52 protein-coding genes and 4 tRNA genes (1 of these 56 running past the window's edge) are annotated in these 56719 nt (G+C 60.2%); 19 read left to right on the plus strand and 37 right to left on the minus strand.

From position 1 onward, the window contains the following. Positions 1-134, minus strand: the 5' end (the start) of a protein-coding gene (locus tag HX855_RS20855; RefSeq protein WP_177084338.1) for an energy-coupling factor ABC transporter permease. The gene continues 556 nt to the left of window position 1, outside the view; only the first 134 of its 690 coding nucleotides appear in the window; its start codon is at positions 132-134; its stop codon lies beyond the left edge, outside the window. A gap of 128 nt (positions 135-262) precedes the next feature. Between HX855_RS20855 and HX855_RS20860 the strand changes: the two genes are divergently transcribed. The 3 genes from HX855_RS20860 (at position 263) to HX855_RS20870 (ending at position 2514) form a co-directional block, all read left to right on the plus strand. Next, positions 263-892, plus strand: a complete 630-nt coding sequence (locus HX855_RS20860; RefSeq protein ID WP_008437312.1) for a DUF1780 domain-containing protein — start codon at positions 263-265, stop codon at positions 890-892. Positions 893-981: 89 nt separating this feature from the next. Continuing rightward, positions 982-1155, plus strand: coding sequence for a DUF3094 family protein (locus tag HX855_RS20865; protein ID WP_010174986.1), 174 nt, complete (start codon positions 982-984; stop codon positions 1153-1155). A 60-nt stretch (positions 1156-1215) separates the two neighbouring features. Beyond that, a complete protein-coding gene (locus tag HX855_RS20870; RefSeq protein WP_177084340.1) occupies positions 1216-2514 on the plus strand; it encodes an NAD(P)/FAD-dependent oxidoreductase in 1299 nt (432 codons plus the stop codon). A gap of 192 nt (positions 2515-2706) precedes the next feature. Here the strand turns inward: HX855_RS20870 and HX855_RS20875 are convergent. The 7 genes from HX855_RS20875 to rluD all read right to left on the minus strand — a co-directional run bounded on the left by HX855_RS20875 (position 2707) and on the right by rluD (position 7801). Then, positions 2707-2783: transfer RNA gene (locus HX855_RS20875), tRNA-Pro, on the minus strand. A gap of 94 nt (positions 2784-2877) precedes the next feature. After that, a tRNA-Lys gene (locus tag HX855_RS20880) sits at positions 2878-2953 on the minus strand. Positions 2954-2958: 5 nt separating this feature from the next. Continuing rightward, positions 2959-3035 (minus strand) — tRNA-Pro (locus tag HX855_RS20885). A gap of 9 nt (positions 3036-3044) precedes the next feature. Beyond that, positions 3045-3120, minus strand: a tRNA-Asn gene (locus HX855_RS20890). A gap of 300 nt (positions 3121-3420) precedes the next feature. After that, on the minus strand, positions 3421-5985 hold the full coding sequence (gene clpB, locus HX855_RS20895; protein WP_177084342.1) for an ATP-dependent chaperone ClpB: 2565 nt from the start codon (positions 5983-5985) through the stop codon (positions 3421-3423). A gap of 131 nt (positions 5986-6116) precedes the next feature. Further along, entirely contained in the window at positions 6117-6842 is a 726-nt protein-coding gene (pgeF, locus tag HX855_RS20900; protein WP_177084344.1) for a peptidoglycan editing factor PgeF, read from the minus strand. After that, positions 6839-7801 (minus strand): 23S rRNA pseudouridine(1911/1915/1917) synthase RluD, encoded by a 963-nt coding sequence (gene rluD / locus HX855_RS20905; RefSeq protein WP_177084346.1) that lies wholly within the window; start codon positions 7799-7801, stop codon positions 6839-6841. Before rluD ends, pgeF begins: the two co-directional genes overlap by 4 nt. A gap of 149 nt (positions 7802-7950) precedes the next feature. Here rluD and HX855_RS20910 point away from each other — a divergent pair, with 149 nt between their 5' ends. Both HX855_RS20910 and HX855_RS20915 read left to right on the plus strand, forming a co-directional pair. Next, positions 7951-8976: an outer membrane protein assembly factor BamD gene (locus tag HX855_RS20910; protein WP_177084348.1), complete on the plus strand. Its 1026-nt coding sequence runs from the start codon at positions 7951-7953 to the stop codon at positions 8974-8976. A 126-nt stretch (positions 8977-9102) separates the two neighbouring features. Then, positions 9103-9336: a PP0621 family protein gene (locus tag HX855_RS20915; protein ID WP_177043385.1), complete on the plus strand. Its 234-nt coding sequence runs from the start codon at positions 9103-9105 to the stop codon at positions 9334-9336. Here the strand turns inward: HX855_RS20915 and thiO are convergent. From thiO to pilV, 5 genes are all read right to left on the minus strand, one after another. Continuing rightward, on the minus strand, positions 9323-10432 hold the full coding sequence (gene thiO, locus HX855_RS20920; protein ID WP_177084350.1) for a glycine oxidase ThiO: 1110 nt from the start codon (positions 10430-10432) through the stop codon (positions 9323-9325). The two genes, HX855_RS20915 and thiO, sit on opposite strands and share 14 nt — an antisense overlap. 62 nt (positions 10433-10494) lie before the next feature. Beyond that, entirely contained in the window at positions 10495-10896 is a 402-nt protein-coding gene (locus tag HX855_RS20925; protein WP_177084352.1) for a type IV pilin protein, read from the minus strand. A gap of 12 nt (positions 10897-10908) precedes the next feature. Further along, entirely contained in the window at positions 10909-11436 is a 528-nt protein-coding gene (locus HX855_RS20930) for a PilX N-terminal domain-containing pilus assembly protein (RefSeq protein ID WP_177084354.1), read from the minus strand. A gap of 7 nt (positions 11437-11443) precedes the next feature. Beyond that, positions 11444-12151, minus strand: a complete 708-nt coding sequence (locus HX855_RS20935) for a PilW family protein (RefSeq protein WP_177084356.1) — start codon at positions 12149-12151, stop codon at positions 11444-11446. Next, on the minus strand, positions 12148-12624 hold the full coding sequence (gene pilV / locus HX855_RS20940) for a type IV pilus modification protein PilV (RefSeq protein ID WP_177084358.1): 477 nt from the start codon (positions 12622-12624) through the stop codon (positions 12148-12150). Before pilV ends, HX855_RS20935 begins: the two co-directional genes overlap by 4 nt. 219 nt (positions 12625-12843) lie before the next feature. Here pilV and HX855_RS20945 point away from each other — a divergent pair, with 219 nt between their 5' ends. Then, a complete protein-coding gene (locus tag HX855_RS20945) occupies positions 12844-13425 on the plus strand; it encodes a GspH/FimT family protein (RefSeq protein WP_177084360.1) in 582 nt (193 codons plus the stop codon). Here the strand turns inward: HX855_RS20945 and ispH are convergent. From ispH to murJ, 6 genes are all read right to left on the minus strand, one after another. Continuing rightward, entirely contained in the window at positions 13379-14326 is a 948-nt protein-coding gene (ispH, locus tag HX855_RS20950) for a 4-hydroxy-3-methylbut-2-enyl diphosphate reductase (RefSeq protein WP_088425979.1), read from the minus strand. The genes HX855_RS20945 and ispH overlap by 47 nt on opposite strands. 204 nt (positions 14327-14530) lie before the next feature. Beyond that, complete coding sequence (gene fkpB, locus HX855_RS20955; protein WP_177084362.1) at positions 14531-14983, minus strand: FKBP-type peptidyl-prolyl cis-trans isomerase; 453 nt, start codon at positions 14981-14983, stop codon at positions 14531-14533. Further along, positions 14976-15485, minus strand: coding sequence for a signal peptidase II (gene lspA, locus HX855_RS20960; RefSeq protein ID WP_177084364.1), 510 nt, complete (start codon positions 15483-15485; stop codon positions 14976-14978). The genes fkpB and lspA overlap by 8 nt, the downstream gene beginning before the upstream one ends. Further along, a complete protein-coding gene (gene ileS, locus HX855_RS20965) occupies positions 15478-18309 on the minus strand; it encodes an isoleucine--tRNA ligase (protein ID WP_177084366.1) in 2832 nt (943 codons plus the stop codon). The genes lspA and ileS overlap by 8 nt, the downstream gene beginning before the upstream one ends. 13 nt (positions 18310-18322) lie before the next feature. Next, positions 18323-19261 (minus strand): bifunctional riboflavin kinase/FAD synthetase, encoded by a 939-nt coding sequence (gene ribF / locus HX855_RS20970; RefSeq protein ID WP_076014011.1) that lies wholly within the window; start codon positions 19259-19261, stop codon positions 18323-18325. A 118-nt stretch (positions 19262-19379) separates the two neighbouring features. Beyond that, positions 19380-20918, minus strand: a complete 1539-nt coding sequence (gene murJ / locus HX855_RS20975; protein WP_177084368.1) for a murein biosynthesis integral membrane protein MurJ — start codon at positions 20916-20918, stop codon at positions 19380-19382. A gap of 254 nt (positions 20919-21172) precedes the next feature. Here murJ and rpsT point away from each other — a divergent pair, with 254 nt between their 5' ends. Next, complete coding sequence (rpsT, locus tag HX855_RS20980; protein WP_003215870.1) at positions 21173-21451, plus strand: 30S ribosomal protein S20; 279 nt, start codon at positions 21173-21175, stop codon at positions 21449-21451. A gap of 146 nt (positions 21452-21597) precedes the next feature. Here the strand turns inward: rpsT and HX855_RS20985 are convergent, their stop codons facing one another. The 5 genes from HX855_RS20985 to rplU form a co-directional block, all read right to left on the minus strand. Continuing rightward, the gene (locus HX855_RS20985; protein ID WP_177084371.1) at positions 21598-22059 is read right to left on the minus strand and encodes a CreA family protein; all 462 of its coding nucleotides are present in this window, start codon (positions 22057-22059) and stop codon (positions 21598-21600) included. A gap of 16 nt (positions 22060-22075) precedes the next feature. Continuing rightward, positions 22076-23194, minus strand: coding sequence for a glutamate 5-kinase (gene proB / locus HX855_RS20990; protein ID WP_010174957.1), 1119 nt, complete (start codon positions 23192-23194; stop codon positions 22076-22078). A 123-nt stretch (positions 23195-23317) separates the two neighbouring features. Next, on the minus strand, positions 23318-24541 hold the full coding sequence (gene cgtA, locus HX855_RS20995; RefSeq protein ID WP_076014014.1) for an Obg family GTPase CgtA: 1224 nt from the start codon (positions 24539-24541) through the stop codon (positions 23318-23320). A gap of 194 nt (positions 24542-24735) precedes the next feature. Then, positions 24736-25011, minus strand: coding sequence for a 50S ribosomal protein L27 (gene rpmA / locus HX855_RS21000; protein ID WP_003215862.1), 276 nt, complete (start codon positions 25009-25011; stop codon positions 24736-24738). Positions 25012-25045: 34 nt separating this feature from the next. Further along, positions 25046-25360 carry a 50S ribosomal protein L21 gene (gene rplU / locus HX855_RS21005; RefSeq protein ID WP_003176051.1) on the minus strand — a complete coding sequence of 105 codons (315 nt, stop codon included), beginning with the start codon at positions 25358-25360 and terminating at the stop codon, positions 25046-25048. 239 nt (positions 25361-25599) lie between these two features. Here rplU and HX855_RS21010 point away from each other — a divergent pair, with 239 nt between their 5' ends. The 3 genes from HX855_RS21010 (at position 25600) to HX855_RS21020 (ending at position 27551) form a co-directional block, all read left to right on the plus strand. Next, complete coding sequence (locus tag HX855_RS21010) at positions 25600-26568, plus strand: polyprenyl synthetase family protein (protein WP_003215860.1); 969 nt, start codon at positions 25600-25602, stop codon at positions 26566-26568. 186 nt (positions 26569-26754) lie between these two features. Further along, entirely contained in the window at positions 26755-27096 is a 342-nt protein-coding gene (locus HX855_RS21015) for a zinc ribbon domain-containing protein YjdM (RefSeq protein WP_177084373.1), read from the plus strand. Between the two features lie 197 nt (positions 27097-27293). Then, positions 27294-27551 (plus strand): hypothetical protein, encoded by a 258-nt coding sequence (locus HX855_RS21020; RefSeq protein ID WP_003215856.1) that lies wholly within the window; start codon positions 27294-27296, stop codon positions 27549-27551. Between the two features lie 131 nt (positions 27552-27682). Here HX855_RS21020 and HX855_RS21025 read toward each other — a convergent pair whose 3' ends face one another. Both HX855_RS21025 and HX855_RS21030 read right to left on the minus strand, forming a co-directional pair. Then, positions 27683-28300, minus strand: a complete 618-nt coding sequence (locus tag HX855_RS21025) for an FKBP-type peptidyl-prolyl cis-trans isomerase (protein WP_177084375.1) — start codon at positions 28298-28300, stop codon at positions 27683-27685. A gap of 114 nt (positions 28301-28414) precedes the next feature. Next, on the minus strand, positions 28415-28903 hold the full coding sequence (locus HX855_RS21030; RefSeq protein WP_177084377.1) for a TIGR00645 family protein: 489 nt from the start codon (positions 28901-28903) through the stop codon (positions 28415-28417). A gap of 166 nt (positions 28904-29069) precedes the next feature. On the opposite strand from HX855_RS21030, the gene HX855_RS21035 reads away from it, so the two are divergent. Beyond that, positions 29070-30905 carry a hypothetical protein gene (locus HX855_RS21035; RefSeq protein ID WP_177084379.1) on the plus strand — a complete coding sequence of 612 codons (1836 nt, stop codon included), beginning with the start codon at positions 29070-29072 and terminating at the stop codon, positions 30903-30905. 134 nt (positions 30906-31039) lie between these two features. Here the strand turns inward: HX855_RS21035 and HX855_RS21040 are convergent, their stop codons facing one another. Further along, a complete protein-coding gene (locus HX855_RS21040; protein WP_003215849.1) occupies positions 31040-31366 on the minus strand; it encodes a hypothetical protein in 327 nt (108 codons plus the stop codon). A 354-nt stretch (positions 31367-31720) separates the two neighbouring features. Then, on the minus strand, positions 31721-34159 hold the full coding sequence (locus HX855_RS21045) for a Lon protease family protein (RefSeq protein ID WP_177084381.1): 2439 nt from the start codon (positions 34157-34159) through the stop codon (positions 31721-31723). Between the two features lie 268 nt (positions 34160-34427). Here HX855_RS21045 and HX855_RS21050 point away from each other — a divergent pair, with 268 nt between their 5' ends. From HX855_RS21050 to HX855_RS21065, 4 genes are all read left to right on the plus strand, one after another. Next, a complete protein-coding gene (locus tag HX855_RS21050) occupies positions 34428-34916 on the plus strand; it encodes a DUF3015 domain-containing protein (protein ID WP_177043372.1) in 489 nt (162 codons plus the stop codon). A gap of 93 nt (positions 34917-35009) precedes the next feature. Beyond that, positions 35010-36863, plus strand: a complete 1854-nt coding sequence (locus tag HX855_RS21055) for a DUF4105 domain-containing protein (protein WP_177084383.1) — start codon at positions 35010-35012, stop codon at positions 36861-36863. 333 nt (positions 36864-37196) lie between these two features. Beyond that, positions 37197-37553, plus strand: coding sequence for a hypothetical protein (locus HX855_RS21060; RefSeq protein ID WP_177084385.1), 357 nt, complete (start codon positions 37197-37199; stop codon positions 37551-37553). 70 nt (positions 37554-37623) lie between these two features. Then, positions 37624-38121, plus strand: coding sequence for a GreA/GreB family elongation factor (locus HX855_RS21065; RefSeq protein ID WP_177084386.1), 498 nt, complete (start codon positions 37624-37626; stop codon positions 38119-38121). Here HX855_RS21065 and gdhA read toward each other — a convergent pair. Continuing rightward, complete coding sequence (gene gdhA / locus HX855_RS21070; RefSeq protein ID WP_177084387.1) at positions 38118-39455, minus strand: NADP-specific glutamate dehydrogenase; 1338 nt, start codon at positions 39453-39455, stop codon at positions 38118-38120. The two genes, HX855_RS21065 and gdhA, sit on opposite strands and share 4 nt — an antisense overlap. A gap of 349 nt (positions 39456-39804) precedes the next feature. After that, entirely contained in the window at positions 39805-41469 is a 1665-nt protein-coding gene (ettA, locus tag HX855_RS21075) for an energy-dependent translational throttle protein EttA (RefSeq protein WP_177084388.1), read from the minus strand. Positions 41470-41754: 285 nt separating this feature from the next. Between ettA and HX855_RS21080 the strand changes: the two genes are divergently transcribed. Continuing rightward, the gene (locus HX855_RS21080) at positions 41755-45606 is read left to right on the plus strand and encodes a bifunctional diguanylate cyclase/phosphodiesterase (protein ID WP_177084389.1); all 3852 of its coding nucleotides are present in this window, start codon (positions 41755-41757) and stop codon (positions 45604-45606) included. A gap of 276 nt (positions 45607-45882) precedes the next feature. After that, positions 45883-47136 carry a serine hydroxymethyltransferase gene (gene glyA / locus HX855_RS21085; protein WP_177084390.1) on the plus strand — a complete coding sequence of 418 codons (1254 nt, stop codon included), beginning with the start codon at positions 45883-45885 and terminating at the stop codon, positions 47134-47136. Between the two features lie 183 nt (positions 47137-47319). Here glyA and yjiA read toward each other — a convergent pair whose 3' ends face one another. The 3 genes from yjiA to HX855_RS21100 form a co-directional block, all read right to left on the minus strand. Further along, positions 47320-48279, minus strand: coding sequence for a GTPase (yjiA, locus tag HX855_RS21090; protein WP_177084391.1), 960 nt, complete (start codon positions 48277-48279; stop codon positions 47320-47322). 156 nt (positions 48280-48435) lie between these two features. After that, the gene (locus HX855_RS21095; RefSeq protein ID WP_003176208.1) at positions 48436-48633 is read right to left on the minus strand and encodes a YbdD/YjiX family protein; all 198 of its coding nucleotides are present in this window, start codon (positions 48631-48633) and stop codon (positions 48436-48438) included. 15 nt (positions 48634-48648) lie between these two features. After that, positions 48649-50715 (minus strand): carbon starvation CstA family protein, encoded by a 2067-nt coding sequence (locus HX855_RS21100; protein WP_177084392.1) that lies wholly within the window; start codon positions 50713-50715, stop codon positions 48649-48651. A 173-nt stretch (positions 50716-50888) separates the two neighbouring features. Here HX855_RS21100 and HX855_RS21105 point away from each other — a divergent pair, with 173 nt between their 5' ends. Next, entirely contained in the window at positions 50889-51257 is a 369-nt protein-coding gene (locus tag HX855_RS21105; protein ID WP_177084393.1) for a PilZ domain-containing protein, read from the plus strand. 115 nt (positions 51258-51372) lie between these two features. Here HX855_RS21105 and radA read toward each other — a convergent pair whose 3' ends face one another. From radA to katB, 3 genes are read right to left on the minus strand one after another with little or no spacing between them, the layout of a single operon-like run. Beyond that, positions 51373-52740 carry a DNA repair protein RadA gene (gene radA, locus HX855_RS21110; protein WP_003215821.1) on the minus strand — a complete coding sequence of 456 codons (1368 nt, stop codon included), beginning with the start codon at positions 52738-52740 and terminating at the stop codon, positions 51373-51375. 35 nt (positions 52741-52775) lie between these two features. Then, on the minus strand, positions 52776-53315 hold the full coding sequence (locus HX855_RS21115) for an ankyrin repeat domain-containing protein (RefSeq protein ID WP_177084395.1): 540 nt from the start codon (positions 53313-53315) through the stop codon (positions 52776-52778). 56 nt (positions 53316-53371) lie between these two features. Next, positions 53372-54913: a catalase KatB gene (gene katB, locus HX855_RS21120; RefSeq protein ID WP_177084397.1), complete on the minus strand. Its 1542-nt coding sequence runs from the start codon at positions 54911-54913 to the stop codon at positions 53372-53374. 286 nt (positions 54914-55199) lie between these two features. Here katB and mscL point away from each other — a divergent pair, with 286 nt between their 5' ends. Further along, positions 55200-55616: a large-conductance mechanosensitive channel protein MscL gene (gene mscL / locus HX855_RS21125; protein ID WP_010174913.1), complete on the plus strand. Its 417-nt coding sequence runs from the start codon at positions 55200-55202 to the stop codon at positions 55614-55616. A gap of 42 nt (positions 55617-55658) precedes the next feature. Here the strand turns inward: mscL and HX855_RS21130 are convergent, their stop codons facing one another. Then, a complete protein-coding gene (locus tag HX855_RS21130) occupies positions 55659-56435 on the minus strand; it encodes a ferredoxin--NADP reductase (RefSeq protein ID WP_177084399.1) in 777 nt (258 codons plus the stop codon). Between the last annotated feature and the right edge of the window lie 284 nt (positions 56436-56719).

The following is a 56719-nucleotide window of genomic DNA, read 5'->3' on the forward strand; positions in this document are numbered from 1 at the left end:
AGCAAGTGCTGGCGCCGACGGTCGGCAAACAGCTCGACCCACGGCGAACGCAGGAGCGCCCACATCACCACCGGCGCATACAGCAGCCAGCCGATACTGAGGGTTTCCGGCGCCAGCACCGATGCGCTGATCACGGTTGCAGCACCACAAAAAACTTCACTGCGCGTACCTCCTGGCCCGGGAAACGGTCGAGTGGCCAGTCTACACCGACCTTTTGACGCGGGACTTCCTGCGGTCATCATTTGGACGCTAAGCTGGTGACATGGATGACTCAGATTATTTGCGCCTGCTCACCGTAGCGGCCGAACAAGCCAACGCGTTCCTGTCCAATGCCCGCAAATGGGAGCGTGAGCGTTGGGTCTGCCAGCGCCTGCTGCAAGGCTTGAACGTGCCCTACCGCGCCGAGGAATTCCACGCTGCCGGGCAAGAGCCGCCGGACGTGCTGTTTCGCGACGCCAGTTTCGAGGTGTTTTTCGTCCTCGACGAAGGCCGGCGCCTGAACGATGAGTGGCGCGACGAGCTGCTGCGCCGGCGCAGCGCCTTTTCCTTGAGCCAATTGGTACGGCGTGAGGCCAAGCCCCGGCGCATTCCCGCTCACGAATTCCTGCTGCGCCTGGCGCCCACCCTGCGCAAGAAAGCCCACAACTATAAAGAGCGCGGGATGGACCTGGGGGAGCTGGACCTCATCGCCTTCGCCAGCCTCAAGCGCGAAGTACTGGACCTCAACAGCCATTTTCCGCCGCCCACCGAGTACCTGCGCCAGGGCTGGCGCTCGCTGTCCCTGGTGGGCCCGACGTTTGCCCGCGTATTGTTTGCTCATCCGGACGCTCCGGACTTCTTGCGCAACAATCTGGGGCGCAGCATAGTGTTTGATGTGGGCATCAGCCTGTGATCGGGTTGGCGACTATGCTTCTGGCAATGCCGCCAATCCCACCACTGTAACGTGGCGCCCTTTAGCAACGTCTACCTGACGAGGCCTTTATGACCAGCCGCCTGAACCCCGACGACCAACAGCATGTCGAAGAGTACCTGCAACTCTCCCAGAACCAAGTCGAGCGCAAGCCTTTCCGGCCTTGGCTGCTCCTTGCCGTGGTGCTGGTTGCAGTGATCGGCCTGGGTTTGCTGAGCCGCCTGTTGAGTTACCTGACGCTATGAGCTGCCTTGCGCTCGCTCGGGTAACCGCACCGATTTCTTTTAGCCTTGCGAGATATCCCCATGACCCATCGTATTATTATCGTCGGCGGCGGCGCCGGCGGCCTGGAGTTGGCTACCCGCCTGGGTAAGACTCTGGGCAAGCGCGGCACCGCCAGCATCACGCTGGTGGACGCCAACCTCACCCACATCTGGAAACCCTTGCTCCACGAAGTGGCGGCCGGCTCGCTGAACTCTTCGGAAGACGAACTCAATTATGTTGCCCAGGCCAAATGGAACCACTTCGAGTTCCAGCTGGGGCGCATGAGCGGGCTCGACCGTGAGCAGAAAAAAATCCAGTTGGCCGCCACCCTCGACGAAGAAGGCCGGGAACTAGTGCCTGCGCGCGTGTTGGGCTATGACAGCCTGGTGATCGCCGTCGGCAGCACCACCAATGACTTCGGCACCGAGGGCGCGGCGCAGCACTGCTTGTTCCTCGACACCCGCAAACAAGCCGAGCGCTTCCACCAGCAATTGCTCAACCACTACCTGCGGGCCCATGCCGGGCAGACAGACGTGGTGGAGCAGATCAGCGTGGCCATTGTCGGCGCCGGTGCTACCGGGGTTGAGCTGGCGGCCGAGCTGCATAACGCGGCGCATGAACTGGCGGCCTATGGCCTGGACAAGATCAAGCCGGAAAACATGCACATCACCCTGATCGAAGCCGGCCCGCGGGTCTTGCCTGCCCTGCCGGAGCGCATTGGCGGACCTGTGCATAAAACCCTGGAGAAGCTCGGCGTGACGGTACTGACCAACTCCGCCGTGAGCGAAGTGACTGCCGACACCCTGATCACCAGCAGCGGCCAAGTGATTCCGGCCAGTCTCAAAGTGTGGGCGGCCGGGATTCGTGCGCCAGGGTTCCTCAAGGACATCGACGGCCTGGAAACCAACCGTATCAACCAATTGCAGGTACTGCCGACGCTGCAGACCACTCGTGACGAAAACATCTTCGCCTTTGGCGACTGCGCCGCCTGCCCGCAACCTGGCACCGACCGCAATGTGCCGCCACGGGCTCAGGCAGCCCACCAGCAGGCGTCGTTGCTGGCCAAGTCGCTGAAACTGCGGATTGAAGGCAAGGACCTGCCGTCCTACAAGTACACCGACTACGGCTCGCTGATCTCACTGTCGCGATTCTCGGCGGTGGGTAACTTGATGGGCAACCTGACCGGCAGTGTGATGCTGGAGGGCTGGCTGGCGCGGATGTTCTATGTGTCGCTGTACCGCATGCACCAGATGGCGCTGTATGGCTTCTTCCGCACAGCCATGCTGATGCTGGGCAGCAAGATTGGGCGCGGGACCGAGCCGCGCCTTAAATTGCACTGATAACACGGTCCCGGATGGGACGCCGGTAATGTGGGAGCGGGCTTGCTCGCGAAAGCGGTGTGTCAGTCGGTACATCTGGCATTGAACCACCGCTTTCGCGAGCAAGCCCGCTCCCACATTTTTTTGTGGTGGGCCCAGGCTTTGCGCGGGCAAAAAAAATCCCCGTATCTTTCGATACGAGGATTTTTAATATGGTCGGGGTAAGGGGATTCGAACTCCTGACATCCTGCTCCCAAAGCAGGCGCGCTACCGGACTGCGCTATACCCCGGTAAAAAAAAGGCGACCTTTCAGTCGCCTTCTTCGATCAGTGCTTTTGGCCTCTGATCTTAAGATTCGATTCCAGCGTTAACTGGTCTCAAAAATGGTGGGTCGTGTGGGATTCGAACCTACGACCAATTGGTTAAAAGCCAACTGCTCTACCAACTGAGCTAACGACCCAAATATGGTCGGGGTAAGGGGATTCGAACTCCTGACATCCTGCTCCCAAAGCAGGCGCGCTACCGGACTGCGCTATACCCCGGTTTGAAATTGGCTCCGTGACCAGGACTCGAACCTGGGACCCAATGATTAACAGTCATTTGCTCTACCGACTGAGCTATCACGGAACTACATATTTCAAAGTGTTACGTTGTTGCTTGTTACCTTCTCTTCGGCGCTTCCGTATCGCTACGTTAGTGCCTCTGAGGCGCGCTATTCTACAATCTTAAAAACCTCTGTCAACCCTTTAAATTGCTTTTAAGACAAGGATTTGCGCTTCTTTCTGATTTCTCCTTGGGGAGAAGAAACCCTTGGGCTGACGTTGCTGCGGGGCGCACTTTACAAGCCTTTGCCTTACAGTTCAACGCCCTATCGAAAAAAAAGGCCCCGCAATGCAGGGCCTCTTCTTATCGCGCTACAGCCCGGGCTTAGTGGAAGACGATTTCGTCGTTCTCCACGGTTGCCTCGACGCTGGTGCCTGGCATAAAGCTGCCCGACAGGATCAACTGTGCCAACGGGTTCTCGATCCAGCGCTGGATCGCACGCTTCAACGGCCGTGCGCCATACACCGGGTCGTAACCGACGGCGATCAGTTTGTCCAACGCCTCGCGGCTCAGCTCCAGGGACAATTCGCGCTCCGCCAGACGGCTGCGCAGACGGCCCAACTGGATCTCGGTGATGCCGGCGATCTGATCCCGGGCCAAAGGCTCGAAGATCACCACTTCGTCGACCCGGTTGATGAACTCCGGCCGGAAGTGACTGGTCAGCGCGTCCATCACGGCGGCACGCTGGGCTTCACGATCACCCACCAGTTCCTGGATCTGTACCGAGCCCAGGTTGGAAGTCATCACGATCACCGTATTGCGGAAATCCACAGTACGCCCGTGGCTGTCCGTCAGACGGCCATCTTCCAGCACTTGCAGCAACACGTTGAACACATCCGGGTGGGCCTTCTCGACCTCATCCAGAAGGATCACCGAGTAAGGCTTGCGCCGCACCGCTTCGGTCAGGTAACCACCTTCTTCGTACCCTACGTAGCCTGGTGGCGCCCCGATCAGGCGAGCCACGGAATGTTTCTCCATGAACTCGGACATATCGATCCGCACCATGGCCTCTTCGGTATCAAAGAGGAACTCGGCCAACGCCTTGCACAGCTCAGTCTTACCCACGCCGGTCGGGCCGAGGAACATGAACGAGCCGCTCGGACGGTTCGGGTCGGACAACCCGGCCCGGGAACGCCGCACCGCGTTGGACACCGCGATTACCGCCTCGTCCTGGCCGATAACGCGCTGGTGCAACAGGCTTTCCATCTTCAGCAGCTTGTCGCGCTCGCCTTCGAGCATTTTCGACACGGGGATACCGGTCCATTTCGAGACGACTTCAGCGATTTCTTCCTCAGTCACCTTGCTACGCAGCAACTGGTTTTCAGGCTTGCCGTGCTGGTCGACCATCTGCAGGCTGCGCTCCAGGTCCGGGATCACCCCGTACTGCAACTCGGCCATACGGTTCAGGTCGCCTTTACGGCGGGCCGCTTCCAGTTCCTGACGGGACTGCTCGATCTTTTGCTGGATCTGCGCAGAGCCCTGCACTTCGGCTTTTTCCGAGGTCCAGATTTCTTCGAGGTCCGAATACTCGCGTTCCAGGCGAACAATTTCTTCCTGGAGTTTTTCCAGGCGTTTCTTCGCCGGCTCGTCCTCTTCTTTCTTCAGGGCCTGGGACTCAACCTTCAGTTGAATCAGGCGCCGGTCCAGGCGGTCCAGCACTTCAGGCTTCGAGTCGATCTCCATCCGAATACGGCTGGCCGCTTCGTCGATCAAGTCGATGGCCTTGTCCGGCAACTGACGGTCAGTGATGTAGCGATGGCTCAACTTTGCCGCCGCAATGATCGCGCCGTCGGTGATCGCCACTTTATGGTGGACTTCATACCGTTCTTTCAGGCCACGCAGGATCGCGATGGTGTCTTCTTCGCTCGGTTCTTCCACCAGTACTTTCTGGAAGCGGCGCTCAAGGGCCGCATCTTTCTCGATGTACTGGCGGTATTCGTTCAGCGTGGTCGCACCGACGCAATGCAACTCGCCACGCGCCAGTGCAGGCTTGAGCATGTTGCCCGCGTCCATCGAGCCTTCGCCTTTACCGGCGCCGACCATGGTGTGCAGTTCGTCGATAAACAGAATGATCTGCCCTTCCTGCTTCGACAGTTCATTCAGCAGGGATTTGAGGCGCTCTTCGAACTCGCCACGGAACTTGGCGCCAGCAATCAGCGACCCCATGTCCAGGGACAGCAGGCGCTTGCCTTTAAGGCCATCCGGCACTTCGCCATTAATGATGCGCTGGGCCAGGCCTTCGGCAATCGCCGTTTTACCCACGCCAGGTTCGCCGATCAGCACCGGGTTGTTCTTGGTGCGACGCTGCAGGACCTGGATGGTGCGACGAATTTCATCGTCACGACCGATCACCGGATCAAGCTTGCCTTCTTCGGCGCGCTTGGTCAGGTCGACGGTGTACTTGTCCAGGGCCTGCCGGGACTCCTCGTGGTTAGGGTCATTGACCGCTTCGCCGCCACGCAGGTTGTTGATGGCATTTTCCAGGGCTTTTTTGCTCACCCCCTGGCCCAACAACAATTTGCCGAGTTTGCTGTTGTCGTCCATGGCGGCGAGCAGCACCAGTTCACTGGAGATGAACTGGTCACCCTTTTGCTGGGCCAGGCGATCGGCCTGATTAAGCAGGCGCGCCAAGTCCTGGGACATGTTCACGTCGCCAGTAGGATTTTGGATTTTCGGCAGTTGGTCGAGCTCTTTGCTCAACTCTTTGCGCAGGCTGTTGACGTCAAAGCCCACCTGCATCAGCAACGGCTTGATGGATCCGCCTTGCTGCTCCAGGAGCGCTTGCATCAAGTGCGCAGGCTCGATGGCCGGGTGGTCGAGACCCACCGCCAGGGATTGAGAATCTGATAATGCCAACTGCAATTTGCTGGTTAAACGATCAATACGCATTAGTCACCTTCCTTTTGAGCAGGCCGGAGCTATAAACACATCCTGAATGAAGAAACCTGCCAGATAGCCCTATAGATGTGGTCGATTCTGGAAGATTCAAGCTGCCGATAGTTGACGCAGGTCAGGAGAGTCTAGCGTTCAAGCCAGATAAGGGAGGCAAACCGACCCGTGCGCGGGCTGCGACGGTAGGAATAGAAGCGGGGATCGGTCACGGTGCAGAAGCCACCGCCATAGACCGCAGTAACGCCGCGGGCGGCGAGGCGCAGGCGGGCCAGTTGGTAAATGTCGGCCATGAACTTGCCCGGGTTCTGACTGGGGACGAACGCCTCAATGGTTTCAGGAAGTTGCTGCACAAAGGCTTCACGCACTTCCGGGCCGACTTCAAAGGCTTGCGGGCCAATGGCCGGGCCTAGCCAGACCATTACGTCGGCAGTCTCGGTATCCAGGCTTTCAAGGGTCGCTTCCAATACCCCAGCGGCCAGGCCACGCCAACCGGCATGAGCTGCCGCTACGCGGGTGCCGGCGCGATTGCAAAACAAGGCAGGCAGACAATCTGCCGTCATTGACGTACAGGCGATGCCAGGGGTGCTGGTCCAACTGCCATCTGCTTCGGCAGTCCGGCCAGGGTCGGCCTCAACCACAACCACACCATGAACCTGACGCAGCCAGGCTGGCTGAATGTTGAAGGCATCGGTGAGGCGACGGCGATTTTCAAGGACGGCTTCGAGGCGGTCCTCAACATGATCACCCAGATTGAGGCTGTCGAACGGCGCCACACTGACGCCGCCCGCACGGGTGGTAACGCAGGCTTTCACCCTGGCCGGCGCGGGCCAGTCAGGAATCAGCCAGTCACTCATCCGATAAACGCCTCGCGATCCTGCTTGAGCAACGACAACAACCAGACAAAATCGTCGGGAAGTGGCGATTCCCAGCTCATCCGCTTACCGCTCGTCGGATGATCCAGCTCCAGGAAGCGTGCATGCAGCGCCTGGCGGGGGAAGGTTTTCAGCGAATCAACCATGGTGGCACTGGCCGCTGGCGGGATACGGAAGCGGCCGCCGTAGGCCGGATCTCCGACCAACGGGAAGTTGATGTGCGCCATGTGCACCCGGATCTGGTGGGTACGACCGGTTTCCAGCTTCACCCGCACGTGAGTGTGGGAGCGGAAACGCTCGAGCACACGGTAGTGGCTGACAGCTTGTTTGCCGCCTTCCATCACCGCCATGCGCTGGCGCTGCTGGCCGTGGCGACCGATCGGGGCATTGATTTTGCCACCGGCGGTTACCACGCCGATCACGATGCATTCGTAGATCCGGCTGACGCTGCGGCTCTGCAGTTGTGTGACCAACTGCGTCTGCGCCTGAATGGTCTTGGCAACCACCATAAGGCCGGTGGTGTCCTTGTCCAGGCGGTGCACGATGCCGCAACGCGGGACATTGATAATGTCCGGCACGTGGTGCAGCAAGGCATTGAGCAGAGTGCCATCAGCGTGCCCGGCTGCCGGGTGAACCACCAGGCCTGCGGGTTTATTGATCACCAGGATGTCGTCGTCTTCGTAGACGATGTCCAGTTCAATGTCCTGGGCGATCCATTCTCCCTGGGCTTCCTGCTCGGCAGTCAGCTCAAGAATCGCACCACCATGAACTATGTCTCGCGGGCGGATAACCGCTCCATCCACAGTCAGGCGGCCGTCTTTGATCCAGGCGGAAAGGCGCGAGCGCGAGTGCTCAGCGAATAATTGTGCGGCGACTTGATCGAGGCGTTGGCCGCCCAATTCGGACGGCACCTCTGCGCTAAGTTCAATTTTATCGGACATGCTCAGACTAGGCGTGGCACAGCCTTTGGTTTCGGCTGCGCGCTTGTGGTTAAATACGGCGTCTTTTGCCCCGAGGCTTTCCAAGGGGCGCTCATCATAACAGGACGGCCCCGCCCAAGACAGCGGCCGTCATAGGGACGCAAGCCGCCATGCAAGTGAAACACCTGCTGCTGATCGCCATCCTCGCCATGACTGCTGCTTGCTCGTCAACAAAGGAAGTCGTCGACGAAAACCTGAGCGAGGTCGAGCTGTACCAACTGGCTCAGACCGACCTGAACAACCACAGCTACACCAGCGCCACGGCAAAGCTGAAGGCACTGGAGTCGCGGTATCCGTTCGGGCGCTACGCCGACCAGGCCCAGCTCGAGCTGATCTACGCCAACTACAAGAACGCCGAGCCGGAAGCTGCCAAGTCCGCCGCCGAGCGTTTTATCCGCCTGCACCCGCAGCACCCGAACGTGGATTACGCCTACTACCTCAAGGGCCTGACCTCGTTTGACCAGGACGTTGGGCTGCTGGCGCGCTTCCTGCCGCTGGACATGACCAAGCGTGACCCGGGCGCCGCCCGCGACTCCTACAACGAGTTCGCCCAGCTGACCAGCCGCTACCCCAACAGCCGTTATGCGCCTGACGCCAAGCAGCGCATGATCTACCTGCGCAACCTGCTGGCGTCCTACGAAATCCACGTCGCCGACTACTACCTGACCCGTCAGGCCTATGTCGCTGCCGCCAACCGTGGCCGCTACGTAGTGGAAAACTTCCAGGAAACCCCATCCGTGGGTGACGGCCTGGCCGTGATGACCGAGGCCTATCAGCGTTTGCACCTGGACGCCCTGGCGGCCACCAGCCTGGAAACCCTGAAGCTCAACTACCCGGACCATCCAAGCCTGAAAGACGGCCAGTTCGTGCCGCAGGTTGCCGAAGCCGACAACCGTTCGTGGTTGAGCAAATACACCCTGGGCCTGATCGAATCCCGTCCACCGCTGCCGCCGGGTGAAACCCGCGCCAACCAGGACATCATCAAGCAATACCAGGACGCCAAGGATTCGATTCCATCGGACCTCAAGCCCCGTGACGAAAACGGCGACATTATCGAAGAGCAAGGGCCTCAAGCCCTGGGCAACAACGAAGATCGCTCGTGGTTCAGCTACATGACCTTCGGTGTCTTTGACTGATTGTTCGCCGCAATGCAAAAAGGGAGCTCCTCGGAGCTCCCTTTTTTATTGCGCAGCATAATTGCGCTGTGCGCCTGTCACGTCCTTGGCTAAACTGCCGAATCCCTTGTCGAGAAACTGCTCATCATGGTTCGTCTACTGTTCTGGATTGCCGTTATTGCTGCCGCGGTATGGTTTTGGCGCAAATTCAAAAGCCCGGCCGCCAAACAGCAGCGGCCCAGCGAACCCGGCACGATCCAGATGGTTCGTTGCGCCCACTGCGGCCTTCACCTGCCGCAGGATCGAGCCTTGAGCCAGCGCCAGGAGTGGTATTGCACCCAGGCACATCTGGAGCAGGGCCCGAAGGCTATCCAGCGTTGATTCGGCCTGCGGGCGCGTAAGGGGCCGGGTCAATGATCGGCTCACGCTCCAGCAACAAATCGGCAAACAATTGGCAAGACGCCGGTGCCAGCACCAGGCCATTGCGGTAATGCCCGCAGTTGAGCCACAACCCGTCAAACCCAGGCACCTTGCCAATATAGGGAATGCCTTCCGGTGAGCCGGGCCGCAAGCCGGCCCAATGCCCCACCACTTCGGCATCGGCCAGGGCCGGAATCAACTCCACGGCTGAGGCTTTCAGGCTTTCCAGCGCCGAACCGGTGGGCGTCTTATCGAAGCCCTCATGCTCCAACGTACTGCCGATCAGGATATGCCCGTCTCGCCGGGGAATCGCATAACGCCCCTTGGCCAGGACCATGCTCGATAAAAAGTCCGATGCACACTTGTACAAAATCATCTGCCCCTTGACCGGCTCAACGGGTAACTCCAACCCAAGGCTGCCCAATAACTCACCGCTCCAGGCACCGGCGGCGAGCACCACCTGATCACCCCGGATCGGCCCGAGCGCGGTATTCACGCCAACCACGTTGCCGTCTTCCTGAATAAACCCATCAACCGCGCACTGCTCGTGAATCGTCACACCGGGCAAGGCCAACAAGGCCGCCTTGAGGGATTTGACCAACCGCGGATTACGCACATTGGCCACATCCGCCATATAGATCGCCTGGGAAAACCCGGCGCCCAGCACCGGCACCGCGTCATGGGCCGCTGAAACATCTACCTTGCTCAGCGGGCGCCCTTCGCGCGCAGCCCAGGCAAGCGCCTCGGCCTCATCGTCCAGGTCCAGCCAGTAGAGGCCGGTGGTGTGAACTTCCGGATCAATGCCGGTAGCCGCGAACAGACGCTCCGCCAACTGCGGGTAAAAGTCCTGGGACCAGTGCGCCAAAGCCGTCACCGCCGGGCTATAGCGCCACGGGTACAGGGGGGAAACAATGCCACCGCCAGCCCAGGAAGACTCCTGCCCGACCGCCGAACGATCCAGCAACACAACCGCCTGCCCTTGAGTCGCCAGGTTGAACGCCGTCAACAACCCGATGACCCCACCACCCACAACCACTACTTGCTGTTGCTTAGCCATTGTTCGATCCAGCCGATAAAAAGAAAAAGGCACGCCCGGCGCCCAATCGTCCAGCTTCCTCATCATTGCCCCCAGCACGCCTTGCGCGTCATATCAGGCGCGGCTCCCGGGTTGCTTCGCGCACCGGTACTGCTCAGGCTGAAGGCGGCACAGGGATCACCCGCCATCACCGAGTCATTTGCGGGCGTGGCAAGCAGAACGAAATCCTGAGGGTTGAATTCAAGGGTGATTCTATAGCGATCATTGCCGGCAATGACGCCAGTCGCATCAATAAAAGTGCCATTTCTCGCGTAATAACGTTCAAGGTGCTGGGCTTGCTCGGCCAGCAACCCGGCAATCTCTGCGCGATAGACCTTTTTCATATGGTTGGCATACCCGGGATAGGCGACACCAGCCAGGAGCCCGATGATCGCCACGGCGATCAATAATTCGATCAAGGTAAAGCCTGTGCAATCCTTGCTCATCGTGCTGTTCACCTATTGAAGTTGCCGCCACATGATTCGTCTGAAACGCTCACCAGACCCGCTGCCTATGCGTGCATACACAGACTCCAGGACCGACCGAGAGTGACCACTCACCCCCACTGAAGTCACGCGATAGAGGGTGGCCTGAGCGTGCGCCGGGAGATGAGCCAAGCCCACCCCCGGCCCCAGATTCTGAATACCGTAAATGCCATCCTTCATCCCGACCCAGGTGACAGCCGACACGGGGTTCGTCCCCGGTCCCACCACCGAAACCGACTCGGCAGGGGGCGCGCACGCCGCCACAGAGCGGCATTGGCGCAAGGTAAAGCCAGGGGACTGCACCACTGACTCTCCGAGCCGAAGCCCACTTTCGGCCAGCTGAAACGACTGGTTACGCTGTCGAACGCTGCCGGCCATTTTTTCTTGTGAGATTGCCCCCTGCATCGAAGACAACCCGAGGAGCGTCAACAGCAGCAGAAATACCAGGCTGATCAGCAAAACCATGCCGGCCTGCCTCGGATAGGAGAGGTAATAACCCATGCGCCCGCTACTCCAGACGATTACGCAGCGCCGCCACAACGCTGTAGGTCTGGTCTTTCACCAGCCCCGCAGGGTCCTGAAGCGTCAGCAGAATCCGCACGCTACGTATCAGCGACTCATCGTCCGGGCTGGGTTCGTATCGAGTGACCACGGGGGAGCCCGCCTTCCCGGCCACCCCAAAGCTGATATCAAATGCCCCCACGTTATCCACGAGCACTGCCTTGCTCGGGGCCGCCAGTGTGCTGAACTTCAACTGCCCACCCTCGAAGGTGTAGGTCAGCCAGCGCAGCGGAAAGCGGATTTGCCCAGGCGCGGCTGCTGGCGCGCTCCCCACATAGGCCTGGGCGGCAGCGGTGCAGTCGGAAAGTACTGTCCAGTCGGGCTTGCTGCCGCCCTCTCCGACGTCAGCGGTCACCAGCGTCAGGGAGCGGGAACTGCCGGTGATACTCCAGCCGACAGGACGGTCGAAACCCGCGGGCGCGTTGCCGATGGATGCGGTAGACAGGCAACCAAACATGCCCGCCTGGCGTATTTCCTGAATCAGCTTGCCCAGGACGAACCGTGCGTCATCCTGCAACAACGAAGCCGCATGCCGACTGGCATGAGTGGCTCGGGAGCTGAGTGCAATCTGGGTCACGCCCATGATCAATACCAGACCGAGGGCCAGGGCCAGCAGTATCTCCACAAGGCTGAAACCACGAACAGGGCCGCTCATGGCAACACCCTTGGATCGACGGCCACCCGGCTGGTCAGGGTGAATGTTTCCCGGGCGCCTTGGGCCTTCGCCCCACGGGAATCATCCCAACTGATGCTGATGGTCACCTCTCGCTGATTGATCGCAACCGACCCCTTGGCACCCTCCCCGGCGAACCCGGCGATGTTGGCTTCGAAATCGTGCAGGTCCAGATCACGGACGCTCGCGAACGAGGCGCTGGAAGGCGCCCGCTCGCTCTGCCCCCAGGCGTAGTCGGCGCCGGAGTTGGCGCGGATCCGGTCGAGCATGTCGTACGCAATGAAGCTGGCCTGGCTGGTCATCCTGGAACTGTCGGTGTATTTCAACGCGTTGAGCTGGATCACTGCGGCGCCCAGCAGGCCAACTGCCAGGATCAGCACGGATACCAGGACCTCGATCAGGGTCATCCCGGCTTGGGCCGATTGAGGGTGAAACGTTACGGGGCAAGCGTTCATTACCATCGTCATCCGTGTCGAAGGTCATCAAAAAGCAGCGGAAAAACTGCCGAGCGACGCAAGACTAGCGCCGGTCTTGCCACAGCGCTGCCCCCCGGAACAAAGCGAAATACTTTGGACAGGATGGCCATCATTCAACGCCACGGCCTGGGCGCTATAACTATGTCTGCCATCCGGCACCGACTGAAGAAGCACACCGCGTCCACGGAGGGACGGCACATGAAACAACGAGGTTTCTCACTGATCGAGCTGCTACTGGGCCTTTTCCTGAGCGGCATCCTGGCCAACCTGGCAGTGCCCAGCCTGAAGGGATTACTTGAATCGCAGCGACGCCAGAGCGCTGCCGAATCCCTCGCCGGCGGGGTGCGTTACGCGCGCACGGAAGCCATCGCGCGGAACCGTACGGTGGTTATCCATGCACTGGACGATGACTGGAGCCGGGGATGGAGAGTGATACTGGACCAGAACGGTCGCGGCCACCTGGATGACGACAACCCGGTGCTGCTGGAGCGCCAGGACAGCGGGCAAATACCGATTGTGGGGAATACCCCGGTGAGAACCCAGATACGTTTCAGCAGCCTGGGCGAACCGCTGCTCTCAGCGGGAGCGTTCAGCGCCGGTACCGTTCACGTGTGTGCAACGGACCAGCAACTGAGCCTGTACCAAATTGTGCTGGCCGCCAGCGGGCGCATCAGCCTGCGCAGTAACAAGACCGAGCAGGCGCTGTGCCGGGGCTATGCCGGCACGCTGAGGCTCAGAGCAGCGAACGAACCCGCAGCTCCTTGGGCATGGAGAAAGTGATGTTCTCTTCACGGCCAGCCAGCTCATCAGCGCCGGTAGCTCCCCAGGCCTGCAGTTGCTGAATCACGCCACGCACCAAGACTTCCGGGGCCGAGGCGCCCGCAGTGATGCCAATGCGCTCGACACCGTCGAACCAACTGCGCTGCATATCCTCGGCGCCATCGATCAGGTAGGCCGGGGTGGCCATGCGCTCGGCCAGTTCGCGCAGGCGATTGGAGTTGGAGCTGTTGGGGCTACCGACCACCAATACCACATCGCATTCGTCGGCCAACTGCTTGACGGCGTCCTGGCGGTTTTGCGTGGCGTAGCAGATGTCGTCCTTGCGCGGGCCTCCGATGGCCGGGAAGCGTGTACGCAAGGCGTCAATCACCCGGCTGGTGTCGTCCATCGACAAGGTCGTCTGGGTCACGAAGGCCAGCTTTTCAGGGTTGTGCACCTGCAACGCGGCAACGTCTTTTTCGTCTTCTACCAGGTAGATCGCGCCGCCATTGCTGCCGTCGTACTGGCCCATGGTGCCTTCGACTTCCGGGTGACCGGCATGGCCGATCAGGATGCATTCACGACCGTCACGGCTGTAGCGCGCGACCTCGATGTGCACCTTGGTCACCAGCGGGCAGGTGGCGTCGAACACCTTCAGGCCACGGCCTGCCGCTTCGGTGCGCACCGCCTGGGAAACACCGTGGGCACTGAAGATGACGATAACGTCGTCCGGCACCTGGTCCAGCTCTTCAACGAAGATGGCGCCGCGACTGCGCAGGTCTTCGACCACGAATTTGTTGTGGACGACTTCATGGCGCACGTAAATCGGCGGCCCGAAGACTTCCAGGGCGCGGTTGACGATTTCGATCGCCCGGTCCACGCCGGCGCAGAAGCCACGGGGGTTGGCGAGTTTGATTTGCATGCTGTGCCTCGTGTCTTGCCCTGTCGGAGCGAGCTTGTGTGGCGAGGGAGCTTGCTCCCGCTGAGCTGCGAAGCAGCCCCAACCTGGGCAATCAAGACACGTCAGATGTATCTCGATGAACAGTTTGGGAGTGCTACGCACTCCAGCGGGAGCAAGCTCCCTCGCCACAACAGGCTCAGCCCTACAGTAGGCCGGTTTCGTTAGTTACAGCGCTTTAACGTCGATGATTTCAACATCAAAGGTCAAGGTTTTCCCGGCCAACGGGTGGTTGAAGTCGATGGTCACTTGCGCGTCATCGAAGGCTTTCACCACACCCGGCAGTTCAGTATTCGCTGCATCATTGAAGATCACCAGGAGGCCTTCCGACAGTTCCATGTCCTGGAACTGCGAACGCGGGATGATCTGCACGTTTTGCGGGTTGGGCTGGCCAAAGGCGTTTTCCGGCAGGATCTGCAGGTTGCGCTTGTCGCCGGCCTTGAAACCGAACAGGGCCGCTTCGAAACCCGGCAGCAGGTTGCCGTCGCCGACCTTGAAGGTCGCCGGGGCCTTGTCGAACGTGCTGTCGACCGTGTCGCCATTCTCCAGGCGCAATGCGAAATGCAAGGTGACTTCCGTGTTCTGGCCGATGCGTTGCTCAACCAATACCTGTTCAGTCATGAACGGTCTCTCCGGTTTTCTTGCTTTTGAACATATCCAACGCCAGCATGATTGCACCGACGGTGATGGCGCTGTCAGCAAAGTTGAACGCCGGGAAATACCAGCGGTTCTGCCAATGCACCAGAATGAAGTCGATCACATGGCCCAGGGCAATGCGGTCGTACAAGTTGCCCAATGCGCCACCCAGCACCAGGGCCAGCGCAACCGCCAGCCAGGTGTCATTGCGGCCCAAGCGCTTGAGCCAGACCACCAGCACGGCACTGACCACCACGGCGATCAGGGCAAACAGCCAGCGCTGCCAGCCGGAACTGTCAGCCAAAAAGCTGAACGCAGCGCCGGTGTTGTAGGCAAGGGTCCAGCTGAAGTAGTCAGGAATCACCACGATCTGCTGGTACATCTGCAAGGCACCCTCGAAATGAGCCTTGCTGAGCTGGTCAATGACCAGCACCAGCACGCTCAGTACGAGCAAGCCCAGGCGTCCAAAACGACTGGCGTTAGGCATAGTGACGAACCTCACCGGCGCCAGAGATGTTGTCGACGCAGCGACCGCAGATTTCCGGGTGCTCCGGGTTCACACCGACATCTTCACGGCAGTGCCAGCAACGGGCGCACTTGGCGAAGGACGACTTGACCACTTTGAGCTTGAGGCCCGGGACTTCAGTCGCAACGGCATCCGCAGGGGCTTGAGCAAACGGCGCCAGGCTGGCGGTCGAAGTGATCAAGACAAAGCGCAGTTCGTTGCTCAGCTTGGCCAGGTCGGCGGTCAGGCCTTCCTCGGCAAACAGCGTGACTTCGGCCTGCAAGTTGCCGCCAACGGCCTTCGCCGCGCGCTGCACTTCCAGCTCCTTGTTCACCGCAACCTTGACCGCCATCACGCCTTCCCAGTACTCGCGGCCCAGTTCGAAGTCGGCCGGCAATTCGCTCAGGCCTTCGTACCAGGTGTTGAGCATCACGGACTCGTTACGCTCGCCCGGCAGGTATTCCCACAGCTCGTCAGCGGTGAAGGCCAGGATCGGTGCGATCCAGCGCACCAGCGCTTCAGAGATGTGGTACAGCGCGGTCTGCGCCGAACGGCGGGCCTTGCTGTTGGCGCCGGTGGTGTACTGGCGGTCCTTGATGATGTCGAGGTAGAAACCACCCAGCTCCTGCACGCAGAAGTTGTGAATCTTGGAGTAGACGTTCCAGAAGCGGTATTCGCCGTAGTGCTCCTGCAACTCGCGCTGCAGCAACAGGGTACGGTCCACGGCCCAACGGTCCAGGGCGAGCATTTCCTCGGCCGGCAGGATGTCGGTGGCCGGATTGAAACCGGTCAGGTTCGACAGCATGAAGCGTGCGGTATTACGGATCCGGCGGTAGGCATCGGCGCTGCGCTGCAGGATCTGCTCGGACACGGCCATCTCGCCCGAATAATCGGTAGAGGCCACCCACAGGCGCATGATATCGGCGCCCAGGGTGTCGTTGACCTTTTGCGGCGCGATTACGTTGCCCAAGGACTTGGACATCTTGCGACCGTTTTCGTCGACGGTGAAGCCGTGGGTCAGCAACTCGCGGTACGGGGCGTGATCGTCGATCGCGCAGCCGGTCAGCAACGAGGAGTGGAACCAGCCACGGTGTTGGTCGGAGCCTTCCAGGTAGAGATCGGCGCGCGGGCCGGTCTCGTGACCCATCGGGTGCGAGCCACGCAATACGTGCCAGTGCGTGGTACCCGAGTCGAACCACACGTCGAGGGTGTCGCTGATCTTGTCGTACAGCGGCGCTTCGTCGCCCAGCAGCTCGGCGGCGTCCAGCTTGAACCAGGCCTCGATGCCCTCTTGTTCAACGCGCTGGGCAACCACTTCCATCAGTTCGACGGTACGTGGGTGCAGCTCACCGCTTTCCTTGTTCAGGAAGAACGGGATCGGCACACCCCAGTTACGCTGCCGGGAGATGCACCAGTCCGGACGGTTGGCAATCATCGAGTGCAGACGCGCCTGGCCCCAGGCCGGGACGAACTTGGTCTCTTCGATGGCCTTGATCGCGCGGTTACGCAGGGTCTCGCCGCTGGTCGGCTCTTTGTCCATGCCGATAAACCACTGCGCGGTAGCGCGGTAGATCAGCGGAGTCTTGTGGCGCCAGCAGTGCATGTAGCTGTGGGTGATGGTTTCGGTGTGCAGCAGCGCACCGACTTCCGCCAACTTGTCGACGATCGCAGGGTTCGCCTTGAAGATGAACTGGCCACCGAAGAATTCCAGGGACGGCGCGTACACACCGTTGCTTTGCACAGGGTTGATGATGTCGTCGTTGACCAGCCCGTACTGCTTGCAGATCACGAAGTCATCTACGCCATAGGCAGGCGAGCAGTGAACCACACCGGTGCCGGCGCCCAGTTCAACGTACTCGGCCAAGTAGATTGGCGACAGGCGGTCGTAGAACGGATGACGGAAATTGATCAGCTCCAGCGCGGAGCCAGTCGTGGTCGCGATCACCGAACCTTGCAGGTTGTAGCGGGCCAGGCACGACTCGACCAGCTCTTCAGCCAGCACCAGCAGACGATCACCGACGTCCACCAGGGCATAGGTGAATTCCGGGTGCACGTTCAGCGCCTGGTTGGCCGGGATGGTCCACGGCGTGGTGGTCCAGATCACGATGGCAGCCGGCTTGCTCAGGCTCGCCAGGCCAAAGGCCTCAGCCAGCTTGGCGTCGTCGGCGATCGGGAAAGCCACGTCGATGGTCGAGGACTTTTTGTCTTCGTATTCCACTTCCGCTTCAGCCAGGGCCGAACCGCAGTCGAAGCACCAGTTCACGGGCTTGAGGCCCTTGAACACGAAACCGCCCTTGACGATTTCGGCCAAGGCACGGATTTCACCGGCCTCGTTCTTGAAGTCCATGGTCTTGTACGGGTTGGCCCAGTCGCCCAACACACCCAGACGGATGAATTCGGACTTCTGCCCCTCGATCTGCTCGGTGGCGTAGGCGCGGCACAGTTCGCGGGTTTTATCCGCGCCCAGGTTCTTGCCGTAGGTCACTTCGACTTTGTGTTCGATCGGCAGGCCGTGGCAATCCCAGCCCGGGACATAAGGCGCGTCAAAACCCGAAAGGGTTTTCGAACGGATGATCATGTCCTTGAGAATCTTGTTCAGTGCATGACCGATGTGAATCGTGCCGTTGGCATAAGGAGGGCCGTCGTGCAGGACGAATTTCGGACGATCCTTGCCAATCTCGCGCAACTTTCCGTACAGGCCAATACTGTCCCAGCGCTGCAGGATCTGCGGTTCGCGCTGTGGCAGGCCGGCCTTCATTGGGAAGGCGGTGTCCGGAAGGTTTAGCGTGGCTTTATAGTCGGTCATTTAAGGCTCTTCATTAGCGATGGGCGCTAGGTGCGGCTAGTGCACGGGCGGCGGCGACATCCGCATTGATCGCCGTTTTCAACGCCTCCAGGGAGGCGAAACGCTGCTCTTCACGCAGCTTTTGGTGGAAAGCCACCGTCAAACGCCGGTCATACAAATCACCGGCAAAATCCAAAAGGTGAACTTCCAGGTGGGCTTTGCCATCACCTGCAACCGTGGGCCTGACGCCTATGTTGGCGACTCCGGGCCACGATTGACCGTCGATGTCGACACTCACCAGGTAAACCCCGGTCAGCGGCACACGACGGCGCTTGAGTTGCACGTTGGCGGTTGGCGTGCCCAGTTGGCGCGCCAGCTTCTGGCCGTGCAGAACCCGCCCGGCGATCCGGAACGGGCGACCGAGCAACCGCTCGGCCAAGGCGAAGTCGGCAGCGGCCAGGGCGTTACGCACCTGGGTGCTGCTCACGCGCAGGCCGTCCAGTTCGACGGTTTGCGCGGCTTCGACGGTAAAACCCTGGGTAACGCCGGCCTGTTGCAGGAAATCGAAATCCCCTACCCGGTCGCAACCGAAACGGAAGTCGTCACCGACCTCCAGGTGCTGCACGCCCAGACCGTCTACCAGGATGCGGTCGACGAACTCGGCGGCACTGAGGCTGCGCAAGCGCTGGTTGAAGGCCAGGCAGAGGACGCGGTCCACGCCTTCTTCAGCCAACAGCTGCAGCTTGTCCCGCAGACGGGCCAGCCGCGCCGGCGCCGTCTCCGGGGTAAAGAATTCGCGGGGCTGTGGCTCAAAAATCACCACGCAGCTGGGCACGCCCAACTCAACCGCACGCTCACGCAGACGGGCCAGGATAGCCTGGTGGCCACGGTGAACACCGTCAAAGTTGCCAATAGTGGCGACGCAGCCCCGATGCTGGGGGCGCAGGTTGTGGAGACCTCGAACCAGCTGCATAACGCGCTTCTTGCTCATAAAGTGGTCGATTATAACCACACCCGGCCCCGGACGACAGGCAACAGCGCAGGCCATTTGCGCGAATCGATAAAACAACCGTCTTATCGACGAAAAGTCTCTAGCTCAGCGACTTGCGATTGAAATCCCGCAAGCGGAAACCCATCAGCAGCAACATCCCGAAGTACACCACCACGCCAGCCACCACCAACGCACCGAGGCGCATGAAGCGCTCCAGCATATAACCTTGATCCCAGGCGGGCATGAAGTGCATCAGGCCCAGCAATACTGCAGCCATCGTGCCCACCGCGACCACCAGCTTGATGGCAAACGGGCCCCAGCCCACCTGCGGCTGGAACATGTTCTGTTTACGCAGCTGATAGAACAGCAGCCCGGCATTGATGCAGGCACCGACACTGATCGCCAGCGCCAGCCCGGCATGCTTCAGCGGACCGATGAACGCCAGGTTGAGCAACTGCGTGACCACAAGGGTGAAGATCGCGATTTTTACCGGGGTACGGATATTTTGTTGAGCATAGAAGCCAGGGGCCAGCACCTTGATCACGATAATGCCCAGCAGGCCGACGGAATAGGCGATCAGCGCACGCTGGGTCATCGAGGCGTCAAACGCGGTGAACTGGCCGTACTGGAACAGCGCAACTGTCAGCGGCTCGGCGAGCAATCCCAGGGCTACGGCACACGGCAGCACCAAGACAAAACACAGGCGCAGGCCCCAATCCAGGATCCGCGAGTACTCGTGACGATCTTTGCTGGCATAGGTGCGGGACAGCGTTGGCAGCAGGATGGTGCCAAGTGCCACGCCCAATACACCGGACGGCAATTCCATCAGACGGTCGGCGTAGTACATCCACGACACGGAGCCCGAGACCAGCAGCGAGGCGAAGGCGGTGTTGATGATCAGCGAGATCTGACTGACGGAAACCCCGAGGATCGCCGGCAACATGTTGCGCATCACCCGCCAGACGCCGGTGTCCTTGAGGTTCAGGCGCGGCAGCACGAGCATGCCGATTTTCTTCAGGTGCGGCAGTTGATACAGCAGCTGTGCCAGGCCACCGGCCAATACCGCCCAGCCCAGGGCCATCACCGGCGGATCGAAGTACGGCGTCAGGAACAACGCGAAAATAATCATGCTGACGTTCAGCAGGGTAGGCACGAACGCCGGCACCGAAAAACGGTTCCAGGTATTGAGGATCGCTCCGGCCAGGGACGACAGGGAAATCAGCAATATATAAGGAAAGGTCACCCGCAACAGATCAGTGGTCAGGGCGAACTTTTCCGGCGTATTGGCAAAACCGGGGGCCGTGGCCCAGATCACCCAGGGTGCGGCGAGCATGCCGGCGATCGTCACCAGCGTCAGCACCAACGTCAGCAGACCCGACACATAGGCAATAAAGGTGCGGGTCGCCTCCTCGCCTTGCTGGGCCTTGTATTCCGCCAGAATCGGCACGAACGCCTGGGAGAAAGCCCCCTCGGCGAAGATCCGCCGCAGCAGGTTGGGCAGTTTAAAGGCAATGAAGAAGGCATCCGTGGCCATGCTGGCGCCAAAAATACGTGCCAGCAGCGTGTCACGCACAAACCCCAGAACCCGGGAAATCATCGTGATAGAGCTGACGGCGGCCAACGATTTGAGCAGATTCATTGAAAGAGTTTTTGCCTATAGATAAAGAGCAGGCGAACAAACGGCCCACATATGCGATACTCCGCGCCTGCAACAAGCACAGAGCCAAAGCTCGCGAGTTTACAGGTCAAGCGCCGGAAATAAATCACCCGCCTCTTAAGATCGACCACTCAGCAGTTCGCATCACCCGCCCTTGACAAGACTTCAACTCATCGGCATGATTCGCGGCCTATTTTGTTTGCTATTTCCTAAAAAGTCTTTCGAGGAGCTCGACGGTGGCCAACACACCTTCCGCCAAAAAACGTGCAAAACAGGCTGAGAAGCGTCGCAGCCACAACGCCAGCCTGCGTTCCATGGTTCGTACCTACATCAAGAATGTAGTTAAAGCCATTGACGCAAAAGACGCTGAAAAAGCTCAAGCTGCTTACGTTCTGGCCGTGCCAGTTATCGACCGTATGGCCGATAAAGGCATCATCCACAAGAACAAAGCTGCTCGCCATAAAGGTCGTCTGAATGGCCACATCAAGGCTCTGAACCTTGCTGCTGCAGCCTAAGCGATAAGCTTGTTAAAAAACCGACCTCAGGGTCGGTTTTTTATTGCCCGCGCTTTGAGCAAACTTGCTCGCGATGGTCGTTAACGATTATGTGCGCCGCCTGAATGAACGCGGCGCCCTCTGGCTTTTCGCGAGCAAGCTCGCTCCTACTGGGCAGGCCACGGCAAGATAGGAATCGCCGTCACCGCGTTCTGCGGACTGCCTTCGATCAAGCGGTCGCTGTAGACCAGATACACCAGGGTATTGCGCTTCTTGTCGAGGAAACGCACCACCTGCATGGTCTTGAACACCAGGGACGTGCGCTCCTTGAACACCTCATCCCCATCCTTCAGCTCACCCTTGAAGCGAATCGCGCCCACCTGACGACAGGCAATCGACGCCTCGGCGCGATCCTCCGCCAGGCCCAAGCCACCCTTCACTCCGCCCGTCTTGGCGCGGGACAGATAGCAAGTCACGCCATCCACCTTCGGATCATCAAAAGCCTCGACCACAATCCGGTCATTGGGGCCGACGAACTTGAACACCGTCGACACCTGGCCAATCTCTTCGGCCGACGCCAGCAACGGCATCGCCAACAGCAAACCGAGCAATCCCTTCATTACGCGCATCGAGACATCCTTTCACTTAGACCAGAATCAGGTTATCCCGGTGAACCAGCTCCGGCTCAGCCATGTAACCCAACAGACCAACAATCGCCTCAGACGACTGCCCAATGATTTTTTGCGCCTCAAGGGCACTGTAGTTGGCCAGCCCACGGGCAATCTCGCGACCGTCCGGCGCTACACACACCACCATCTCGCCACGACGGAAGCTGCCCTGGACCAATTTTACGCCCACCGGCAGCAGGCTTTTGTTGCCTTGAGACAACGCCGACACCGCACCTGCGTCCAGCACCAGGGTACCGCGCGTCTGAAGATGCCCCGCCAGCCACTGCTTGCGCGCCGCCAGCATGCCGCGCTCAGGCGACAGCAGCGTACCGATGCGCTCGCCCGCCTTGAGGCGATCCAGCACCCGCTCAATCCGGCCGCCCACGATGATGGTGTGCGCACCGGAACGCGCTGCCAGCCGCGCCGCACGCAGCTTGGTCTGCATGCCGCCACGCCCCAGGGCACCACCCACACTGCCGGCCACCGCATCCAGGGCCGGATCATCGGCACGCGCCTCGTAAATCAGCTGGGCATCCGGGTTATTGCGCGGGTCAGCGTCAAACATGCCGTCGCGATCCGTCAGGATCACCAGCAAGTCCGCTTCAACCAGATTAGCCACCAGCGCGGCCAGGGTGTCATTGTCACCGAAACGAATTTCGTCGGTCACCACGGTGTCGTTCTCGTTGATCACCGGGATCACCTTGAGTTCCACCAGAGCACGCAGGGTGCTGCGGGCATTCAGGTAGCGCTTGCGGTCGGACAAGTCATCATGGGTCAGCAGAATCTGCGCCGTGTGGCGACCGTGCTCGGCAAAGCTGGACTCCCAGGCCTGCACCAGGCCCATCTGACCAATGGCGGCGGCGGCCTGCAGTTCGTGCATCGCGCTGGGTCGCGCGGTCCAGCCCAAGCGGCTCATGCCCGCGGCAACTGCCCCGGACGATACCAGCACCAACTCGACACCTGCCTCATGCAAGGCCACCATCTGGTCCACCCAGACGCTCATGGCCGCACGATCCAGCCCCTTGCCATCCGCCGTCAGCAGCGCGCTACCGATCTTAACGACCCAACGCTGCGCACCTGTCACCTTGCTCCGCATCATCTTCAACCTTAGATAGAGGGCCGCACGACCCAGCGCCGCCCATAACGTTATTCGTGACTACCGATTTCCAGATACCAAAACGCCGCTCGATTGAGCGGCGCTTAAGTTTACTGCAACGAATCAGTCGCGCACGTAAATGATTTCCGGGCCATCTTCATCATCCACGTCTTCTTCGTCCCAATCATCGTCGCCGATGTCATGGACCGACTTGACGCCACTGCGACGCAGCGCACGCTGGTCGTCCAGCGCCTGCAACTGGGCACGGGCCTCGTCTTCGATGCGCTGATCCAGCTCAGCCAGCTCGGCCTTGTAGACCGGGTCGGCCGCCAAGCGATCGGCGCGGTCTTCGAGGTAACGCATGATGTCGCGGGTCAGGCGCTCAGTGCCTTCTTTGGCAATGGCCGAGATCACGTAGACCGGGCCGGTCCATTCCAGGCGATCAACGATCTCCTTGACGCGCTCTTCGTGCTCTTCCTCAAGGATCTGGTCGCACTTGTTCAGCACCAACCAACGATCACGTTCCGCCAGGGACGGGCTGAACTTGGTCAGCTCACTGACGATCACCTCAGCGGCGTCCGGCGCACTGGTGTCATCCAGCGGCGCCATGTCGACGAGGTGCAGCAGCAAACGGGTACGGGACAAGTGCTTGAGGAAACGAATCCCCAGGCCCGCGCCATCCGAAGCCCCTTCGATCAGGCCCGGAATGTCCGCAACCACGAAGCTCTTCCAGCGATCGACACTGACCACCCCCAGGTTTGGCACCAGGGTCGTGAACGGGTAATCGGCGACTTTCGGCTTGGCAGCAGACACCGAACGAATGAACGTACTTTTGCCGGCGTTCGGCAAGCCCAGCAGACCCACGTCAGCCAGCACCTTCATTTCCAGCTTGAGGTCACGCTGCTCGCCCGGCTTGCCCGGCGTGGTCTGGCGTGGCGCACGGTTGGTACTGGATTTGAAACGGGTGTTACCCAGACCGTGCCAGCCACCATGAGCCACCAGCAGGCGCTGACCGGCCTTGGTCAGGTCACCGATGATTTCCTGGGTAGCGGAGTCGATCACCGTGGTGCCGACTGGAACCCGCAGCACCAGCTCTTCACCTTTTTTACCGGTGCAGTCGGTGCTGCCGCCGTTGGAGCCACGCTCGGCATCAAAGTGCCGGGTGTAACGGTAGTCCACCAGGGTGTTGAGGTTTTCGTCGGCGATCATGTAGACCGAGCCGCCGTCACCGCCATCACCGCCGTTAGGACCACCGTTTTCGATGAATTTTTCCCGACGGAAACTCATGCAACCGTTACCGCCGTCGCCAGCTTTTACTCGGATCGAAACTTCATCAACAAACTTCATAACAAAACGCCTCTCGCCGCACGGACGAGCTTAAGAAACCAAGACATAAGACTCTTGCAAAAATGAGCGCAGCGACCTCAAGCAACGACCGAAAATCCAGCTGCCTTCGCCCATCACAAACAGCTTTGCAAGAGACTCACCCCACAAACGAAAAAGCCCCGTCGCGAGACAGGGCTTTTCCAGCAACTACGTAATTATGCCGCGACGACTTCAGTCTTCGGGACAATGCTCACGTAACGGCGGTTGAAAGCGCCTTTTACTTCAAACTTGATCACGCCGTCGATTTTAGCGAACAGAGTGTGATCTTTACCCATGCCAACACCGTAACCGGCGTGGAATTGGGTGCCGCGCTGACGCACGATGATGTTGCCCGGAATGATAACCTGGCCGCCATACATCTTCACGCCAAGGCGTTTGGCTTCTGAGTCGCGACCGTTACGGGTACTACCACCAGCTTTTTTGTGTGCCATGAGTCAATTCTCCTAGTGAGGAATTAGGCTGAAATTAAGCCTGAATACCGGTGATTTTGATCTCGGTGTACCACTGGCGGTGGCCCATACGCTTCATGTGGTGCTTACGACGACGGAACTTGATGATGCGGACTTTATCGTGACGACCTTGGGAGATCACTTCAGCCACAACGGTAGCGCCTGCAACAACTGGAGCGCCGATGTTCACGTCATCGCCATTGGCGACCAACAGAACGCGATCAAAAGTAACGGATTCGCCAGTAGCGATTTCCAGCTTCTCGATCTTCAGGTATTCACCTGGGGCGACCTTGTATTGCTTGCCACCAGTAACAATTACTGCGTACGACATGGTATTTCTCCGATAATCCTGCTCACCCAGCGCTTTATAAGAAGAGGTATTGGCTGGCATGGCTGCATGGGATGGACGTCCCGAATGCAATTGCGTAAGGCAGGTGCTGCCCAGGAAGTTCAGGGTGCGCGATTGTACGCAAGCTATGGAAGGCTTGCAAGTAGCCGTCTATCGCGCCTTGACACTACGGGGCGCGGGTCCTAGCATGCCGCGCAACCCTTCTGGAGCGACTGTCGCTGATGCAACCCCAAGCTTTCTACCGCGCGGTGGCGGACGATTTTAGCGCCGTCGACGGCATCATCAAGAAGCAGCTGACTTCTAAAGTGCCGCTGGTCTCCAAAATTGGCGACTACATTACGTCGGCCGGCGGTAAACGCCTGCGTCCTTTATTAGTGTTGCTGTGTGGCAAGGCCCTGGGCCGCGAAGGCGATGACCTGCGCCTGCTGGCCGCGACCATCGAGTTCCTGCACACCGCCACCCTGCTGCACGACGACGTGGTCGACATGTCCGGCATGCGCCGTGGTCGCGAGACGGCCAACGCCATGTGGGGCAACGCGCCAAGCGTGCTGGTGGGCGACTTCCTGTACTCGCGCTCGTTCGAAATGATGGTCGAGCTGGGCTCGATGCCGGTGATGAAGATTCTTTCACAGGCCACGCGCATCATCGCCGAAGGCGAAGTGTTGCAACTGTCGAAGGTGCGCGACGCCAGCACCACCGAAGAAACCTACATGGAAGTGATCCGCGGCAAAACCGCAATGCTCTTCGAAGCCTCGACCCACAGCGCCGCGGCCCTGTGCGAAGCGACGCCTGAGCAGAGCGAAGCCCTGCGCACTTTCGGTGATCACCTCGGCGTGGCCTTCCAACTGGTGGACGACCTGCTGGATTATCGCGGCGACGCCGAAACCCTGGGCAAGAACGTCGGTGACGACCTGGCCGAGGGCAAGCCGACCTTGCCGCTGATCTACACCATGCGCGAAGGCACACCGGAACAGGCCGCCCTGGTACGCAAGGCGATCCAGAAAGGCGGGATCGAAGACCTGGAAAGCATCCGCGAAGCCGTGGAAGCCTCGGGTTCCCTCGAATACACCGCACAACTGGCCCGTGACTACGTCGCTCGCGCCATCCAGTGCCTGGAAGCCCTTCCAGCCAGCGAATACCGGGATGCCCTGGTTGAGCTGAGTGAGTTCGCGGTCGCCCGCACGCACTGATGAATACCTGTAGGAACGAGCTTGCTCGCGAAAGGCTTCAACGATAACGCGTACATCCTGATTAAACGCGGTGTTTTTGAGTTCTTCGCGAGCAAGCTCGCTCCTACAGGGGATCGCCAACCCGCCCCGGGCTAAAACCCTATATAATGTGCGCTTTTTAGCCATCCTGAAACTCAAGGAGCTTTAGTGAGCACGTTGCCACCCTGCCCGAAATGCAATTCCGAATACACCTACGAAGACGGCACCCAGCTGGTTTGCCCGGAATGCGCCCATGAATGGGCCGCCGGTGGCGAAGCCGAGGCTGCCAGCGATGAATCCGTGAAGAAAGACTCTGTGGGCAACGTCCTGCAGGACGGCGACACCATCACCGTGATCAAGGACCTCAAGGTCAAGGGCACGTCGCTGGTGGTCAAGGTCGGCACCAAGGTCAAGAACATCCGCCTGTGCGATGGCGACCACGATATCGACTGCAAGATCGACGGTATCGGCCCGATGAAACTCAAGTCCGAGTTCGTGCGCAAGGTCTGAACCTGCTGCCCCCATCTCGTGCCCTGCACGGGATGGCGCTTCACCCTCCCCGCGTTATTTGCGCACTGACGGCAAAAGGCCAGGCCTTTTGATCAAAAACAATATCCACACAGAAAAGTCCGGAAATCGCCAATAGGCACTTGCTATTCCTTGAATAAGAATTATTCTCATTGAAACCCATCAAGGAGATGCTTCCCATGACTTATTTGATTGATGCCTGGCTGGACCGTCCACACCCTTACCTGCGAATCCTCCACCGGGAAACCGGGGAAGTCTGCGCGGTGCTGGAAGAAGAAGCCTTAAGCGAACTGCAGGATCAGGGCGACCTGGACGTCAATGGACTGAGCTCCAGTGAGCCTGGGGTGTTGAAGGAAGTGGTGAGGAATCTGTTTCTGTTCTGCTATGCCCGAGCGTTGCGCCCGGTGACGGATCTCAATGGCAAGTTTCATCCATGAGCAACCTGCAAAACCGTGTAGGAGCGAGCTTGCTCGCGAAAAACTCAAAGACACCGCGTTCATTCAGCATGGGCGCATTATCGTTGAAGTCCATCGCGAGCAAGCTCGCTCCTACAACCTAGTCAGCGGTCTTACAGAACGTCGAGCAGCTCGACGTCGAACACCAGAACGCTGTGCGGCGGGATGCTGCCAACGCCTTGAGCGCCGTAAGCCAGTTCGCTCGGCACGTACAGGCGCCATTTGCTGCCGGCATTCATCAGTTGCAGGGCTTCGGTCCAGCCAGGGATCACGCCGCCAACCGGGAATTCAGCCGGCTGGCCGCGCTCGTAGGAGCTGTCGAACACAGTGCCGTCGATCAGGGTGCCGTGGTAGTGGGTGCGCACCTGGTCTTCACGGGTCGGCTTGGCGCCATCACCGGCGGTCAGCACTTCAAATTGCAGGCCGGAAGCCAGGGTGGTGATGCCGTCGCGCTTGGCGTTTTCAGCCAGGAATGCCAGGCCTTCGCCAGCAGCGGCTTCAGCCTTTGCGGCAGCTTCGGCTTGCATGATTTCGCGGATGACCTTGAAGCTCGCGGCCATTTGCTCCTGGTCAACACGGCTTGGCTTGCCGGCGAAAGCGTCGGTCAGGCCAGCCAGGATCGCGTCCAGGCTCACGCCCGGTGGCGGGTTGTCGCGCAGTTGGTCGCCCAACTGACGGCCAATGCCGTAGCTCACGCGGGTTTCGTCGGTGGACAAGTTAACTTCGGACATGGAACTGCTCCGCTGTAGGACGACAACACGCGCCGTCCAAACTAAAAGGGCGAGCAGCCTAGCACACAAGCCGCGCCCTTGATGAGCCCTGCGCTGGAGAGCGCCAGGGGGTAATTAATGCTTGGTGACTTTATCCAGGTAACCCATGGCAAACGCCGACACCACGAAGGTCATATGAATGATCACGTACCATTTCAAGTGCTCGGGATCGACGTTCTTGGCGTCCATGAAGACCCGCAGCAAATGGATCGACGAAATCGCCACGATGGACGCCGCGACCTTCATCTTCAGCGACGAGGAGTCCATGGTGCCCAGCCAGTTGAGCTTCTCTTTGCTTTCGTCGATGTCCAGCTGGGAGACGAAGTTCTCGTAGCCGCTGATCATCACCATCACCAGCAAGCCGCCCACCAGGGCCATGTCGATCAACGACAGCAGCACCAGGATCACATCCGACTCGCTCATGGAGAACACCGTCGGGATCACATGGAACACTTCCTGGAAGAACTTCAGCCCCAGCGCCAGCAGCCCCAGGGACAAACCGAAATAGATCGGTGCCAACAGCCAGCGTGACGCATACATTGCATTTTCGATAAAGCGTTCCATTGAATCTCACACAGCTTGGCTAAAAATGGCGCCGAGTATACCAGCCGCACTCAAACGCCAGAAACCGTCGAGAAAACTGATCTGTACGGCATCTGTAAAAGAATTTTTCTGCTAGTGTCGAGCTCATCAACTCGGCTCGATGATGTCGGACAGGAAACCTCAGATAATGGATGCGCGATCCCCTTTGGCCAGCATTGGCCTGTGTGCGGCGTTGCTGATGGGCGGCGGTTGCTCCCCCAGCGATGAACACAAGCAAGCCAGCCTCGAAGAGAAAACGGCCAAGTTCGAACAGTCCCTGGACGCCATCCAGGACCCCAAGCTCAAGGACGCCGTGTCCGAGCTGGGTGGCTCGCTGCTGCTGCTGGAACGGGCACGGGCCAAGCTCTCCACCAAGCCCATCGAAGCCGAGTACAGCGACGACACCCTGGCGCTGCTCAAGCATTACCCTACGCCCCAGGCACTGGTTGATACCTACATCAATGGACTGTTCGTCCTGCGCAAGGCGTCCCATTCGGACTACCTGACGGACCTGCAGCCAATCTTCCCGTTCAACTTCAACATGCCCGACCAGTTCCCCTTCCCCCACGGCCTGGAATGGCAGTCGGTCACCTTGAGCAACAATAAGGTCATCCCCTTCCAGCCCGAGTGGTCGGAAACCGACCCGGGCATCCAGCTGAGCCCCACCAGTTCCAACCTGACCAACCCCGATGACCTGACAGTGACCTATCCGTTCGTCGAAGGCGTCGAGACAGACAACAAAAGCCAGCCGCAGCCCGTCACCCTCAAGGGCAAGGTTGAAGTGATCGCGCCGCGCAAAGTCTTCACCTTCGACTTGTCGAAGAAAGACGTGGGCCGTAAGCGCACCGAAGAAAACGTCACCGTCACCTTGCTGACCCTGGAAAAGAACTACGCCGAGATCGAACTGACCAACAGCGCCCCGCTGGCCCCGGAAGTCGCAGACGAATCGCCGAACCCGTTGCTGGTGCAGGCACGTGACACCACCGGGCAATTTCTCTCGCGCTCGGGCTCAATCAACGAGAACGCTGCACAATTGGCGTTCTACGAGAAGCAACTGGCCGAAATGCAAAAGCAGACGGCCTGGTCCGACGCCTTCGAAAAGCAGTTGGAAGACGAGCAGAAAACCTTCGAACAAAAGCAAGGCAGCCACTACACCAAGGTGTACTTCAATGGCCTGATCGACACCGTGCAAGTCAACGTCCTCGACTTTTCCCAAGCCACGGTGACCCGCAAGGACCTGGACCTGCCCGTGCGGCGCTTCGACAAGAACAGCCTGGAGAAAACCGTACAGCCCTTGCCAATGCCCGTCACCGTGTATGACGACCAGGCCGCGGATTGGCTCAAGGACGCCACCCTGTCCGAAGACCAACTGAAGAAAAGCGTCACCATCAACCAGTCGGTGGATGACGCCAGCGCGGCCCACGTCGAGTTTGATCATCCCTACACCTTCAACGACGACCTGCTGGGTGATGACCGTGGCGGCGGCGATGCCCCCGTGACCTTCCTCACCGCCAATGAAGAAGGCAAGCTCGGCGAGCCGATCGAACTGCCCGCCGAAGCCTACGAGGTCGACCCGGGGCGCGGCACCATTACCTATGACCTGAACCTGTTCCCGGAAAACCCGGGGTTTGCCGTAGGGTCAATGCCGCTGTTCCTGGCCACCATCGCAAAAGGCAGCCTCACGGCCGTGCAACTGCCCAAGGGCCTCGAGCTGAAAGACAACGCGCTGATTGTCGACCAGAAGCTGTTCCCGGGAGACAGCTGGCGGTTCTATGCCAAGGACGCCACTGGCAACTATTTGAAAGAAATTCTCGGTGTCAGCCACCGGGCCGAGGAATACGGCACGGCGTTATTCGACGTGCATTACTTCTACGGCCAGCCGACCACACTGGAAACCTACCAGCGCACCGGATTGAATACGGTGCAGTATGGGTTTGAAGTCAAGCTGGACAAGCCCGAGGCGGCACCTGCCCCCAAGCCGTAGCCTAAGGTCCACTAGCGCTGGAGATCCAAAGTGGGAGCGGGCTTGCTCGCGAAGGCGGCGTGTCAGTCAATACGTCTGGCGACTGACCCACCGCCTTCGCGAGCAAGCCCGCTCCCACATTTGGTTTTCGGTGTTTAGCGGATATCACTCAACACCGTTTGCCGCCCGCCATTGAGCTGTCGCAAGTGCGCCTGGAGGTGCAGGCACCAGATCTGCGGGTCGTCGGCCAGTTCGTACCCGTGCAGGGTCAGGCTTTCGACAATCGAGTCGAGGATGGTTTGTGCCACGAAAGGTCCGTGAAACGGGCCTTGGGACTTGATGGTGGAAGGCTGCTCGCCGGTCATTCCGGCGGCAAACAACAAGGTCCACATTCCGGTATCCCCCGCGAGAGGGCGAATGGAACATTCGATACGGGTGACCAGGCCCAGGCACTGGCGGGTGAGGCAGAGGTTGCGCGACATGGCGGCGACCCTCGGTAGATCCGGTATTCAGCCTCGCAGGGCAAGACTGTTTCTATCCAGCGACTCCTGTGGATATCCCTTGAGCTGAGAATAGAAGAAACCCGCTACAAACCAAGGCTGGGGGACCAACGGACGACTGCCGTCGCGACGGCGTCAAAAATATGCCGAACACTCACGTTTTGCCTGTAAAGCTCATGGTAGCGAGCGGGCTTGCCCGCGTTGGGCTGCGAAGCAGCCCCAATAGGATAAACGCGCTCTAACAGGTGAAACACACTGCCTGGATTTGGGGCCGCTTCGCAGCCCAACGGGGGACAAGCGCCCTCGTCACAAGGCGCGCCCCTCATCCGATCAGCATCACACGGGTTTGGCCTCAGCCAACGCCTCCTGCACCAGTTCCTTTTCGGCTTCCTTCAGATCATCTTCGCTGATCATCTCGGCAATCGCCCGCAGACGCTCCACCACCCGCGCGTTGACGCTGCCTTCAGGGAATTGCCCCTCCTCGTCCGGCGAACCGGCCGGCTCGCCCACCAACAGGCTCAAGGCCTCGTCGGCCTGACGCACGGCGTAGACATGGAATTGCCCGTCTCGCACAGCCTGCAACACCTTCTCATCAAGCATCAGCGTCGCGACGTTGGCCTGGGGAATGATCGCCCCCTGCTCGCCGGTCAGCCCACGGGCCTCGCAAAGGCGGAAGAAGCCTTCGATCTTCTCGTTGACCCCGCCCACGGCCTGCACTTCGCCAAACTGGTTGATGGAACCGGTGATGGCAAAACATTGCTTGAGCGGCGTCTTCGACAGGGCCGAAATCAAGGTGCAAGCCTCGCCCAGGGACGCACTGTCACCGTCGACATAACCGTAGGACTGCTCCAGGGCGATACTCGCCGAGATCGCCAACGGGAATTCCTGGGCATAACGGCTACCCAGGTAACCGGTGAGGATCATCACGCCCTTGGAGTGAATCGGCTGGCCGAGGTTAACTTCACGCTCGATATCCACGATGCCGCTGCCGCCCGGATACACCGAGGCTGAGATCCGCGCCGGCACGCCGAACGCCGAGTCCCCCACCTCCAGCACCGTCAGCCCGTTGCACTTGCCCACCGCCGCGCCGGCCGTGTCGATCAGGATCACCCCGGCGAGCATGTCGTCGAGAATCCGCGCCGAAACCCGCCCGGTGCGCGTGGCCTTGGCTTTCAGCGCGCGCTCGATATGCCCGGCATCGGTGCGTTCATCACCCGCCAGGTGACGAATGAAATCCGCCTCGCTGACCAGCTGGAACAAATCACCGATGCGCGCCGACAGGCGCCCCTGGTTCTCTGCCAGCCGGGCGCTGTAAGTGGCCAGCCGCGCTACCGCGTCCGAAGTCAACGGCGCCATGCCCTCTTCGGAGGTGCGGGTTTTCAGCAACTGGGCGAACTGCTCCAGGCTTTCATCCACCATCGGGATGTCTTCGTCAAAGTCCACCAGCACCCGGAACATTTCCTGGAAGTCTGGATCTGCGTCCTGCAACGCGTAGTACAACTGACGGGAGCCAATGATGACGACCTTGAGCTGCAACGGAATCACTTGCGGGTTGAGGGTCACAGTGGCCAGGCGGCCCAGTTCGCCCAACGGTGACTCCATCTTCAACTTGCGCGATTGCAGGGCACGTTTGAGGGCGTCCCACACAAACGGCTCACTGAGCATTTTTTCGGCTTCAAGGATCAGGAAACCACCATTGGCACGGTGCAGCGCACCCGGCCGCAGCTGGCGGTACGTGGTGTAAAGCGCGCCCTGATCGGTGCTGTATTCAATACGGCCGAACAGGTTGTCGTAGGTCGGATGCGGCTCAAATACCACCGGCGCACCACCGTTGACCGGGTGGCCCACCACCAGGCTCGGGCAGTACTGCTCTTCCAGCAACTTGCGGGCCTGGGCGTCGGTTTTCGCGTCGTCCACCAACTGCTCGACCACGGTTTTCAGCAGGTAGACCTGCATCGCCTGCAGGTAGCCGCAAACGGCCCCGTTCTCCGCATACTTCTCGGACAAAGGCGCCAGCAGTGGCTGCAAGGCCAGGGTGATGGTCTCTTCGTTGAACTGGCGCATCTGGTTGTTGGACTCGCGCTTCCACTGGGGCAGGCTGGCGAGCTCTTCGTTGAGGCGCTCTTCAAGCTCGGAAATATCGCTGTGGAAACGCTCCCGATCGGCTTCCGGCAACTGCGAGAACTCAGCCTCGTCCAGGGCCTTGCCGTCGAGCATCGGGGTAAATGCAATGTTGCTGCTGTCGCGGTACAGCGCCACGTCCTTTTCCAGGGCCAGGCGCTCGATCACGTCCAGGGCACGGTCGTAGCGCTGGTTGAAGGCCCGGTCGATGGCGCTTTTACGCTGTTGATACGTCGGGTGTTCAAACACGGCCGGGAAGGTCGCGACCAGGTTGTCGATCAGGCCGTTGATATCGCTGACGAACGCCGCCGCACCGCCCGCAGGCAGCTCCAGCGCACGGGGTTCGCGAGGCTCATCGAAATTGTTGACATAGACCCAGTCCGCCGGGGTCTGCAGGCGTTTGCCTTCAGCCTTCAGGTAACGTTTGACGAACGAAAAGCGGCCGGTACCGGGCTCGCCCATGACAAATACGTTGTAACCGGGGCGTGGCATGGCCACACCAAACTGCAACGCTTCAACCGCACGTTCCTGGCCAAGCACACCGCGAAAGGGCTCCAAATCATTGGTGGTCGAGAAGCTGAACTGTTCAGCGGAAAAAGGACGAGTCAGCGCTTCGGGCGCTAGACGCAAGCTGGCAGCAACAGGATCAGGCATCGGGCTTCCTTACATCAGGCGGGGCAGATGACGGCATTCTGGCTCCCCGTTACGCGCTATGGCAAGGCGAGCCGTTTGGAAAGCATAGACCGGGGTTTGAAGCGGTAAAAAAACCCTGTATTTCCGGTGTGTTTCACAAAAAGTCACGGAACCCTTGGATCATGCCTAAACTCCAACCTGCTGCGGGTTGGACTAATAACCGGCCCCTAGGGTGCTGTCAGGCATCTGAATCCTTGTCCATTGGTTTGCACACAAAGAGAACAAAGCTATGAAACGGATCCTTCTTGGTACTCTCTTCACCGTCGTCTCCCTCAATGCAATGGCTGAAGCGCCAGGTGGCCCGAACTGCGGTTGGGGCAACATGTTGTTCGAAGGCCAACGCGGCACTCCCGCTCACTTCCTGGCTTCCACCACTAACGGTACCTCGGGTAACGCCACCTTCGGCATGACCTCGGGCACCAACGGCTGTAGCACCAACAGCGCACTGACCTACGGCGGTAAATCGTGGATTGCCATGAATGGCATGATGAACGAGCTGTCCGAAGACATGGCCAAGGGCAACGGCGAAGCGCTGACGACCTACGCTGTGGTACTGGGCGTTGCTCCTGAAGACCGCGAGCACTTTGCCGCCGTGACTCACGAGCACTTCCAGCAAATCTTCAGCAAGGCGGACGTCACCGCTGATGACGTGCACAACAACACCCTGGCTGTACTGAAAGGCGACACCCGTCTGGCGAAATACGCTACCCAGGCTTAAGCTCGACCCGCCCGTGCCTTTCGAGGCACGGGTTTTATTATTTTTGGACCTGCCTCCCCTTTGGGTCTTTTTATCTCGACTTAAGTTGCCCACATGCTCAAACGCCTTGCCTACCTGGCACTCTTCGCCTGCGCCCCGCTGTACGCGGCGCCGCACCTTGATGATCAACGTTTGCAGCAACTGGCCAATGACCCGTTCTGGCTCTCGCTGGGGCATTACGAGTCCGGCAAGTTCGAAGGCTGGCGCAGTTACGTCAGCGACAAGAAATTCTTCCTCGCCCCCGATGGCGCTCACCATCCGGACCAGGAGCTGAAGGCCACCGTAGAAGCACTCTATGCTCCGGCCAGCCTCGGTGAAAAACACGCCCAATGCGTCTACCCCGCACGCACCCGCTGGCTCAAGGACCAGTTGCACCTGACTGACTTGCCCGCGCTGGACTGCAAGGAATTCAAGCAATGGTTCAAGGACGTCGCGCCCCACAGCGCGGTGATGATCTTCCCGGCGGCCTACCTCAACAGCCCGTCGTCCATGTTCGGCCACACTCTGCTGCGCATCGACCAGGCTGACGTACAGAGCAACAACACCGCCCTGCTCAGCTACGCGATCAACTTCGGCGCCTATATCGAAGGCTCGGACAACAGCATCCTCTACGCCTGGAAAGGCCTGATGGGCGGTTATCCCGGCCTGTTTGCGATGGTGCCCTACCAGGAAAAACTCTCGGAATACCGTAGCCTGGAGAACCGCGACCTGTGGGAATACCGCCTGAACCTGACCCAGGTTGAGACCGAGCGCATGGTCGAACACGTGTGGGAGCTCAAGCAGATCCAGTTCGACTACTTCTTCTTCGACGAAAACTGCTCCTATCGCCTGCTGGAGCTACTGCAAGTGGCCCGCCCAGGCCTGCGGCTGACCGAACAGTTCCCGCTGACCGCCATCCCCACCGACACGGTCAAGGCCGTGAAAGAAGCCGGCCTGGTGGAGAAAATCGACTACCGCCCTTCCCGGGAACGCGAACTGCTGGAGCGCGCCAAGCCGCTCAACAGTGACGAGCAGCAATGGGTGCTGAAAATCAGCGACGACCAGAAACAACTGCAAGAACCCGCCTTCAAGGCCATCGCCAAAGACCGCCAGGCATTGATCATCGACGCCGCCTACCGCCTCGGCCGCTACCGCGCCAACGGCCTGGAGCGCGACACCGAACGCTCCCAGCGCAGCTTTGAGTTACTGCGGGCCATCAACCAGAACCCGGCGCCGGACCTGAAAATCGAACGCCCCGGCCTGCCTGAAGACGGCCACGAATCCCGCACCTGGCAAGCCGGCATCGGCACCCGGGGCGACAAGGCCTTCGGCGAATACGGCCTGCGCATGGCCTACCACGACCTGAACGACAACGCCGAAGGCTTCCCCCTGGGCGCACAGATCGAAATCCTGCAAATGAAACTGCGCCAGTACGAAGGCAACCACTGGCAATTGCAGCAACTGGACCTGGCGACGATTCGCTCACTGACCCCGCGCAACGAGTTGCTGCAACCCTGGTCATGGCAAGTGACCGGCGGCCTTGAGCGCGTGCCGGGCAAACATGACGACCAGACCCTGGTCAGCCACGTCAACGGCGGCGCGGGCGGCACCTGGCAACTGCGCGACGACCTGCTGGGCTTCGCCCTCGGCACCGTGCGCGTGGAACACAACAGCGACTTCGATGAAGTCATCTCCCCGGCGGCCGGGTTCAACACCGGCGTACTGTGGCGAAACCCGCTGGGCAACCTGAGCCTGGAAGCCAAGGGTGATTTCTTCACCAATGGCGAAGTACGGCGCAGTATCAGCCTGAATCAACAGTGGGAATTGTCGCGCAACCTCGGGCTGAGACTGAGCGCCCAGCGGGAATACAGCCACCTCGCGACGCCGGTGAATGAAGTGATGCTGGAAGTGAAGTGGTATCACTATTGATCTGTGAGCAGTAGATCGTTCCCACGCTCCGCGTGGGAATGCATCCTGTGACGCTCTGCGTCACGACTTTTAAAAGCGGACGCAGAGCGTCCAGGGCGGCACTCCCACGCAGAGCGTGGGAACGATCATCAATCAAAAGTGGGACCTGGCTTGCCTGCGATGCAGGCAACTCGGTCCTTCAGGCGTCCCGAGGTGATGCCATCGCAGGCAAGCCAGCTCCCACATTTTGACCGCAGTGGTACCAACAGATTTCTCACATCCGTTTCACATCCCCCGTACTAATCCCCTTCTAAACTCCCCCCCATCAGCCGTTCAACGGCCAGGGAGCAAGCGATGTGGCGGTACGCAGTAACGCTGGGCCTGTTGGCCCTGCTATCGGGTTGCCAATCAACCCATGAGGATTTGTTGGCCAAGGGCTACCCGCCCGCCTTCGCCGACGGCTATGACGACGGTTGCAGCAGTGGCCGCCAGGCCGCCGGGGTGATCACCGGGGAATTCCGCAAGAACGTCCCCCGCTACCTCAAGGACCGCACCTACGCCGAAGGCTGGGACGACGGTTTCCGCCAGTGCAAAGCCATGCGCGAGAACGAAGACCTGAACGACTACAAGAACCGTCACTGGGACGACCGCGAGCGCGCCTGGCAACAGGAAAAAGACCGCGATGCCGCCCGAGCCTTTCGCTCGCAATAGGTCGCTTTCAGACATCCAGCGAAACTTAAGCCCTGCGACCATGGCCCAAACTCCATAGCAGGAGAACGTCATGAGTCGAGCTTTCGTCAACGAAGACAGCGCCGCCGCCCAGGCCAGCCAGCCGGTGGAGCGCCAGGTCAGTGCGCAACCCAATCACCTCACCGCCGCAGGGCTTGCGCAGTTGCAGGCCAAGGTGGCGCAGTTGCAGAGCGAGCACAGCGAAGAGTCCGCCAAGGGCGAACAGGCCGATAAACAGCGCCAGGCCGACCTTGAGCGGGATTTGCGTTACTTCAACCAGCGTCTGCAAAGCGCCCAGGTGGTAGCGCCGGCGACCTCCACCCACAAGGTGCAGATCGGCAGTTGGGTGACCTTCGCCAATGAACAGGACGAAGAGCAGCGCATTCAGTTGGTGGGCGAAGACCAGGCCGACGCCACGGTGGGCCTGATCAACTGGGGTTCGCCCCTCGGCCGGGCGCTGCTGGGCGCGCAGGTGGGCGACGAGGTGCTGTGGAAGCGCCCCGTCGGTGATCAGTTGATCGAAATCCTGCGCATCGAGCCCGAGGCTTAAACGATGCCTTGGGCCAGCATTGCGTCCGCGACTTTCACAAAGCCTGCGATGTTGGCGCCCTTCACGTAGTTGACCCGGCCGTTTTCTTCGCCGTAGTGCACGCACGCATGGTGGATCGACTGCATGATGGTGTGCAGCTTGCTGTCCACTTCACCAGCGGTCCACAGCAGGCGCATGGCGTTCTGCGACATTTCCAGCCCGCTCACCGCCACACCGCCCGCATTGGACGCCTTGCCCGGCGCGAACAGGATGCCGGCGTCGATAAAGATATCCACCGCCTCAAGGGTCGTAGGCATGTTGGCGCCTTCGGCCACGCATATGCAGCCATTGCGTAACAGGGTGCGCGCTGCGTCGGCGTCCAGTTCGTTCTGGGTTGCACAAGGCAGTGCGATGTCGCAGGCCAGCTCCCACGGCGCTTGGCCGGCACGAAATTCCAGGCCAAAACCCGAAGCCAGTTCGCTGAGGCGCCCGCGCTGTACGTTTTTCAGCTCCAGCAGTGCGGACCATTGTTCTTCGGTCAAACCGCTTTCGCAGTACAGGGTGCCTTCGGAGTCGGACAGGGAAATTACCTTGCCACCCAAGTCCATGACTTTTCGCGCCGCATACTGGGCGACGTTGCCGGCCCCGGAGATGGCCACGCGCTTGCCTTCCACATGCTCGCCATTGCGCTTGAGCATTTCCTCGGCGAAGTACACACAGCCAAAACCAGTGGCTTCGGGGCGGATCAGGCTGCCGCCGTAGCTCATGCCCTTACCGGTCAGCACCGAGGTGAACTGGTTGCTCAGGCGCTTGTATTGGCCGAACAGGAAGCCAATTTCCCGGGCGCCCACGCCGATATCACCGGCAGGCACGTCCACGTCCGATCCAATATGGCGATACAGCTCGCTCATGAACGCCTGGCAGAAGCGCATCACCTCGGCGTCGCTCTTGCCCTTGGGGTCGAAGTCCGAGCCGCCTTTGCCACCGCCCATGGGCAGCGAGGTCAGGGAGTTCTTGAAGGTTTGCTCGAAGGCGAGGAATTTCAGCACGCCCAGGTTGACCGACGGGTGGAAGCGCAGGCCGCCCTTGAAGGGGCCGATGGCGCTGTTCATCTGGATCCGGAACCCGCGGTTGACCCGCACGTTGCCCTGGTCATCCTCCCACGACACCCGGAACACAATCGCACGCTCTGGCTCGCAGATGCGCTCCAGGATGCCCGCGTTCAGGTAGTGAGGATTGGCTTCAAGAAACGGCCACAAACTGCGCAGGACTTCTTCCACGGCCTGGTGGAATTCGGGCTGGTCAGGGTCACGCTTTTTGAGGCGGGCAAGGAAGGATTCAACGGATTCGATCATGAAAAGTCTCGGCAAATTTATTGTCGTTAAAGGAGATTTTTCCCGGACTTTATCAATTCATGTTGCACCGTGACAGGGCGAAATGTCGCTTTTGTGAATTTAAATGGTGCATTTGATATAAATTAAGGCAGTTTTTGCACCTTAATGAGGATTTCAATCCAAGTTTCGCACCAACAAATGAACCGCTAGCGCAGGCAAGCCAGCTCCCACATCTGGCCGCGTACATTCAAGACAACGCGGTCGAATGTGGGAGCTGGCTTGCCTGCGATGCAGACGACGCGGCCCACCTGAAAACACGCAAAAAAAAGCGGAACCCGAAGGCTCCGCTTGTTCAAACCACCAACCCGAATCAGGCCAGCTTCTTGTGCCGTACACGATGGGGCTGCGCAGCGGCCTCACCGAGGCGTTTCTTGCGATCGGCTTCGTATTCGGTGTAGTTGCCTTCGAAGAACACCGCTTGGGAGTCGTCTTCATACGCCAGGATGTGAGTGGCCACACGGTCAAGGAACCACCGATCGTGAGAGATCACAATGGCGGCGCCCGGGAAGTCCAGCAGGGCTTCTTCCAGGGAACGCAGGGTTTCAACGTCGAGGTCGTTTGACGGTTCGTCGAGCAGCAAGACGTTGCCGCCTTCTTTCAGGGTCAGGGCCAGGTGCAAGCGACCGCGCTCACCACCGGACAGGTCCTTGACGAACTTCTGCTGATCGCCGCCCTTGAAGTTGAAGCGACCCACGTAGGTGCGCGACGGGATTTCATAGTTGCCGATACGGATCTGGTCGGAACCGTCGGAAATCTGCTGGAACACTGTCTTGCTGCCGTCGAGGTCGTCGCGGCTCTGGTCCACGCAAGCCAGCTGCACGGTTTCGCCGACTTCGATGGTGCCCGAGTCCGGTTGTTCCTTGCCCATCAGCATGCGGAACAGGGTGGATTTACCCGCACCGTTACCGCCGATCACGCCAACGATGGCGCCTTTAGGCATGGAGAACGACAGGTTGTCGATCAACACGCGATCGCCGTAGCCCTTGCAGACGTTCTTGAACTCGATGACCTTGTCACCCAGGCGCGGACCGGCCGGGATGTAGATTTCGTTGGTCTCGGAACGCTTCTGGAATTCCTGGGACTGCATCTCTTCGAAACGCGCCAGACGGGCCTTGGATTTCGACTGACGTGCCTTGGCGCCTTTACGCACCCATTCCAGCTCGTCTTTCATGGCCTTTTCATGGGCCGACTGCTGCTTGGATTCGGCGGCCAGACGGTCGGACTTGGCTTCCAGCCAACCGGAGTAGTTACCCTCGTAAGGGATACCGGCGCCACGGTCGAGTTCCAGAATCCAGCCGGCAACGTTGTCCAGGAAGTACCGGTCGTGCGTGATCGCAACCACGGTGCCCGGGAAGTCGTGGAGGAAGTGTTCCAGCCAGGCGACGGAGTCGGCGTCCAGGTGGTTGGTCGGTTCGTCGAGCAGCAGCATGTCGGGCGCCGACAGCAGCAGGCGGCACAGGGCCACACGACGCTTTTCACCACCGGACAGGTGCTCAACCTTTGCGTCCCACGCCGGCAGGCGCAGCGCATCGGCGGCGACTTCCAGTTGGCGATCCAGGTTGTGGCCGTCGCTGGCTTGCAGGATGGCTTCGAGCTTGGCCTGTTCTGCCGCCAGCTTGTCGAAGTCGGCGTCTTCTTCGGCGTAAGCCGCGTAGACCTCGTCCAGGCGCGCCTGGGCGTTCTTGATCACGCTGACCGCTTCCTCGACCACTTCACGCACGGTCTTGGTCGGGTCCAGGATCGGCTCTTGCGGCAGGTAGCCGATGTTCAGGTCGGGCATCGGGCGGGCTTCGCCGTCGAACTCGGTGTCGACGCCGGCCATGATTTTCAACAGGGTGGATTTACCCGAACCGTTGAGGCCGAGCACGCCGATCTTGGCGCCCGGGAAGAAGGACAGAGAAATGTTTTTCAGGATTTCCCGCTTCGGCGGAACAACTTTTCCCAGCCGATGCATGGTGAAGACGTATTGAGCCATGGTGAACCTAGCGTCAGTGACTGATGAATTAAGCGGGCGAAGCCCGTGCCAGGCCATGCGCCGCACGGGCCGTTGATGACGATCAATGCCTGTGTACGGTAGATGCCTGATTGTGTGGGGCTGGAACGCCCTCGCGTAACCGGCAAAGCTACCTGAATGCGGGTGGTCAGTCCAGCCAGGCAGGGCTGGCACTTTGCCACAACACAAGGCATGCTAGCCGCCCTCCGGGCGTCCGGCTTATAGTGCACGTCGCGCGCCAGTCCAGCCAAACCGCAGGATCACAGTTTGTCCAACGTAACGCCGCCCACTCCCCTGCGCGCCGCTCATATAGCGCCGGGAGCGCCCCTGCACGGCACCCTCAAGGGCGCATTGGCGACGCTTGTCTTGCTGCTGCTCGCGTTATTGTTCTGGCAACTGCTGGACCAGTTGCAGCAAAACCAGAAAAACCAGCAGCAATACACCATCGACTACAGCGCCGACCTGGCGGAACAGATCAGCCTGAACATGGCCCTCAGTGCGCAGATCGCGCTGAACCTGCTACCGATCGTCGAGCCGCCGCGGGACACCGAACAGCAACAAATCCTGATGCGCACCCTGCAACGCTCCCTGCCGGAGTTGCGCAGTGTCGCCCTGCTGGCCCCCAGCGGCGCGATGATCAGCGACAGCGCCAACGACAGCCAGGACAGCGCCTGGCTCGAAGAGCTGGTCAAGCGCAGCCACGCCCAGTCCTATTACCTGAGCAACAACAACGACGGCACTGTCATCTACCTGCTGCTGCACCAGCCGAGCGGCGGCACGAAGATGTACTGGGCCCTGCGCCTGGCGCCCAACTACCTGGCCAACCTGACCCGCCAGGACGGCCAGGGCCAGCGGCCGATGTGGGTCATCGAAAACCGCCTCAACCACCGGGTGGTCAGCCGGGACAGCGGCATGCCGGCCCAGTGGGCCTCGGCGTTGACCCCGGACGAATTGAACAAAAGTGTACTGGTCACGCCCCTGAGCAAAAGCGACTGGCAACTGCGCGGCCTGTTTGACCGCGCCGCCGTGCTGGAGCAACTGCTGCCGGCGTTTATCGGCAAATGCCTGCTGGGCCTGGCCTTCTCCCTGATCCCGGTGATCGTGCTGCTGAACATGCGTCGCCGCCAGCGCCAGGTGCACGAGGGGCGCCGGCGCTACCAGGATATTTTCGAAGGCACCGGCGTTGCCCTGTGCGTGCTTGACCTCTCGGGCTTGCGTGCGTTCTTCGACAAGGCCCAGCTAAAAAGCCGTGAACAGCTGCAACAACTGCTGCACGACAGCCCGGAGCAACGCCAGCAACTGCTCAACGAACTGCGCATCACCGAGGTCAACCAGGTGGCCGTGCGCCTGCTTAATGTCGCCTCGTGCGAGCAAGCCTGGGAGCGCCTGATTGACGCCTGCCCGTCGAGCCCCACGGCCATCGGCGACCAGGTGATCGACGCGGTACTGAGCCAACAGAAGCAGCTTGAACTTGAGATCCGGCTCAGCGATGTGGAAGGCAACGACCAATACCTGTGGCTGGTGATGCGCCTGCCGGAACAACAGGACGACTTCAAGGCCGTGATCCTGAGCATCAGCGACATCACCAGCCGCAAGCTGATTGAGCTGTCGCTGGTGGAGCGCGAAGGGTTCTGGTCGGACGTGGTGCGCACCGTGCCCGACCACCTGTATGTGCAGGACGTGATCAGCCAGCGGATGATTTTCAGCAACCATCACCTCGGCCACACCCTGGGCTACAACAAGCCCGAGTTGCAGCAGATGGGCGAGTACTTCTGGGAAATCCTGCTGCACCCCGAAGACGCCGAGCGCTACCACGACCTGCGCCTGCACCAGCGCCAGGCCGGTTACCTGAGCCAGTTGCAGTGCCAACTGCGCTTTCGCCATCGCAACAACCAATGGCGGCGCTTCGACATCCGCGAACAGGCCCTGGCCCGGGACAAGACCGACCAGGTGACCCGCATCATCGGCGTGGCCAAAGACGTCACCGACCAGATCGAGGCCAGCGAATCCCTCCGGGACAGCGAACAACGCTACCGCATGCTGGCGGAAAGCATCAGCGACGTGATCTTTTCCACCGACAGCAAACTGGCCCTCAACTACGTCAGCCCTTCGGTGAACGCGGTGCTGGGCTATGACGTGGACTGGATCTTCGAAAACGGCTGGCAGTCGACCATTGCCAACCCGCAGCAACTGAGCGGCATCTACACCCTGGTGGAGCAAGTCAGCCGCGCCCTGGACCAACCGGAATCGCTGGCCGCCCTGCGCAACGACGTGCAGACCCAGCTGTTCCTGTTCGACTGCCTGCGGGCCGACGGGCGCAAGATCCCCATCGAACTGCGCCTGGTACTGGTGTGGGACGAACACGGCGCGTTCGAAGGCATCCTCGGCGTGGGCCGCGATATCAGCCAGCAGCGCCGCGCGGAAAAAGACCTGCGCATGGCGGCCACGGTATTCGAACACTCGACGTCGGCGATCCTGATCACCGACCCCGCCGGCTACATCGTGCAGGCCAACGAAGCATTCAGCCGGGTCAGCGGCTACGCCGTGGCGGACGTGCTCGACCAGTTGCCGAACATGCTCACCGTCGACGAGCAGCAGGAAGCCCACCTGCGCTACGTGCTCAAGCAATTGCACCAGCACAGCACCTGGGAAGGCGAAGTGTGGCTCAAGCGCCGCAACGGCGAGCATTACCCGGCGTGGGTCGGGATTACCGCCGTGTTCGACGACGAAGGCGACCTGGCCAGCTACGTGTGTTTCTTCAGTGATATCAGCGAGCGCAAGGCCAGCGAACAGCGGATCCACCGCCTGGCCTACTACGACGCCCTGACCCACCTGCCCAACCGCACGCTGTTCCAGGACCGCCTGCACACCGCGTTGCAGTCGGCGGAACGGCAAAAGTCGTGGGTGGTGCTGATGTTCCTCGACCTCGATCGCTTCAAGCCGATCAACGACTCCCTGGGCCACGCCGCCGGCGACCGCATGCTCAAGGAAATGGCCACCCGCCTGCTGGGCTGCGTGGCCGAAGACGACACCGTGGCGCGCATGGGCGGCGACGAGTTCACCTTGCTCCTGCAACCTCGGGTCAGCCGCGAGATGGCGCTGAACCGCGCGATCAGCGTAGCCGAGCAGATTCTGGCCAGCCTGGTGAAGCCGTTTGTGCTGGAAGGCCGCGAGTTCTTTGTGACCGCCAGTATCGGCATTGCCTTGAGCCCTCAAGACGGCAACGAATTGAGCCAGCTGATGAAAAACGCCGACACGGCGATGTACCACGCCAAGGAGCGCGGCAAGAACAACTTCCAGTTCTACCAGGCCGACATGAACGCCAGCGCCCTGGAACGCCTGGAGCTGGAAAGCGACCTGCGTCATGCCCTGGAACAGAACGAATTCGTGCTCTATTACCAACCGCAGTTCAGCGGCGACGGCAAACGCCTGACCGGCGCCGAAGCCCTGCTGCGCTGGCGCCATCCGCGCCGCGGCCTGGTGCCGCCGGGGGACTTCATTCCGGTGCTGGAGGAATTGGGGCTGGTGGTGGACGTGGGCGACTGGGTGATCAGCGAAGCCTGCCGCCAACTCAAGACCTGGCACCAGAACAAGGTGCGGGTGCCCAAGGTGTCGGTCAACATCTCGGCCCGGCAGTTCTCCGACGGGCAACTGGGCGAGCGCATCGCCACCATCCTCAGGGACACTGGCCTGCCGCCGGCGTGCCTGGAGCTGGAGCTGACCGAAAGTATCCTGATGCGCGAAGTCAACGAAGCGATGCAGATCCTCGCCAGCCTGAAAAACCTCGGCCTGAGCATTGCGGTAGACGACTTCGGCACCGGTTATTCGTCGCTGAACTACCTCAAGCAATTTCCCATCGACGTGCTGAAGATCGACCGCACGTTTGTCGACGGCCTGCCCTCCGGCGAGCAGGACGCACAGATTGCCCGGGCGATTATCGCCATGGCCCATAGCCTGAACCTGGCGGTGATCGCCGAGGGCGTGGAAACCCATGAGCAGCTGGATTTCCTGAGGGAGCACGGCTGCGACGAGGTGCAGGGCTACCTGTTCGGACGGCCGATGCCGGCGAGCCGGTTTGAGGCGCAATTCAGCAATGATGCGCTGTTCATGTTCGACTGAGAGCGTGTAATGCGGCTTTTGTGGCGAGGGGGCTTGTCCCCCGTTGGGCTGCGAAGCGGCCCCAAAACCTGCCACCGCGATCTATCTGAATAACCGTGTGAGCCCTGAATGGGGCTGCTGCGCCGCCCAACGGGGGGCAAGCCCCCTCGCCACAAGGGCACCACTCATCCCCAAGTGAATCCCGCTTGTCCGCGACATGATGTCCTTTCATATGCCATCTAAAACCCATTGGGTTAGAATGCGCTTCTTTTCTGCCCCCGATCCTTGAGGACCGCCATGTTCAGCCGTGATTTGACCATTGCCAAGTACGACGCCGATCTCTTTGCCGCCATGGAGCAAGAAGCCGTGCGCCAGGAAGAGCACATTGAGCTGATCGCTTCGGAAAACTACACCAGCCCTGCGGTTATGGAGGCTCAAGGTTCGGTTCTGACCAACAAGTACGCCGAAGGCTACCCAGGCAAGCGTTACTACGGTGGTTGCGAGTACGTCGACATCGTTGAGCAACTGGCCATCGACCGCGCCAAGGAACTGTTCGGCGCCGATTACGCCAACGTCCAGCCACACGCCGGCTCCCAAGCCAACAGCGCCGTTTACCTGGCCCTGCTGCAAGCGGGCGACACCATCCTGGGCATGAGCCTGGCCCACGGCGGTCACCTGACCCACGGCGCCAGCGTTTCCTCCTCCGGCAAGCTGTACAACGCCGTTCAGTACGGCATCGACGGCAACGGCCTGATCGACTACGACGAAGTCGAGCGCCTGGCCGTTGAGCACAAGCCAAAAATGATCGTGGCCGGTTTCTCTGCCTACTCGCAGATCCTGGATTTCCCGCGCTTCCGCGCAATCGCTGACAAAGTCGGCGCTTACCTGTTCGTCGACATGGCCCACGTGGCCGGCCTGGTTGCCGCTGGCGTGTACCCGAACCCGGTGCCATTCGCTGACGTCGTGACCACCACCACCCACAAGACCCTGCGCGGTCCACGTGGCGGCCTGATCCTGGCGCGCGCCAACGCCGAGATCGAGAAGAAGCTGAACTCCGCCGTATTCCCGGGCGGCCAGGGTGGCCCGCTGGAGCACGTGATCGCCGCCAAAGCGATCTGCTTCAAGGAAGCCCTGCAGCCTGAGTTCAAGACCTACCAGCAGCAAGTGGTGAAAAACGCCAAGGCCATGGCCGGTGTGTTCATCGAGCGCGGTTTTGACGTGGTGTCCGGCGGTACTGAGAACCACCTGTTCCTGCTGTCCCTGATCAAGCAGGACATCTCCGGTAAGGATGCTGACGCCGCACTGGGCAAAGCCTTCATCACCGTGAACAAGAACTCGGTCCCGAACGACCCACGTTCGCCGTTCGTCACCTCCGGCCTGCGCTTCGGCACCCCGGCTGTGACCACTCGTGGCTTCAAGGAAGCAGAGTGCAAGGAACTGGCTGGCTGGATCTGCGACATCCTGGCGGACCTGAACAACGAAGCAGTGATCGATTCTGTTCGTGAGAAGGTCAAGGCCATCTGCAAGAAGCTGCCGGTATACGGCGCTTGATTGCAGTGGTTTGAATGAAAAGCCCGGCTCTTGAGCCGGGCTTTTTTATGCCGGTTTTCAAATTGAAATACGGTTAAGTGTGGGAGCTGGCTTGCCTGCGATAGCGGTGTGCCAGTTGATATACCTGTGACTGACACACTGCTATCGCAGGCAAGCCAGCTCCCACATTGACCGCATTTCAAGTCAGGGTTGATAGACCCGTGCAAACCCTTCGCGAATCTTCTCTTCCGGCAACTCGTCGGCAATAAACACAATCACACTCTCCCGCGCCTCACCCTCGGCCCATTCGGTGTCCCAATCGAACCCGTAGAGCTTCAGCACGCCCTGGAACACCATGCGCCGGTCTTCCCCGGCAATGTTCAGCACGCCCTTGTAGCGCAGCAACTGCTTGCCGTGGTCTTCCAGCAGTTCGTTCATGAACTCGCTGAGCTTGTCGATATCCAGCGGCTGGTCGGTGCGCAGCACCAGGCTCGAGATACGGTCGATGGAGGGCGCCTGGCTCACCGGGCGCAGGCTCATGCCGGCGTTGAGGTTGAAGCCGCGCACATCCAGCAGTTCGGCGAGGTCGATCTTGCCGTGTTCCACCACACGAATCGGTGCCCGGCGGTTGATGCGGGTCAGGCGCTCGCTCAGGGCGTCGAAGGTGGCGTCGTCCACCAGGTCGCGCTTGCTCACCAGCAAACGATCGGCAAACCCGATCTGCGCCTGGGCGATGGTCTGGGTCAGGTGATGCTCGGCGTGGGCCGCGTCCACCAACGTGATGATGCCGTCGAGGATGTAGCGCTCGCGCAGTTCTTCATCGATGAAAAAAGTCTGGGCCACCGGCGCCGGGTCGGCCAGGCCGGTGCACTCGATCACCAGGCGGTCGAAGGCGATCTCGCCGCTGTCCAGGCGTTCCAGCAGCAGGTACAGCGCCTTGGTCAGGTCGGTGTGGATGGTGCAGCAGACGCAGCCATTGGACAGGGTCATGACTTGCACCGGCTCGCTGCCCAGCAGTTGGGTGTCGATACCGGCGTCGCTGAATTCGTTTTCGATCACGGCGATTTTCAAGCCGTGCTCGGCCTTGAGCAGGTGACGCAACAAGGTGGTTTTACCGGCGCCGAGAAAGCCGCTGAGGATGGTGACGGGAATGGGAGAGGACAAAGACAGTTCTCCTTATAACGGAAGGAACACAAAACAAATGTGGGAGCGGGCTTGCTCGCGAAGGCGGTGTATCAGTCAGCACCTACATCAACTGACAGACCGCCTTCGCGAGCAAGCCCGCTCCCACAGTGGATCACCGCAAGCCCGAGTACCGGGTCAGCAGCACTTGGGCCCACCCTTGCCGCCGTAACGGGCCTCCTGGCGTTCCCGGAAGAACGCCTTGTAGTCCATCATCGGCTTGTCCGGGTGTTTGGTTTGCATATGCTCGACGTAAGTGTCGTAGTCGGGCATGCCGACCATCAGGCGTGCGGCCTGACCGAGGTATTTACCGAGGCGACTGATGTCATTGAACATGATTGCAATCCTCTATCAAGCGTCCGGGATGGCCTGGAAGGGCGCTTCTTTATCCGTACGTTCCTTTTTACCCCAGGCGGCAATGCCGACCTTGAGCGCATAGAACAGGATGCTGAACACCACGAACAGGAACAGCGCCGTCAGCGTTGCGTTGGTGTAGGCGTTCCAGATCACGTGTTGCATCTGGTCGATGCTCTTGGCCGGTGCGAGGATCTGGCCGCTGGCCAGGGCATCGCTGTATTTCTTGGCCAGCGACAGGAAGCCGATCGCCGGGTTGGCGTCGAACAGCTTGATGAAGCCTGCCGTCACGGTGCAGATCAGCAGCCAGACTGCCGGCAGCATGGTCACCCAGATGTAGCGCTGGCGTTTCATTTTGATCAGCACAACGGTGGCGAGCATCAGCGCGATACCGGCCAGCATCTGGTTGGAGATACCGAACAGCGGCCACAAGGTGTTGATGCCGCCCAGTGGGTCGATCACGCCTTGGTACAGCAGGTAACCCCACATCGCCACACAACCGGCGGTGGCAATCAGGTTGGCCGTCCAGGACTCGGTACGCTTGAGCGCCGGTACGAAGGAGCCGAGCAAGTCCTGAAGCATGAAACGACCGGCACGGGTACCGGCGTCGACGGCGGTCAGGATGAACAACGCTTCGAACAGGATTGCAAAGTGGTACCAGAAGGCCATGGTGTTTTCACCCGGCAGTACGCTGTGCAGAATCTGCGCGATACCGACCGCCAGGGTCGGCGCACCACCGGCACGGGCCAGGATGGTGGACTCACCGATGTCATGGGCCACCGCCTGCAACATATCCGGGGTAATCGCAAACCCCCAACTGCTGACGGTTTGCGCCACGGTCACCACGTCGGCACCGACAATCGCGGCCGGGCTGTTCATGGCGAAGTACACGCCTGGCTCGATCACCGAAGCGGCAACCATCGCCATGATGGCCACGAACGACTCCATCAACATGCCGCCGTAACCGATATAACGGGCGTGCCCTTCACTGGCCAGCAACTTGGGCGTGGTGCCCGAGGCGATCAGTGCGTGGAAACCCGAGACCGCGCCACAGGCAATGGTGATAAACAGGAACGGGAACAGGCCGCCCTTCCACACCGGACCGGTGCCATCGATAAACTGGGTCAGCGCCGGCATTTTCAGGTCGGGCATGGTCACCAGGATGCCGATCGCCAGGGCGATGATGGTGCCGATTTTCAGGAAAGTAGACAGGTAGTCACGTGGTGCGAGGATCAGCCACACCGGCAACACGGCGGCCACAAAGCCATAACCCACCAGCATCCAGGTGATCTGGATCCCGGTGAAGCTGAAGGCCTTGGCCCATACCGGGTCTGCGGCAATCTGCCCGCCCAGCCAGATCGAGCCCAGCAGCAACAGCACGCCGACAATCGAGATTTCGCCGATGCGGCCCGGGCGGATGTAACGCATGTAGACGCCCATGAACATCGCGATCGGGATGGTCGCCATCACCGTGAAGATGCCCCACGGGCTTTCGGCCAGGGCCTTGACCACGATCAGCGCCAGCACCGCGAGGATGATGATCATGATCAGGAAGCAGCCAAACAGCGCGATGGTCCCGGGCACACGGCCCATTTCTTCGCGGACCATGTCCCCCAGGGAACGGCCGTTGCGGCGGGTGGACAGGAACAGGACCATGAAGTCCTGCACCGCGCCCGCCAGTACCACGCCGGCGATCAGCCATAACGTGCCGGGCAGGTAGCCCATCTGCGCCGCCAATACCGGGCCGACCAAAGGCCCTGCGCCGGCAATGGCCGCAAAGTGGTGACCGAAAAGGATGTGTTTGTTGGTCGGCACATAGTCCAGACCGTCGTTGTTGAGCACGGCGGGGGTAGCCCGCAGTGGATCGAGCTGCATCACATGGTTAGCGATGAACAGACTGTAGTAACGGTAAGCAACCAGATAAATGGCCACTGCTGCGACCACAATCCACAAGGCGTTGATCGCCTCGCCGCGGCGCAAGGCCACTACGCCCAGGGCGCACGCTCCTACGATTGCCAGCAGCAGCCAGGGTAGATGGCGTAGCAGGCTATTATTATTTTTCATTTTTATATTCCAGCCAGGGTGGACAGAAAGACAGCCATCCCGAGTTTAGCGCTACTGGCTTCAAAGGCCACCCCCCTACGTTGGTCTAGAGCCTTGCCGGGGCGAAAAAAACAGAAATAATCGCCCCATGATGGCGCAGGGCTACAATTCCTTTATCCACAGAGGGTTCCACCATGAGCGAACAGCCTTCAGACCGACGCCGTTTCCGCCGCATTGCCTTCGATGCCAAGACCGAACTGGTGCAAGACGGCCATGTCTGGCCGGTGCAGTTGGTGGATGTGTCGCTCAAGGGTGTGCTCGTGCAGCGGCCGCAAGACTGGCACGGCCATCGCTACGAATCGTTCGACGTGGACATTCACCTGGACGCCGAGACCGACGTGAAGATGCAGGTGCGCCTGACCCATGACGATCATGGGCAGTTGGGCTTTGTGTGCGAGCACATTGACCTCGACTCCATCAGCCACCTGCGGCGGATAATCGAGTTGAACCTCGGCGATCAGGAAGAACTGGAGCGGGAATTGGGCGCCTTGTTGGCGATCTGAAAATGTGGGAGCTGGCGTGCCTGCGATGGCTGTGTGTCAGTTTGCATATCAATTAGCTGATACACCGCCATCGCGGGCAAGCCCGGCTCCCACAGGGGTGATGTGTGGCTGGCGACTATTCGAATAGCGCATCCAGCGCCTGCTCCAGGCGCGTCACCCCGATCACTTGCAGCCCCGGCGGCATTTCCTTCGGCGCATTGCCCTTGGGCACGATCGCCCGCTTGAAGCCATGCTTGGCCGCTTCTTTCAGGCGCTCCTGGCCGCTGGGCACCGGGCGCACTTCACCCGACAGCCCCACTTCACCGAACACCAGCAGGTCATGGGGCAATGGCCGGTTGCGCAGGCTGGACATCACTGCCGCCATCAACGCCAGGTCGGACGCGGTCTCCAGCACCTTGACCCCACCCACCACGTTGAGGAATACGTCCTGGTCATGGGTGGGAATCCCGCCATGGCGATGCAATACCGCCAGCAACATCGCCAAACGGTTCTGATCCAGACCCAACGTGACACGACGGGGGTTGGCCAAGTGGCTGTCATCCACCAGCGCCTGCACTTCCACCAGCATCGGCCGGGTGCCTTCCCACGTTGCCATCACCACACTGCCCGGGACTTCTTCCTGAGCGCGGGTGAGAAAAATCGCCGACGGGTTGGAGACTTCTTTCAAGCCCCGGTCGGTCATGGCGAACACGCCGAGTTCGTTGACCGCGCCAAAACGGTTCTTCACCGCCCGCAACAAACGCAACCGCCCGTCGGACTCACCTTCGAAATACAGCACGGTGTCGACCATATGCTCCAACACCCGTGGGCCGGCCAACGCGCCCTCTTTAGTCACGTGGCCCACCAGGAAAATCGCGGTGCCGCTCTGTTTCGCATACCGCACCAGCAACGCCGCGCTTTCCCGCACCTGGGACACACCACCCGGGGCCGATTGCAGTTGTTCGGTAAAGATCGTCTGGATCGAGTCGATCACCATCACCTTGGGCTTTTCCAGGCGCGCGGTGGCGATGATGCTTTCGATGCAGGTTTCGGTCATCACCCGCAACTGGTCCTGGGGCAACCCCAGGCGGCGGGCGCGCATGGCCACTTGTTGCTGGGACTCTTCGCCGGTGACGTACAGCGCCGGCATGCGGCTGGCGATGCTGCACAGGGTTTGCAGCAGGATTGTGGATTTGCCGATGCCCGGGTCACCGCCGATCAGCACCACCGAGCCATCCACCAGGCCGCCGCCCAGCACCCGGTCCAGTTCGCCGGAGGCGGTGGAGAATCGCGGGATTTCTTCGACGCTGACTTCGGCCAGGGTCTTGATCTGGGTTTGTTGCCCGGTCCAGCCGGAACGGCCGCTGGGGGCCACAGCGCCGCCGCTTTCGATCATGGTTTCGGTCAGGGTGTTCCAGGCACCGCATTCCGTGCACTGGCCGGCCCACTTGGGAAAGGTCGCGCCGCACTCCGTGCAGCCATACATGCGCTTGGCCTTTGCCATTTGAGAACCTCCAACCGAAAAACCGCGATGATAGCTCAGCGCGGCGCCGGGGTACGGATTTCACCACTGGCCAAACGTGAAGCGCTGTTGCCGATCGGGTCTTCGGCATTCAGGTCGGCGCCCTTGGCTTTCAGCTCATCCAGCAGTTCCACACGCTTGAACAGCCCGGCATACATGGCCGCCGTTTGTCCGGCGCCGTTGCGCTGGTCGGGGTTGCAGTGGGTGGCAAGCAGACGCTGGGCGATTTTCAGCTCGCCCTTGAAGATGGCGCCCATCAACGCGGTATTGCCGCGCTTGTCCTGCACGCAGGCATCGGCACCCGCCGCGAGCAAACGGTCCACGTAGGCACCCTCGCCGTGGTAGGCGGCGAGAATCAGCGCGGTGTAGCCTTTTTCGTCCTGGGTGTTCAGCGAATAGCCGGACTCGATGAAGGTATTGAGCATGTCCACGTCGCCACGGCGGGCGGCGTCGAAATAATAATCCTGGAGCTGGGCTTTCACCGCTTGCGGGTCGGGCGACTCGGCATGGGCGGTAACAGCCAGGAAGGCGGTGAATAGAGCGATATAGAGACGCATGGGGTTTCTCCTGCCAGGTGTCGACGCCCCTTCGGGCGCCGACAGGGGCCAACCAATCAGTCAGTCAGCTTTTCAGCCAGTGCCTTGACGCGGGCCAGGTCACCCTTGGCAACTTTGGTCACGCCGGTGCCGTACTCGGGGTCAGCCTTGTAGAGGAACGACAGGATGATGTGCTTGCTCTCGTCATCGGTGGTGGCCAGGGAGCCGCCGAAGTTGTCGATCAAGTCCTGACGCTCTTTCTTGCTGTACGAACGGTACAAGTCACCGGCCTGCTTGAAGTTCTGCTCACGCTGGATCTTCGCCTGCTGGGTGCTGCCCGACAGCGCCGACTGGCTGTAACGGGCGGTTTGCGGTTCTTCCCGTGGCAGCAGGCGGCTTGGCTGGTAGTTCACGCCCGTGGTGGTTTTGCCGAAGTTCATCGCGCCGTCCTGGTTGCCGTTGTTGACGGTCACCCGGGGTGCGTTGATCGGCAGTTGCAGGGCATTTGGCCCCAGGCGGTACATTTGTGTGTCGGCGTAGGAGAACACCCGGCCTTGCAGCAGGCGGTCTTCCGACGGCTCAATGCCCGGCACCAGGTTGGCCGGCGCCATGGCCACTTGCTCGGTTTCCTGGAAGACGTTGGCCGGGTTGCGGTCCAGCACCATCTGCCCGACTTTACGCTCCGGCACGTCTGGCCAGATCTTGGTGGCGTCCAGCGGGTCGAAATCAAACTTGGCCAAGTCTTCCGGTTTGAGCACTTGCACGTACAAATCCCACTTGGGGAAGTCGCCCTTATTAATGTGCGTGACCAAGTCATGGGTCATATGGCTGTAGTCACGACCCTGCACTTCAGTGACTTGTTTAGGGTCGAGGTTCTTGATGCCTTGCAAACTTTTCCAGTGAAACTTGACGTAGTGCACTTCGCCCTTGGCGTTAATCAACTTGTAGGCGTGTACACCATTACCGTCCATTTCCCGATAACTGGCCGGAGTGCCGGAGTCCGAATACAACTCGGTCAATGTGCGGGTGGACTCTGGAACATGGGAGAAGAAGTCGAAACGACGGGAGTCGTCATCCAGGTTAGTGCGCGGGTCGGGTTTAAACGCGTGCACCATGTCCGGGAACTTGATGGCATCCCGAATAAAGAACGTCGGGAAGTTATTGCCCACCAGGTCCCAGTTACCTTCGGCGGTGTAGAACTTGGTGGCGAAGCCGCGCGGGTCACGCAGGGTTTCCGGCGAATGGTTGCCATGAACTACCGCAGAAAATCGCACAAATACCGGAGTGGCTTCGCCAGCGGCAAATACCTTGGCCTTGGTCAGGTCGCTGAGGTTGTCGGTGACGGTGAACGTACCATGGGCGCCGGTGCCACGGGCATGCACCACCCGCTCCGGAATACGCTCGCGGTCAAAGCGCTGCAACTTCTGGATCAGTTGCACGTCTTGCAGCAAAACCGGGCCATTGGCACCGGCCGTTTGCGAGTTCTGATTGTCACCGACCGCCGCGCCATTATCCCGGGTGAGGTTGGCGGCTTGTACAGACAACGAAAGAAGACTGGCGCTCACTACGAGCAGCACCTGTCGCGCAGAAATAGGCCTGCGCAGAATAGGGGTTTTCATCGAGGTTTCCTCTGGTTTTATTAGTGCACATTGAGTTGTGCTTGCCAGAGGCTAGTGACCCGTGAGTCAGAAGATAAGTAGAAAAGTCTTACCGTCCCGATTAAAAAAATAAGGTGGTAACCCGCTGAAATAGCGGGTATTCCGCGCGCGATTGGTGGCACTTTGCAAACTATTTGCGATTTAATGTGTCGATAAAAACGGACACTGTAAGCACTTGTGTCGCGCAAGCGGCGCCACACTGTCTTACACTGGCCTCTACCTCCTCATCTGTAACAAGGAATAACCTATGGGCGTGTTAAGTGAGTTCAAGGCCTTCGCGGTCAAAGGTAATGTGGTCGACATGGCCGTCGGTATTATCATCGGTGCCGCCTTCGGCAAAATTGTTTCCTCATTTGTAGGCGACGTGGTGATGCCCCCCATCGGCCTGCTGATTGGCGGCGTCGACTTTGGTGACCTGGCCGTAACGCTCAAGGCCGCCCAGGGCGATGCGCCTGCGGTGGTGCTGGCGTACGGTAAATTCATTCAGAGCGTGATCGACTTTGTGATCGTCGCGTTTGCAATCTTCATGGGTGTGAAGGCCATCAACCGCCTGAAGCGTGAAGAGGCCGTGGCGCCAACGTTGCCACCGGTTCCGACCAAGGAAGAAGAGCTGCTGGGGGAGATCCGCGATCTGCTCAAGGCACAGAACAGCAAGCCCGAGTAAGCTCGGCCAATAGAACAAAGGCGCCTGCGGGGCGCCTTTTGTTTACCAGTAGTTTTCTACCGCCACCTGACCGGGCCGGCGGGTCAGGCTCAGTTGCATGTCGCGCTGTTTCAACAGCTGGCGCGTGTCGTCGATCATCTGCGGGTTACCGCAAATCATCACCCTGGAATGCTCGGGGGTCAGCTCGATGCCGGCAGCACGCTCCAGTTCGCCATTTTCGATCAGGGTGGTAATCCGCCCATTCAGTGCGCCGGGATATTGCTCGCGGGTGACGATGGGAATGTAAGTGAGCTTGTGGGCGTGTTCCGCCAGGTACTCGCGTTCACCCAGTTCATGGATCAGTGACTGATAGGCCAACTCCCGGGCCTCCCGCGCGCTGTAGACCAGGATGATGCGCTCGAATTTTTCCCACACCTCGAAGTCCTGCAGGATCGACAGAAACGGCGCAATGCCAGTCCCGGTGCCCAACAGCCAGAGATCGCGGCCATCCACAAACCGGTCAAGGGTGAGGAAGCCCGTGGCCTGGCGCTCCACCAACAAGGTATCGCCCTCACGCAGGCGGCTCAGTTCACTGGTGAACTCACCGCCCGGCACCACGATGGAGAAGAAATCCAGGTGTTCATCAAACGGCGAGGACACCACCGAATAGGCACGCCACACAATGCTGCCATCGGCCTTGGTGACGCCCAGGCGCACGAATTGGCCGGCGCGAAATCGAAAGCCCGGGTCCCGGGTCGTACGCAGGGTAAACAGGCTGGGGGTCAGGGATTGCACGTCAAGCAACGTCTGGCGGGTGAATTTTTCAGCACTGGCCGTCATGGGGAACTCCGTTTTGCACAGACTCCTAGTGTCCCTCAAAGCAGCGCCTGGAAACACCGCTGGTTTGTACTGGCATTGCCGCCACGAGGGGCTAGGGATGCAGGTTTTTTCTGAAAAGCTAAAATAGCAACCCTTCAATTTGTACTAACTATTTAGCTATTTGCTCACACCCAATCAGCGATTAGATGGTGTAAGGCATATAAACACCATCAAAGTGACATTAAGGACAAGCCATTAATAACACTAAACATTCCGCATTAAACACAGACAACTTATACAAAGCG

The sequence above is a fragment of the Pseudomonas sp. IPO3778 genome (assembly GCF_013386825.1).
In the GTDB taxonomy this organism is placed as follows: domain Bacteria; phylum Pseudomonadota; class Gammaproteobacteria; order Pseudomonadales; family Pseudomonadaceae; genus Aquipseudomonas.

Coding starts and splice junctions, on each gene's coding strand:
- HX855_RS20860 (WP_008437312.1), top strand. CDS start 263: ATGGATGACTCAGATTATTTGCGCCTGCTCACCGTAGCGGCCGAACAA.
- HX855_RS20865 (WP_010174986.1), top strand. CDS start 982: ATGACCAGCCGCCTGAACCCCGACGACCAACAGCATGTCGAAGAGTAC.
- HX855_RS20870 (WP_177084340.1), top strand. CDS start 1,216: ATGACCCATCGTATTATTATCGTCGGCGGCGGCGCCGGCGGCCTGGAG.
- clpB (WP_177084342.1), bottom strand. CDS start 5,985: ATGCGTATTGATCGTTTAACCAGCAAATTGCAGTTGGCATTATCAGAT.
- pgeF (WP_177084344.1), bottom strand. CDS start 6,842: ATGAGTGACTGGCTGATTCCTGACTGGCCCGCGCCGGCCAGGGTGAAA.
- rluD (WP_177084346.1), bottom strand. CDS start 7,801: ATGTCCGATAAAATTGAACTTAGCGCAGAGGTGCCGTCCGAATTGGGC.
- HX855_RS20910 (WP_177084348.1), top strand. CDS start 7,951: ATGCAAGTGAAACACCTGCTGCTGATCGCCATCCTCGCCATGACTGCT.
- HX855_RS20915 (WP_177043385.1), top strand. CDS start 9,103: ATGGTTCGTCTACTGTTCTGGATTGCCGTTATTGCTGCCGCGGTATGG.
- thiO (WP_177084350.1), bottom strand. CDS start 10,432: ATGGCTAAGCAACAGCAAGTAGTGGTTGTGGGTGGTGGGGTCATCGGG.
- HX855_RS20925 (WP_177084352.1), bottom strand. CDS start 10,896: ATGAGCAAGGATTGCACAGGCTTTACCTTGATCGAATTATTGATCGCC.
- HX855_RS20930 (WP_177084354.1), bottom strand. CDS start 11,436: ATGGGTTATTACCTCTCCTATCCGAGGCAGGCCGGCATGGTTTTGCTG.
- HX855_RS20935 (WP_177084356.1), bottom strand. CDS start 12,151: ATGAGCGGCCCTGTTCGTGGTTTCAGCCTTGTGGAGATACTGCTGGCC.
- pilV (WP_177084358.1), bottom strand. CDS start 12,624: ATGAACGCTTGCCCCGTAACGTTTCACCCTCAATCGGCCCAAGCCGGG.
- HX855_RS20945 (WP_177084360.1), top strand. CDS start 12,844: ATGAAACAACGAGGTTTCTCACTGATCGAGCTGCTACTGGGCCTTTTC.
- ispH (WP_088425979.1), bottom strand. CDS start 14,326: ATGCAAATCAAACTCGCCAACCCCCGTGGCTTCTGCGCCGGCGTGGAC.
- fkpB (WP_177084362.1), bottom strand. CDS start 14,983: ATGACTGAACAGGTATTGGTTGAGCAACGCATCGGCCAGAACACGGAA.
- lspA (WP_177084364.1), bottom strand. CDS start 15,485: ATGCCTAACGCCAGTCGTTTTGGACGCCTGGGCTTGCTCGTACTGAGC.
- ileS (WP_177084366.1), bottom strand. CDS start 18,309: ATGACCGACTATAAAGCCACGCTAAACCTTCCGGACACCGCCTTCCCA.
- ribF (WP_076014011.1), bottom strand. CDS start 19,261: ATGCAGCTGGTTCGAGGTCTCCACAACCTGCGCCCCCAGCATCGGGGC.
- murJ (WP_177084368.1), bottom strand. CDS start 20,918: ATGAATCTGCTCAAATCGTTGGCCGCCGTCAGCTCTATCACGATGATT.
- HX855_RS20985 (WP_177084371.1), bottom strand. CDS start 22,059: ATGCGCGTAATGAAGGGATTGCTCGGTTTGCTGTTGGCGATGCCGTTG.
- proB (WP_010174957.1), bottom strand. CDS start 23,194: ATGCGGAGCAAGGTGACAGGTGCGCAGCGTTGGGTCGTTAAGATCGGT.
- cgtA (WP_076014014.1), bottom strand. CDS start 24,541: ATGAAGTTTGTTGATGAAGTTTCGATCCGAGTAAAAGCTGGCGACGGC.
- rpmA (WP_003215862.1), bottom strand. CDS start 25,011: ATGGCACACAAAAAAGCTGGTGGTAGTACCCGTAACGGTCGCGACTCA.
- rplU (WP_003176051.1), bottom strand. CDS start 25,360: ATGTCGTACGCAGTAATTGTTACTGGTGGCAAGCAATACAAGGTCGCC.
- HX855_RS21010 (WP_003215860.1), top strand. CDS start 25,600: ATGCAACCCCAAGCTTTCTACCGCGCGGTGGCGGACGATTTTAGCGCC.
- HX855_RS21020 (WP_003215856.1), top strand. CDS start 27,294: ATGACTTATTTGATTGATGCCTGGCTGGACCGTCCACACCCTTACCTG.
- HX855_RS21025 (WP_177084375.1), bottom strand. CDS start 28,300: ATGTCCGAAGTTAACTTGTCCACCGACGAAACCCGCGTGAGCTACGGC.
- HX855_RS21030 (WP_177084377.1), bottom strand. CDS start 28,903: ATGGAACGCTTTATCGAAAATGCAATGTATGCGTCACGCTGGCTGTTG.
- HX855_RS21035 (WP_177084379.1), top strand. CDS start 29,070: ATGGATGCGCGATCCCCTTTGGCCAGCATTGGCCTGTGTGCGGCGTTG.
- HX855_RS21040 (WP_003215849.1), bottom strand. CDS start 31,366: ATGTCGCGCAACCTCTGCCTCACCCGCCAGTGCCTGGGCCTGGTCACC.
- HX855_RS21045 (WP_177084381.1), bottom strand. CDS start 34,159: ATGCCTGATCCTGTTGCTGCCAGCTTGCGTCTAGCGCCCGAAGCGCTG.
- HX855_RS21050 (WP_177043372.1), top strand. CDS start 34,428: ATGAAACGGATCCTTCTTGGTACTCTCTTCACCGTCGTCTCCCTCAAT.
- HX855_RS21055 (WP_177084383.1), top strand. CDS start 35,010: ATGCTCAAACGCCTTGCCTACCTGGCACTCTTCGCCTGCGCCCCGCTG.
- HX855_RS21060 (WP_177084385.1), top strand. CDS start 37,197: ATGTGGCGGTACGCAGTAACGCTGGGCCTGTTGGCCCTGCTATCGGGT.
- HX855_RS21065 (WP_177084386.1), top strand. CDS start 37,624: ATGAGTCGAGCTTTCGTCAACGAAGACAGCGCCGCCGCCCAGGCCAGC.
- gdhA (WP_177084387.1), bottom strand. CDS start 39,455: ATGATCGAATCCGTTGAATCCTTCCTTGCCCGCCTCAAAAAGCGTGAC.
- ettA (WP_177084388.1), bottom strand. CDS start 41,469: ATGGCTCAATACGTCTTCACCATGCATCGGCTGGGAAAAGTTGTTCCG.
- glyA (WP_177084390.1), top strand. CDS start 45,883: ATGTTCAGCCGTGATTTGACCATTGCCAAGTACGACGCCGATCTCTTT.
- HX855_RS21095 (WP_003176208.1), bottom strand. CDS start 48,633: ATGTTCAATGACATCAGTCGCCTCGGTAAATACCTCGGTCAGGCCGCA.
- HX855_RS21100 (WP_177084392.1), bottom strand. CDS start 50,715: ATGAAAAATAATAATAGCCTGCTACGCCATCTACCCTGGCTGCTGCTG.
- HX855_RS21105 (WP_177084393.1), top strand. CDS start 50,889: ATGAGCGAACAGCCTTCAGACCGACGCCGTTTCCGCCGCATTGCCTTC.
- radA (WP_003215821.1), bottom strand. CDS start 52,740: ATGGCAAAGGCCAAGCGCATGTATGGCTGCACGGAGTGCGGCGCGACC.
- HX855_RS21115 (WP_177084395.1), bottom strand. CDS start 53,315: ATGCGTCTCTATATCGCTCTATTCACCGCCTTCCTGGCTGTTACCGCC.
- katB (WP_177084397.1), bottom strand. CDS start 54,913: ATGAAAACCCCTATTCTGCGCAGGCCTATTTCTGCGCGACAGGTGCTG.
- mscL (WP_010174913.1), top strand. CDS start 55,200: ATGGGCGTGTTAAGTGAGTTCAAGGCCTTCGCGGTCAAAGGTAATGTG.
- HX855_RS21130 (WP_177084399.1), bottom strand. CDS start 56,435: ATGACGGCCAGTGCTGAAAAATTCACCCGCCAGACGTTGCTTGACGTG.